This window comes from Streptomyces sirii (genome assembly GCF_045690365.1).
Lineage (GTDB): Bacteria > Actinomycetota > Actinomycetes > Streptomycetales > Streptomycetaceae > Streptomyces > Streptomyces sirii.
Genome location: NZ_CP147982.1, coordinates 689,398 through 744,087, shown reverse-complemented (window position 1 = coordinate 744,087; position 54,690 = coordinate 689,398). Strand labels below are relative to the sequence as shown.

Genomic DNA, 54,690 nt, shown 5'->3' with positions numbered 1-54,690 from the left:
GGCCGCGGCAAAGAAGCGCCCGTCCAAGAAGGCAGCCGCGAAGAAGACCGCTGCGAAGAAGGCTCCGGCAAAGAAGAGCACGGCGAAGAAGGCCGCCGCGAAGAAGAGCACGGCGAAGAAGGCACCTGCGAAGAAGACACCTGCGAAGAAGACCACCAAGTCGACTGCGAAGAAGACTGCCGGCCGAGCCACCAAGAAATCGGCTCAGCGGCCCGCCAAAAAGACCACCCAGAAACCTGCCAAGAAAGCCGCCAAGAAAACCGCCAGGAAAACCGCCAGGAAGACCACCAAGAAGACGACGCCGCGCGCTACGGGCCGGAGGTGACCGGGCATGGCCAAGACCGAACAGGGCAACGTGGACTCGGGGGTCGAGCGACTCCGCGAGGAGCTCGGTGACTTCCTCACGGCGTGGGCCGGGAACCTGGCCGAACGCGCCGGCGACAAGCTGGGCGATGTGACGGAGCAGCTCACCGACGTCACCAAGAACGGCGGATCGCTGTCCGCCATCGGAGCCGGCCTGCTCAAGGGGGACTCCCCCCTCAAGGCCGTGCTGACCGGAACGGCGAAGGACGTCAAGGACAAGGTTGTGGGGAAGGCGAAGGAAGCCCTGGGCGGTGGAAAGGGAAGCGGCTCGGGGAGTCAGAAGGTCACCAATATCGTCGAAGTGCTCGATGTCGGTGTGTCGGTGCGCACCGCCTACGACCACTGGACGCAGTACGACAAGTTCAGCAGCTTCACCAAAGGCGTCCGCAGTGTGTCGGTGAACGACGAGACGGACAGCGACTGGAAGGTGAAGGTCGGCCCGTCGACGCGGAGCTGGAAGGCGACCGTCCAGGAGCAGATTCCGGACGACCGCATCGTCTGGACGTCCGAAGGCAGTAAAGGATCGACACGTGGTGCGGTCAGTTTCCACGAACTGGCGCCCAATCTCACCCGCATCGTGCTGGTCGTCGAGTACTACCCGTCGGGGTTCTTCGAGAAGACCGGGAATCTGTGGCGTGCCCAGGGCCGGCGGCTGCGGCTGGACTTCAAGCACTTCCAGCGCTTTGTGACGTTCGCGGACGAGGCGCCGGAGGGCTGGCGCGGTGAGGTGCGCGACGGCGAGGTCGTACGGAGCCACGAAGAGGCCGTGGAGGAGGAAGAGGGGGAAGAGGGGGAGGGGTACGAGGACGAAGAGGGCGAGGGGGACGAGGACGCCGAGGGCTATGAGGAGGACGAGGAGAGCGAGGAGGAGGAAGAGGACGGGAACGGCGAGCAGGAGGAGGACGAAGAAGAGGAGTGACGGGCCTGCTCCCCGCCCGAGGCCCGCCTCTCACCTGCGGGGAGTTCGCCCCGTTCCAGCCGTTCGACCCGCTCCAACCGTTCCACCTTCCCCGCTCCCACGGTCAGTGCTTGAACGGGTGCCTGCCCTTCTCCATGGCGTGCTTCATCTTCCCCTTGAGCTGTTCGGCCTTTCCCTTCCGCTCCGTCTGTGTGTCTCCGAAAACCTTTCCCATGACTTCCTTGGCCTTCCCTTCGGCGATTTCACCGAGGTTTTTGGCTTTCTCTCCGATACCCATGTCGTGCTCCCGTTGACTCGTCACTCTTCCATGGTCATTCGGACGGTGGCAGCAACGTCCCGAGCGGCCCGAGGTCCAGATTGAGGTCCTGCATGGTCAGGTCGTAGCGAGCGCAGAGCTCCACCATCCGGCTGTGCAGGATCATCAGGGTCGCTCCCAGCCGTTCCTCCTGCTCCTCGGTGAGGTCGCCGGCGTCGACGCGTTGGAGGGCCTGGCGCTCCATGAGCTGCCGCAGCAGTTCGACGAGGGTGAGGACGAGCTTGACCAGGTCCCGTTCCACGGTGTCGGGGTCGGTACTGATCCGGTGTGCGGGCCGGTGCCGCGCCGCGCCGGGCGGGGGCAGGGTGTCCTGCGGCGCCGCGGGCAGCAGACGGAAGGCGCGGGTCGCCGCCTCGGCGACGTCGTCGAAGCGGGTGCCGGGCCGGCGGCCTTCTTCCTCACTCGTCATGGCAGCGCCCTCACTCGTCAGGGCCGCCCCGTCACTCGTCATGGCCGCCTCGCGGGGCCGTGCCGGCGGGTGCGAGGGCGGCGGACCAGGGGCCGGGGTTCTCCTCACTGATGGCGACGATGAGTGCGCGCAGCGAGATGCGTACGAGGTCGATATCGGCTATGGACAGCACGACGTCCCCGGTGAGCACCACACCGCCGCTGAGCAGCCGGTCCAGCAGGTCGATCAGCGCGATCTGCCGGTCCGGCAGCGGCTCGTCCGCGGCCGCCCCGAGCCTGGCCGGCGGACCGTCCGCGGCCTTCACGGCGCGGCTCTCTTCAGCGGTGCGGCTTCGGCGGGGGTGGCGAAGGAGTACGGGGCCCAGGGCCCGGTGACCTCGACGCGTACGCCGGGCAGCCCCTCGGCGGCCCGCAGCACGTCGGTACGGAATCCCTCCGCGTGCTGCTGCGGGACGAGGTAGGCGTCGTTGACGACGTTCTCGCCGGGGCCGCGGGCCAGTTCGCCCTGCTGTGGCCGGTGCTGGACCCGGTCGACCGCGTAGGCACGCGCGGCGTCCTCCACCCGCCGGGCGGCCTGTTCGGCGTCACGGTAGGCGTCCTCGCGGGCGTGTCGCTGTGCTCTGCGGTGGCTGAGGTAGGCCCGCCCGGGGCTCAGGTCGGTGTCGGCGTCGGTGTCCGGTGGCGGCTCGTCCGGCTGCCCGGCCGCTGCCTCGACGTAGATCTTGACGCCCCACTCCACATGCGCGTCCAGTGCGGAGAGCCGCTCGGTGAACGCCTGCCGGCGGTCTTCGAGCATCAGCCGCACCCGTTCGTCGTCGAGGTAGACGGTGGCCAGTCGGAGCGGCAGGACGGTGGTGCGGGCGGCCAGCGCCTCGATGACCCGGTGGTGGGCGCGGGCGACCGACTCCAGCCAGTCCAGGTCCTCCAGGTTGGCCCGCAGCGCGTCCTCGTCGAAGTCCTGCATGGGCACCGGGCTCACCGCGACGACCACGTCGGCGTCCTGCTCCGCGCGCACCAGCCGCACCGGTGCGTCCGCTACCCCGGGGAGCCCGGCGAGCGCGTCCTCCAACGAGCCGTCGGCGTCCCGTGCCACGGCGTACGTATAGCTGACGGTGCTGCCGGTCATGGCTTGTCCCGCTTCGTGCCGCGGGAGCCGGTGTCGGTGCGTTTGCCGCCGGTGGTCCGCGAAGACTTCGAGGCGCGCGTCGTCTGCTGCCGTTCCTCGGAGGGCGGCAGTTCGGCGTCCTCGCGCAGCTCCGCGATCTCGGCGCGCAGCTGCTTGTTCTCCTCGGCGAGCGAGCGGTAGCCGTCGGAGGCCCGGGAGGAAAGCGCGGGGTCGTGCTCCCACCAGTCGATACCCATCTCCTTCGCCTTGTCGACGGAGGCGACCAGTAGCCGCAGCTTGATGGTGAGCAGCTCGATGTCCAGCAGGTTGATCTGGATGTCGCCGGCGATGACGATGCCCTTGTCCAGGACCCGCTCCAGGATGTCGGCGAGGTTGGCCGAGGAGCCCTGACCGTACGAGGTCGCTCTGGAGGGGTAGTCGCCCATCCTCCTGGCAACGGGTTCACTCACGGCTGCTCCCCCTCGACGGGCGGGTCAGACGGGGTGCCCCGGAGGTGGGCCCGGATCTCGTCCAACCGGTCCAGGAGTTCGTCCTCGCGCCGGTCGAAGGTCTCCTCGTCGATCTCGCCCGCCAGGAGCCTGCGCTCCAGCTCGGCGAGTTCCCGTTCGACGGGCCCAGGGTCGTACGCCTCGCGCTCCGCGGCCTCGACCACCCGTTCCATCACCCAGGCCACCCCCCTTACCGGCGCCAGCGGAAGGGTGGCGAGGTGCGTCAACAGGCCCATGGGGACTCCCTAGACGAAGCTGTAGGCGGGCAGCGGTCCGCGCAGCCGCAGATCGAAGTCGCCGCCCAGGTCGTCGGCGAGCTCCTTCTCGGCGGTGCGGAAGCGGTCTGCGTGGTCCTGGTCCACCAGGAACGACACGTTCAGGAAGTCGTCGCCGGTGGGCTCGGACACCCGCTCCTCGCGGGCGAGCCCGCGCAGCGCCTCGACGACCGAGGCGGCGAGCCGGTCCTGGCGGGCCTGTACTTCCACGGCGACCAACTCACCGAGGGCGAGCGGCGCGTCGGGCCCGGCGCGGCCGCTGATGATCTGCTCGTTGAGGTCGCGTGCCTGGTCGGAGTCCTGGAGGATCTGGCGCAGCAGGGCATTCTCGTCCTGGGCGCACTTCAGGTGGTATTCGGCGCAGCGTTCAAGCGCCTGCAGCCGTTCGGTGAACCGCTCGGCCCGCTCCTCCAGTACCGCGCGTACCGCGTCGTCGTCCGTGGTGGTGAAGCCGAACTGCAGGGGCAGGACCGTACCGTCGGCCATCAGCCGTTCCTGGACGGCCTGGTGGGCGGCGAGGTCACGTCGTTTGGCCCGGAGCTCTTCGGGGGCGTCACTGACGACGGCGGACAGTTCGCCGGCCGCTACGGTGCGCAGCTCGGTGGGTGGATCGCCCACGCCGTCCACGCCGTCGAGGCGTTGTGGATGCGTGGTCGCGACGATGGAGTAGACGTAGACGGGCATCGCTCATTCCTTCCGGTGCCGCACGGGTCGGCGGGACGGCCGCTCCCGCCTTCCGGCGGGCTCCTTCTGCCGCTCCTCGGCTTCCTCGTGATCGTCGTCGTCCTCGTCGTCCTCGTCGTCCCTGCCCTTTCCCTTGAGGGCGTCGGTCACCGCTTCCGCGGCTCCGCTGAGAGCGCCCTTGGCCTTGCCGTGGGAGCCGCTCTCGGTCACTTCGCCGACGATGTCCGTCAGCTCGCTCGGCTTCTTGTTCCCGGCCTCCAGATCGAGGCGGTTGCAGGCCTCGGCGAAGCGCAGATAGGTGTCCACACTCGCCACGACGATGCGGGCGTCGATCTTCAGAAGCTCGATGCCCACCAGCGACACCCGTGCGAAGACGTCGATGACCAGGCCGCGGTCCAGAATCAGGTCGAGCACGTCGTAGAGGTTGCCGGAGCCGCCTTGGCCGCCCCTGGCGATGGTTCCTTCTCCCTGCGGCACCACAGTCACGGTGCCTCCTTTCACCGGCTCACCCCGGTCGTGGAGCGGCCGTGTTCCTCGCCCGGCGAACGGGGCGGCGGAACGGTACCCGCAGCCACCTCATCTGCGGTCGATCTGCCCTCGGGTGTAGCGGCGGGTGCGCTCGTACGCCATCAGTTCGCCCTCCTCGTCCAACGTCACCCGGTAGCTCGCCATCACGCTGGTGGTCCCGGGGACGCGTTCCAGTTCCAGGACTTCGACGTCCGCCTGCCAGCCGTCCTCCGTCGGTTTCACCGCGGAGACGGACTCGGGCGCCCTGCCCAGCAGCTCCTGAAGTTGCTGGGCCGCACGCCGAAGGGCCTGCGACGCCGAAACGCGACGGGCCGCGCGCTTCGTTCCGTCCTCGCTCGTCCGGCTGCCGCTCTGTGTACCGCTGCTCTTCTTGGCGGTCCTCTGAGCGGTCTTGTCGCCGGTCCTCCGGCTGGACGGGCGACGACCCGGCGCCGCCTCGTCCTCTTCACCTGCGGCCATGTTCCCTTCTCCGAGGTCGGAGACGACATGCTGCCAGCGCCAGATCAAAAGACGCCATTACATGATAATGGAGAGCATCGTTGAATCTTTGATGATATCGGGTGAAATCGCACCATTACCTCCCCGTCTTGCGCAGGGTCACGCCGGGCGACTGCCGGTAGCTGTGGGTGCTGCTTGCCGGGGCGGGAGGCTGGGGTCTGTGGCGTGCGGCGTTCCGCAGGGTGCCGCCGCGTGACCCGCGCACCCCGACGGAGTAACGCGCGGCGCGGTGACCGGGCGGCCGCGGCCCCGCGTGTGAGCCTGTGGCCGGGATCCGGTCGGTCGGCAGGAGGTGCGTACACGGTGACCCGGCGGCTGGCGGCGTGCGCCGAACTCATCGGCTGGTGGGCGGCGTTGACGCTGCTGTGGATCGTGCTGATCGGCCCGGTCGACGCACTGGAGTGGCTCGTGGGCGCCGCGGCCGGGCTGATCGCCGCCGGTGCGGCACGCGGGGCGCGGCGCGCGGCCGGCGGCCGGTGAACGGCTGGACCGCCGCGGGGACGGCGCTGCTGCTGTGCGGCGTCACCCCGGCCGCGTACGGTGCGGCCTCCGGGCCGGTCGGGCGGCGGGTGCCCGCGCAGAACCTGGCGACCACGCTCCTCGCGCTGGTCTTCCTGCTGCTGGCCCAGGGCTTCGGCCGCACCGCCTATGTCGATACCGCGCTGGTGCTCTGTGTGCTGGGGCCGGCCGGCACCCTGCTCTATGTGCGGCTGCTCGCCGACCGGTTGGCCGTCGATCCGCCGCGGCCGCGCACGCTGCGCGCGACGACCAGGCTGAACTGTCTCGCGGTGGCGGCGGTGACGGTGGCGTTGTGCATCGCCGCCGGCCCCGGCCGAGCAGCGCTGAAACTGCTGCTGATCGGCGCGCTGTTGGTGCTGGGCAGCCGGGTGGCGGGTCGGGCGCTGACCGCCGTGGCCGCGGCGGACGGGCGGCCCGCGCCCACTGATGGGGCGTCAGATGGCTGACGACGTACCCGTACTGCTCGGGCTGCTGCTGGTGGCCGCGGCCGGGACCGGCACCGTGCTGGTCCGCGACCCGGTACGCCAGTCGTTCCTGCTGTCGCTGCTCGGACTGGCACTGGCCACCCTCTTCCTGCTGCTGCAGGCCCCCGATGTCGCGCTCTCCCAGCTGGCGGTCGGCTCGGTGCTGACGCCGCTGATGGTGCTGCTGACCGTACGGAAGGTACGCCGCAGGGCGCGCAGCGAGCGGCGGGAGGAGCGGGCATGAGCATGCGGTTGCGGCGGTGGGTCATGGCACTCGGCGGGCTGGGCACGGCCGTGCTGTTCACCGTCGCCTGCTGGGGTCTGCCCCCGTTCGGGGGGCGGTGGCATCCGTACGGCGACCGGGCGGTACGGGCGGCGCTCGCCCGGCACACCGCCAACACCGTCTCCTCGGTCAACTTCGACCAGCGGGCCTTCGACACCCTCGGCGAGGAGTCCATCCTCTTCGGCGCGGTCCTGGGAGCCGTGGTCCTGCTCCGCCAGACCCGCGACGAACACCGGCTGCCGCCCGAGCCGGCCCGGGTCGCCCCACCGGTGCGCCGCTACGCCCTGCTCGCGCTGCCCGTCACCCTCCTCATCGGCCTGTACGTCATCGCGCACGGCCAGCTCAGCCCGGGCGGCGGCTTCCAGGGCGGGGTGGTGGCGGCGACCGCGCTGCACCTGCTCTACATCGCGGTGGACTACCGGGCGCTGGAGCGGATCAGACCGGTGGGCCGGTACGAGGTGGCGGACGTGGCGGGCGAGGCCGCCTACGTGCTCGTGGGCGCCGCCGGGCTGCTGGTGGGGGCGTCCTTCCTCGCCAACTTCCTTCCGCTCGGCACGTTCAACACGCTCGCTTCCGGGGGCACCGTCCCGCTGCTCAACGCCGCCATCGGTGTGGAGGTCGCGGCCGGAGTCGTCGTGCTGCTGGCCCGCTTCCTGGACCAGGCCGTGGAGATCGAGAACGGGCAGGGCGACGACCGGGCGGAGGCCGGGACATGAGTGTGCTGCCGTACCTGATCGCGGGGTGGCTGTTCCTGATCGGCTGCTACGGGCTGGCGACCAGCCGCAACCTCCTGCACGCGGTCGGTTGTCTCACCGTCTGCCAGTCCTCGACGTATGTGCTGCTGCTCGCCGTCGGCTACCGGCGCGGCGGCACCGCCCCGGTCTTCTCCGACCTCACCCCGGGCTCCCGCCCGCTCGTCGACCCCGTCGTCCAGGCCCTCACCCTCACCGACATCGTCATCGGGGCGACCGTCAGCGCGCTGCTGCTCGCCCTGGTCATCCAGGTCGCCAAACGGCACCGTACGGTCGACCCCGATGAGCTCTCGGAGCTGCGCGGGTGACCGTCGCACAGCTCCTGCCGCTGATCGTCGCCACCCCGCTGTTCGGCGCGACGGTGCTGGTCGGCGCCGGGCGGCGGCTGCCGCGGTACCTCGCCGAGAGCCTGGGGTGCCTCTTCGCGGCGGGCACCGCGGCGCTGGCCCTGTACGCCTCGGCCGCCACCCCCTCGTCCAGCGCGCGGCCCGTGGAGTGGCTGGGCGGCTGGCGGCCGCACGGCGGGGTGAGCGTGGGCATCGTGCTGGTCGGCGACCGGATCGGACTCGGGCTCGCCACACTGGTCTCGCTGCTGGTACTGGCCGCTCTGGTCTACGCCTGGCGGTACTTCGACGAACCGCCGCGCCGCCATGCCGGTTCCTTCCCCGGGCTGGTGCTGCTCTTCCAGGCGGGCATGTGCGGTTTCGCGCTCACCGGGGACCTCTTCAACGCCTTCGTCTTCTTCGAGCTGATGGGCGTCGTCGCCTACGCGCTGACCGGTTACCGCGTCGAGGAGGCCCGCGCCGTCCAGGGCGCCCTGGTGTTCGGCGTGATCAACTCCCTCGGCGGATACACCACGCTGCTGGGCATCGGACTGCTCTACGCCCACACCGGCGAACTCGGCCTGGCCCAGATCGGCGCCGCGCTGGACACCCGCCCCGGCGGCGGCCCGGACCCGCTGACGGCCGCCGCGTTCGTGTTCGTCGTCACCGGGCTGCTGGTCAAGGCCGCCGCGGTGCCGTTCCATTTCTGGCTCGCCGATGCCCATGCGGTCGCGCCCACACCGGTGTGCATGCTGCTGTCGGGGGTGATGGTCGAACTGGGTCTCTACGGTACGGCCCGGATCTACTGGACGGTGTTCGCCGGCCCCGGCGGCCTACCGGCGCCCGACGCGCACCGGGCGCTGTTGGCCCTCGGGGTGCTGACGGCCGCGGTGGGCGCGACGCTGTGCTGGCAGCAGCGCCATCTCAAACGCCTGCTCGCCTACTCCACGGTGGCGCACATGGGCCTGTTCCTCATCGGCCTGGCCATGCTGTCCCCGGAGGGGATCGGCGGCGTCGCCCTGTACGTCCTCGCCCATGCCGGCGTGAAGGCCGCGCTCTTCGCCTGCGTGGGGATCCTGCTGGACCGGTTCGGCAGCGTCGACGAACAACAGCTGCACGGCGCGGGCCGCGAACTCCCCTGGGTGGCGGTGATGTTCGGCGCGGGCGGCCTGGCGCTGGCCGGGCTGCCGCCCTTCGGCACCGGTCTCGGCAAGGCGGTCGTGGAGAAGGCGGCAGGCGACTGGGCGACCGCGCTGTTCGTCCTCGTATCCGCGGTGACCGCCGGCGCTGTGCTACGTGCCGGAGCCCGGGTGTTCCTCGGCCTGGGCACCCGCCCGCCCGACGCGCCGGAGGAGACGACCGGGGAGGCGGAGGAACCGGAGACCCGGGGCGGACGGCTGGCACGGATCCCGGACAGCATGCTCGTGGTACCCACATTGCTGCTCGCCGGCGCGCTCGCGGTCGGCCTGGTCCCCGGCCTGTGGACCGGCGCGGGCCGGGCCGCCGACGCCTTCACCCACCACGGCGGCTACCTCGCAGCCGTGCTCTACGACCGGCCCGAGGAGCCCGCACCCACTCCCGCGCCGCACTGGACGACGTCCGGTGTGCTGTGGGACCTACTGGCCACCGCCCTGGCCGTGACGCTCGCAATGCTGGCCGTACGGCGGCCGACAGGCGAACCGGCTCGCTGGTCCACCGCGCTGCGCCGACTGCACTCCGGGCATGTGGGCGACTATGTGGCCTGGTTCCTCGCGGGCGTCACCCTGCTGGGGTCGCTCATGCTCTGAGGCGCAACACGACCGCCGGTTGTGCGCGGCTCCGCCCGCAGGTGCATACGCTCACGTGGGCTCTCCGATCGACCACCGGGAGGCGACGCTTGACGGACGACGGGCAGGAACTCCACAAGGGTGAGCAGGAGCTCCGCAGGGGGCGACAGAAACTCCACAAGGGCGATACGGACGCCAAGACCGCGGTCACGGTCTTTGTGGCCCTCGGCGCCAACCTGGTCATTTCCCTGGCCAAGCTGATCGGTGGGCTCTTCGCGGCTTCCCCCGCACTGCTCTCCGAGGCGGCGCATTCTCTCGCCGACAGCCTCAACGAATTGTTTCTGCTCGCCTCGCTCAAGCGCAGCACGCGGGCTCCGGACAGTCGGCACCCTTTCGGCTACGGGAAAGAACGCTACTTCTGGTCGCTGCTCGCCGCCGTCGGCATCTTCGTCATGGGCGGCTGCTTCTCCTTCTTCCAAGGCATCGAGGCGCTGCGCTCGGACCGCACGGAGAGCCATGCGGGCTATGTGGCCGGGCTCATCGTGCTCGCCGTCGCTCTGATCGCCGAAGGGGCCTCCCTCGTCCGCGCCCTGGTCCAGGTGCACGGCCAGGCTCGGGCGGCCGACCGCAGCATGCGGGGCATGCTCCGAGCGGGCGACGATCCCGCACTGCGCACGGTGCTGGCCGAGGACTCCACCGCCTGCATCGGTGTGCTGGTGGCCATGGCCGGCATGGGGCTGCACATGCTCACCGGGGACGTGGCCTGGGAGGCCGGCGCATCGATGATCATCGGGGTGCTGCTGATGTTCGTCGCCTACCGACTCGCCGAAGAGTCGCGCGGAGCGATCATCGGCGAGGCCGCCGACCCGGCCCTGCGCCAGGCGATGCGGGAGTTCCTCGACCGGCAGCCGGAGATCGACACCGTCACCGGACTGCAGACCATGCGGCTGGGCCCCCGCTCGACGCTGGTCGCGGCCCGGATCGATCTGGTCGGCGGACTGGACAGCGAAGAGGTCGAGGAGGTGCTGGTGGGGGTGAAGCGGGAAATGCGGGCGAAGTGGCCGACGGCCCACCAGATCTTCCTCGACGTCACCGAGGCCTCCGCAGAAGACCGGGAACGAGCCCGCCACGAGCGCCGAAAGCTCGATGAGACCGTGACCTCCCAGCAGGAACAGCAGGAGCCGACGCGGGCACAGGACGACTGAAGCGTGTTGCGGAAGCCGACCGCGCCGCACAACGATGTCTGATTGCCGCCAGCAGGATACTCCTGTGGTGATCATGCTGGCGGCATGACGATGTCATCCACTACGGACTCAGTGACGGTCCTCACCGGCATGTATGCGGCTGAGGCGGAGTACTTGGCGGCAGGAGGCCCCGGCGAGGCTTCCTTCGACCTGCTCGCCCCCTTCTTCGCGCCGGATGTCGAGCTGCATCAAGCAGAGGCTCTGCCCTATGGAGGTACTTGGCGTGGGTACAACGGCATGACGCGGTTCTTCCTCATGATGGGAGAGGTGTGGGAGTCGTTCGACATGGTGGAGCAGGAGTTTCTTGCCACCGGTGAGACTGCCGTCGTGCTCACACAGGTCCGTGCTCGCGCTCGTGCGACCGGCCGTGAACTCAACTTCCCGATTCTGCAAGCGATCACGGTCAAGGACGGGCGGATCACCGAGGTTCGTCCGTTCTACTGGGACACGCGGGCCATCGCCGATGCCTGCGCCGTGCCGACACCTACGGAGTGAGGTCGACGGCAAACCGCGCATGCGATGGCGATCAGGAGCTTCGCCAGACGACACCGCGCTGCTCGTACTCCATGACGGACTCGACGCCGGCGGCGATGGATGCTCCGCACTCGCGGGTGATCATCCAGAGCGCGAGATCGATTCCGCTGGTGACACCGCCCGCGGTCACCAGGTTCCCGTCGTCGACGACTCGTGCGTCGATCACCTTGCCTCCCTGGGCGGCCAGCTCGGCCTTGGCGAGGTGGTGTGTCGTGCACGGACGGCCTTGGGTCAAGCCTGCCGCGGACAGCACCATGACTCCTGTGCAGATGCCGGCGACGGTGACTCCGGCCTGCTGTGCCCGTACGAGGTTACGCTGGCTCCCTAGGAGTCTGCTGAGCCGGTCGAGTAGTTCCCGCCCGGCCCGACTCGTCTCCTGCTACGCACGCGGCCCCGCGGCCGCCCGGAAACCCGGCCGGCGTCGATCCGCCAGCAGTTGCCCTTATCAAAGGCCGGGACCAACCTGAAAGAAGACGTATACGAGATCGGAGCGGACTGTGATCGTTCTCGGAGTCATTTTGTTGATCGTCGGCTTCCTGACCGGCCTCGCCATCCTGTGGACGATCGGAATCGTCCTGCTCGTCATCGGCGCGGCGCTGTGGATCCTCGGCGCGATAGGCCACGCGGTCGGCGGCCGCCGACATTACTGGTAGCGGCTTCACCGCGATTCGTGCCGGGCCGTTCCGGTGGCGAGCGGCCATCGGCGGCTGTGGCCGGGCAGGAGTGCCGCCAACCGGTGCCTGTTCGTGGACGACCGACTGGAGAACGTCGAAGCCGCCATCACGCTCGGAATGACGGGTGTCCACTACCGCGAGCCTGCCGACCTCCAGAAGACGCTGGCTTCCCTCCTCGATGGCTGAGAGGGCAATTGGTCGTGCTCCATGAGGTCCGTGCCGTCAGCATCTCCGGCAAGACCCTGAGCTCGCCGCTACGCGGACTGGTTTCGACCGCGCACAGCCCAGGCCCGGGCGGTGAGCGCGATGGAACCGTCCGGCCTCCTGGGGACAGCCGCCTCGAGCACGTCACGTACGTGGTCCCGGTCGGCCGGGGCAAGGGAGGCCACATAGCCGGGTGCGGGGCCCTGCCCCGTGAGGAAGGGCTCCCACAGGTCGGCGAAGTCGGCGAAGACGGTGGGCACCTCGATCGGGGCGGTGGCCACGTCGACGAGTCCCGCGTCCGCCCACACCTTCTGCAACCGTTCCGGACGGCATACGGGGAACCGGCGGCCCTCGTCCAGCGCACCTGCGGACGGGTGCACCTCAACGACAGCGTCCCAGAACCGGCGCAGGAAGCTCATACCTTCGGCGTAGTCCCACACATACGCGGCAACCAGGCCGCCGGGCCGGACCGCCCGGGCCATCTCCGCCACTGCCACGGTGGGCTCGGGAAGGAAGTTCAGTGTCAGCCCGCTGACGGCGACGTCCCACATGCCATCGCGCACTGGAAGCGCCCTCGCGTCCGCCACGATGAAGTGCGTCGAGACCGGAGCTGCGACCCGGGCTGAGCCTACGAACCCCTCAGACCGGTCGATTCCCAGCACCGTTCGAGCCCGGCACTGGGTGCTCACCACCGTCGACAGCGCACCAGTACCACATCCCACGTCCAGCCACCGCAGATCGTCGGCACACTTGAGCCACGTCGCGAACTTCTCCGCCGCGAGACGACTCCACCGACCCATGTACTGCTCGTAGGCGTCACCGGCCGCCCACACGTCGCACCGCTGATCATTCATGCCACTACGGTCCCAGATCAGTGCCTCACCAGCCGCGGCAAAGCGCCCCGTTTCCTTCGGTCGTCAGCGGCCACTCCTCCTTCGTTGCGGGTCGGTCCGGCAGCCCCAGCACGTCCATCAGGTGACGTTGGGCGTGGACGAGGGTCTCCTCGTCGTGACCCCTCTCCACTCTATTGACCATGCAGTCAACCGCAACTAGCTTTGACCGCATGGTCAATAGAGTGGAAGTGAAGGAACTTGAGTCGCCAGCAGGCGAGTTAACGCCGCCCACGAGGGTGAAGCGACTGGTGGGCGCCTATGTGGCGGTTGCCCTCGGCACGTTGGTGGCGCTGGGCGTCATGGCGGTGGTGGCGCCGTCTCTGGCCACCTCGGAGGCATGGGGGCACGCCGTGGTCGTCGCCGTGTTCGCGATCGTGCTGCCGCTGCGGACGCGCGCGGCGTTCAAGGGCAGTCGTGCCGGTCTTCGCGCGGTCACGGTCATCGGGTGCGTGCTGACGGTGGTGAATCTCGTCGAGGCGGCACTCCCCGGTGTCTTCCCTCCGTGGATGCGCGTGGAGATGGTGGTCATCGCCGCGATGACGCTGACCCTTGCGGTCCTGTCGGTGCAGGCGGCTCGCCGGAATCCGGGCGGTCGTCCATGACCGGGCCGGCGATCGACGGTGACGGCGTGAACAGCTTGTCCTCACCCACGTCGGCCTCGGGTGCGCGTCGGCAGCGGCTCGACGAGGACCAGCGGCGGGCGCAGATCATCACCGCGGCCGTGGAGGAGCTCGCCGAGCAGGGGTACGACGGCCTGTCGTTGACCCGTGTCGCCAAGCGGGCCGGCGTTTCCAAGGGGCTGATCTGGCACTACTTCGCCGGCAAGGACGACCTGATGGAGTCCACCGCCAAAGCGACGATGACGACCATCAGGGACCGCATCGCGAACTCGCTCGACCTGACCGAGCCCGTCCCGGACATCATTCGTGCGGCCTTGCGCAGGGCTGCGGCCTTGAACCTCACCCACCGGGTGGAACTGACCGCACTCAACCGCATCGTGCACAATCTGCGTCAGCCCGATGGCACGCCGCACCTGACCCTTGATGCCTATGAAGAGATCTACCAGGCCCAGGAGTCGCTGTTCCGGCGCGGCCAAGCCGAGGGAAGTCTCCGGGACTTCGATACCCGCGTGATGGCCATCACCTACCAGGGCGCGATCGACATGATGCTCGGATATCTCGGAAGCAATCCCGGCATCGATCCCGAGGACTACGCCGACAAACTCGCGGACATCTTGCTCACTGGTATCCAGCGAAGCTGACGTCCGGCCACGGGGAGATGGAGGAACGCCGGCGCAAATTCAGACGGCGGCGGGAGGCCGGCGGCGTCGGCCTGTCCCAGACGCCGCAGGCCCACGGAGATCGAAGAGACACGCCCTAAGTCCCAGCGTCAAGCCCCGGACTCTGCCGCGCCGCCGCCCATCTCCCCGCCGCCATCCGGCAGTGGGACCGTGCTGCCCCGGGGGATCAGCCGGGTCGGCAGGATGACGTGCTGCGCCGGGTCGGCGTCGGGGTCGTTGACGAGGGAGCAGGCCAGTTCGCCGGCGGCGCGGCCGATGTCCTCGGGGGACTGGGCGATCGTGGTGAGGTCGGACCATTCGGCGATCGGGTGGTCGTCGAAGCCGAGGACGGAGAGGCGTTCCGGTACGTCGATACGTGACTTGCGCAGCGTCCAGATGACGGAGGCCGCGAGCTCGTCCTGCTCGGCGAAGAGCGCCGTGGGCGCGTCCCGCAGGCTGAGCAGCTCGCCGACGGCTTCCGCGATGCTGCGCTTGTCGGCGACGGGGGCGGCGACCACGAGATCGTCGTCCAGGGGGACGCCGGCCTCGGTGAGCGCCTGCTGGTAGCCGACGAGACGTTCGTTGGAGCTGAAGGCGAAGCCGCTGGCGCCGATCGTCTGGAAGAAGGCGATACGGCGGTGCCCGAGATTGAGCAGATGCTGGGTGCCGCGGCGGGCGCCCTCCACATCGTCGACATAGACGCTCGGGCAGCCCTCGGCGTGCTGGCTGACGTAGATCACCGGCATCTGGAGGTCGTCCAGCCGGGCGGTCTCCTCCTCGGTGAGGTCGAAGGAGAAGACCAACAGCGCGTCGGCGTTCCGGCGGGCCGGCAGCCGCTCGAAGAAGTCGGCGCGCTCGGTCATGTCCGGGGTGACGTAGACGAGCAGGTCCATGCCGGCCGCTCGCAGCTGCGGCCCGAGGGTGGAGACCGCCGAGCCGATGAACCAGGAATTGAGTGTCGGCGTGAGTACCGCGACCACCCCGGTCTTGCCGGTGACGAGGCTGGCGGCCTGCCGGGAGACCGCGAAGTTCAGCTCGCGGGCGGCCCGCTCGACGCGCGCGCGGACTTCGGGCGAGACCGTCGACAGACCGCGCAGCGTGCGCGAGACGGTGGAAGCGGAGACCCCGGCCCGCTCGGCGACGTCGGCCATCGTGGGGTGCCGTTGAGCTGGAGGCATGAGCGGACGGTAGCACAGCGTGCACATGTGTACGGCGATGCATGACAGCGCTGTCATTGCGGTGCACGGCGGTGTTCAGGGGTGTCGTGCCTAGTGAAAGCTGCAGAGTGCATGCGAATGGCCTGCGGATTACCGCGACGTAACGCATTGACTTCCCCTGGGTGGACTCCTAGCTTGAAAGCGCTGTCACAGCAGAGTCGAAGCAACTCGTTCGGAGCGAACCTCTGATGCTTTGACCTGCGATTTCATCATGCTGGATGAGGGAGGCAGCGCAGTCACGGCGCATCTGCCGTGCTTTCATGTCCCTCTCTCGCCTTCCCGTCACATTTCCCTCGATGTCGCCCGGCCGGTGTTCCGCTGCCGTGGTGACCGGCTCGTCGCTTCGTACCGCTCGACCCGGAGAGACGTGCCGTACCGCTCGACCAGGAGAGACAGAGTGAAGACCAGGACCACCAGAGCGCTGAGCGCGGGTGCGGCTCTCGCCGGGCTGGCGTCCGTCGCGGCGTGCGGCGGCAGCGGTGCCGTCACCGCGGCGGGCGGCAGGCCCTCCTTCGAAGGGCGCGGCCCCATCACCTACGTCGCCGGCAAGGACGCCAGTGGCGTCATCCAGTCCGTGCTCGACCGCTGGAACAAGCTGCACCCGAAGGAGAAGGTCACCTTCATCCAGCTGCCGACGGACCCCGACGCCCAGCGCCAGCAGATGATCCAGAACGCGCAGACGAAGTCCGATGCCTACACGGTGCTGTCCCTCGACGCCGTGTGGACCTCGGAGTTCGCCGCGCACCGCTGGGTCGACCGGCTGCCGGAGGACCGTTTCCCACTGCGGCAGATGCTGAAGCCGATCGTGGAGACCGGCGAGTACCGCGGTGGCCTGTACGCCGTCCCGATGAGTTCGGACGGCGGGATGCTCTACTACCGCACCGATCTGCTCGAGAAGGCCGGTATCGCCAAGCCGCCGGTCACCTGGTCGCAGATGAAGGCGGACTGCGCCAAGGTGAGGAAGCTGCCCGAGGCGAAGGGCATGTCGTGTTACGCCGGGCAGTTCCAGAAGTACGAGGGCCTGACGGTCAACTTCGCCGAGGCGGTGAACTCCGCCGGCGGCATCGTCACCGACCCCAAGGGCCGACCGGGCGTCGACAGCCCGCAGGCGAAGAAGGGCCTGGACTTCCTGGTCGACTCCTTCCGGGACGGCACGATCCCCAAGGACGCCCTCACCTACCAGGAGGAGGACGGCCGCCGCGCCTTCCAGGCCGGGAAGCTCGTCTTCCTGAGGAACTGGCCGTACATGTACTCCCTGACGTCCAAGAAGGACGGCTCCAGCAAGGTCGCCGGCAGGTTCGCCGCCGCGCCGCTGCCCGGCCTCGACGGCCCAGGCACGTCCAGCCTCGGCGGCCACAACCTGGCCCTGTCGGCCTCGGCGGAGAACAAGGCCACCGCGATCGACTTCATGAAGTTCTTCGCCGGCCAGGAGATCCAGCGGTTCACGCTGTCCCGCGCACCGGGAGCACCGACCTACCACGCGCTCTACGACGATCCGAAGCTGATCAAGCAGTACCCCTACCTCCCCACCCTCAAGAAGTCGGTCCTGCGTGCCGTGCCGCGGCCCCGGGTGTTCCAGTACGGCGATGTCACCGCGGCCGTCCAGCAGGAGGGCTATGCCGCCCTGACCGGCGCCAAGAGCAGCGCACAGGCGCTGAAGGACCTCCAGAAGACCCTGCGACAGCAGCCCGCGACGGACTGAGGAAACGAGGAGTACGCCATGGCGACCACACACACCACGGCAGCGCCCCGGGCTCCGCTGTCCGTACCGGCCAGACCCCCGGGACGACGGCGCAAGGCGACCGCCGGGTCCGGACGGCTCGCGGCCCTGCTGATCTCCCCGACCCTGCTGGTGCTGACGATCGTGGTCCTCTACCCGACGATCGTGGCCCTCAAGGACTCGCTGTTCGGCACCCCCGGACTCGACCCGAAGACCGGATTCGTCCGGGACACCGATCCGTTCGTGGGAGTCGAGAACTACACCGCGATCTTCGGGGAGGCGGGCGCCCGGTTCTGGAACGCGTTCTGGAACACCACCTTCCTCACCGTCACCACCGTCGCACTGGAAGCCGTCATCGGAGTGGCGATGGCGCTGGTCATGCACCGCGCGTTCCAGGGACGGGCCCTGGTCCGGGCCAGCATCCTGGTGCCGTGGGCGGTACCCACCGCCGTCAGCGGTCTGCTGTGGCGGTGGATCTTCAACAGCGACGGCATCGCCAACGCCGTCACCGGCCAGCATGTGCTGTGGACGACCGAGGGCTTCCACGCCAAGGTCGCGGTCATCATCGCCGACGTGTGGAAGACCGCGCCGTTCATCGGGCTGCTTGTACTGGCCGGCCTCCAGGTGATCGACAAGGCGGTCTACGAGGCGGCCAAGCTCGACGGGGCGAGTGCGCTCCGCCAGTTCTGGCACATCACCCTGCCCCTGGTGAAGCCCGCCCTGCTGGTCGCCGTGCTCTTCCGGACGCTGGACGCGCTGCGCATGTTCGACCTGCCGTACATCCTCATCGGCGCGCAGAAGACCTCCGTGGAGACGCTGTCGATGCTCGCCCAGGACCAGGCGGCGAACGTACGGTTCGGACCCGCCGCGGCCTATGCGGTGATCCTCTTCGTCTATGTCTTCCTGATCGCGCTGGCCTTCGTCCGGCTGCTCGGCGCCAATGTCGTCGGGGACGACGACGCGGCTCCCAAGCGCGGGCGTCGGCTGCTGCGCCGGCGTACGGAGGTGGCGGCATGACGCACTCGCTGAACTGGCGCAAGTGGCTGCTCTACGCGGGAGTCACCCTGGTCGTGGCCTACTGCCTCGCACCGTTCTACTGGATGCTGGTCTCCAGCCTCCGGCGTACGTCGGACATCTTCGACAACTCGCTGATCCCCACCCGGTTCTCGTTCGAGAACTACCTCGCGGTCCTCGACCCCTCCCAGTCCTTCACCCGCGCCCTGCTCAACAGCATCGTCGTGGCCGGCATCAGCACCGTCCTGGCACTGATCCTCGCCACCTTCACCGCCTATGCGATGGCGAGGCTGGAGTTCCGGCTCAAGCGGCTGGTGCTCACCCTGATCATCGCCACCTCGATGTTCCCGGTGGTGTCGATCGTGGTCCCGCTGCTGAAGATGTTCGTCGACTTCGGCTGGATCAACAGCTACCAGGCGATGATCGTGCCCAGCATGTCCTTCACCCTGCCGCTCGCGGTGTGGAACCTCACCGCCTTCTTCCGGCAGATGCCCGACGAGCTGGAGCATGCGGCCATGGTCGACGGCTGCACCCGCGGCCAGGCCTTCCGCAAGGTCATCATCCCGCTCGCCGCACCCGGCATCTTCACCACCGCGATCATCACCTTCATCGCGTCCTGGAACGAGTTCCTGATCGCCCTGTCGATGACGAACAAGGCGGAGATGCAGACCGCACCCGTGGCGATCTCCAAGTTCTCCGGGGCCACCCAGTTCGAGACGCCGTTCGGCAGCCAGATGGCGGCCGGGGTCCTCGTCACCATCCCGCTCGTGATCATGGTGCTGATCTTCCAGCGCCGGATCGTCGCCGGCCTCACCGCCGGCGCGGCGAAGTAGCCCGCCCTCCGTACCGCTTACCGCACACTCTTCCGCAAGGAGTACGCCCGACCATGCCCAGCACCGCACCCTGGTGGCGCAGCGCCGTCATCTACCAGGTCTACATCCGCAGCTTCGCCGACGGGAACGGCGACGGGATCGGTGACATCGCAGGCATCCGCTCACGCCTTCCCTACCTCAAGTCCCTTGGCATCGACGCCATTTGGATCAACCCGTGGTACAAGTCGCCGATGGCCGACCACGGATACGACGTGGCGGACTTCCGGGAGATCGACCCGCTGTTCGGCAGCGTCGCGGAGGCCGAGGCGCTCATCGAGGAGGCGCATCGGCACGGCATCCGCGTCATCCCCGACATCGTGCCCAACCACACCTCCGACCAGCACGCGTGGTTCCAGGCCGCGCTGGCCGCCGGGCCCGGAAGCCCGGAGCGCGAGCGCTATGTCTTCCGGGACGGACGCGGCCCCGACGGCGCCGAACCGCCCAACGACTGGAAGTCCTGCTTCGGCGGCCCGGCCTGGAGGCGGCTGCCCGACGGACAGTGGTACCTGCACCTGTTCGCCCCCGAGCAGCCGGACCTCAACTGGAAGAACCCGGAAGTACGTGCCGAGTTCGAGGACATCCTGCGGTTCTGGTTCACCCGGGGCGTCGACGGCTTCCGCATCGACGTGGCGCACGGCTTGATCAAGCACCCCGAACTCCCCGACCTGCCGGTCCTCCCGGACCCGGACTCCCCACAAGCCCAGGCCCCGGTCGACCACCCGCACTGGGACCGCGACGAGGTGCATGAGATCTACCGATCGTGGCGCCGGGTGGCCGACGAGTTCCCCGGCGACCGCAAGTTCGTCGCCGAGGCATGGGCGCCCAGCCCCGAGCGGCTCGCCCGCTACGTACGCCGGGACGGTCTGCACACCGCCTTCAACTTCGACTTCCTGATGACCAGTTGGGACCCCAAGGCGCTGCGCGAGGTCATCGACAGCTCGCTCGCCAGCCTCGGCGCCGTCGGCGCCCCCGCCACCTGGGTGCTCTCCAACCACGACGTCGTACGCCACCCCAGCCGCTACGGACGCGAGGTGGTCAGGAAGTGGACCGCCAATGTGCCCTACCGGCCCGAAGGCCCCCTCGACCTCCCACTCGGCATCCGGCGCGCCCGCGCCGCCGCCCTGCTGATGCTCGCCCTGCCCGGCGGCGCATACGTCTACCAGGGCGAGGAACTGGGCCTGCCGGAGGTCGAGAACCTGCCCGAGGACGTCCTCCAGGACCCCATCTGGGAGCGCTCCGGAAACACCGACCCCGGCCGTGACGGCTGCCGGGTGCCGATCCCGTGGTCCGGGCAGGAGGCACCGTTCGGCTTCAGCCCCGACGACGCCTCCGGCGCGCCCTGGCTGCCCCAGCCAGCGGACTGGCACGCCCTCAGCGTCGAGGCGCAGACCGGCGACGAGGCGTCCATGCTGGAGCTCTACCGCCGCGCCCTCCACCTGCGCCGGGACCACGCCGCCCTCGGCGACTCCGCCCTGACCTGGCTGGACACGCCACCCGGAGTACTCGCCTTCGCCCGCGAACCGGGCTTCGCCTGCGTCGTCAACCTCTCCGCCGACCCGTACCCCCTCCCGGAACACGACACGGTGGTCCTGGCAAGCGGACACATCGAGGACGGCCACCTGGGGACGGACGAGGCGGTCTGGTTGGCGCTGTGACGGGGTGACGGTATAGCGACAACAACCGCGTCAACCGCGCAGACGGGCGGTCGACCGGCCAACTCCAGGCCGGTCGGCCGCCGTCAGGCTTGCGTGCGATCCTCAGTCGGAGCCGGTGCGGCGGGCTTCCTCCCTGGCGGCCCTGCGCCTGCGGGCGGCCATGCTCAGAAAGCCCACCAGGGCGATCAGACCTCCCGTGAGGGCGGCAGAAACCAGCTTGTGCAAGAGATCATCCACAGGGTCCCCGTTCACTTGCTCGGTGCGCGTACGGCGTAGCCGCGCGACCGGTCGTTCGACACGTTGTGCGCCCACTGTCGTGGGGAGCGCTGAAATGCCGATGAAATAACGGTGATTGGGGGCCCAGGGGCCGGGGCACTCATGGCCCCGGCCCCTAGGGAGCCGTCAGGTCAGGATGCGGACAGCTCACCGCGGACGGTGCGGGCCGCGGCCACCAGGCTCTCCAGGGACGCCCGGGTCTCGGGCCAGCCCCGGGTCTTCAGACCGCAGTCCGGGTTCACCCACAGGCGCTCGGCGGGGATCGCCTTCAGGCCGGTGCGCAGCAGTTCGGCGGCCTCCTCCGGGCTCGGCACGCGCGGCGAGTGGATGTCGTACACGCCGGGCCCGGCCTCGCGCGGATAGCCGTGGGCGGCCAGTTCGCGGGCGACCTGCATATGGGAGCGGGCGGCCTCCAGACTGATGACGTCCGCGTCGAGGTCGTCGATGGCCTGGACGATGTCGCCGAACTCGGCATAGCACATGTGGGTGTGGATCTGGGTGTCTGGGCGGACGCCGCTGGTGGTGATCCGGAACGCCTCCGTGGCCCAGGCCAGGTAGGCGGGGCGGTCGGCGCCGCGCAGCGGCAGGGTCTCGCGCAGGGCCGGCTCGTCCACCTGGATGACGGATGTGCCGGCCGCTTCCAGGTCGCCCACCTCGTCGCGCAGGGCGAGGGCGACCTGGCGGGCGGTGTCGCCCAGGGGCTGGTCGTCGCGGACGAAGGACCAGGCGAGCATGGTGACCGGGCCGGTGAGCATGCCCTTGACCGGACGGTCGGTGAGCGACTGGGCGTAGGCCGTCCAGCGCACGGTCATCGGCTCGGCGCGGGAGATGTCGCCGGCCAGGATCGGTGGGCGGACATAGCGGGTGCCGTACGACTGGACCCAGCCGTGCTGCGTGGCGAGGTAGCCGGTGAGCTGCTCGGCGAAGTACTGGACCATGTCGTTGCGTTCGGCCTCGCCGTGGACGAGGACGTCCAGACCGGCCTTCTCCTGGAAGGCGAGCACCTCCTGGATCTCGGCCTTGATCCGCTCCTCGTACCCGGCCGTGTCGATCCGGCCCGCGCGCAGGTCGGCCCGCGCGGTGCGCAGTTCGCCGGTCTGCGGGAAGGAGCCGATGGTCGTGGTCGGCAGCAGCGGCAGGCGGAGGTGGGCGCGCTGGGCCGAGGTCCGTTCGGCGTAGGGCTGGGAGCGGCGGGCGTCGCTCTCGCCGATCGCGCCGGTACGGGCGCGGACGTCCGGGTTGTGGGTGATGGGTGAGTTGGCCCGGGAGGCCAGGGCGGCCCGGGTCGCGGCCAGTTGGGCGGTGATGGCGCCGGTGCCGTGGGACAGGCCCTTGGCGAGGGTGACGATCTCGGCCGTCTTCTGCCGGGCGAAGGCCAGCCAGCGCAGGACCTGCGGTGCGATGTCCCGCTCGGCCGCCGCGTCCAGCGGGACGTGCAGCAGGGAGCAGGAGGCCGACACATCGACCCGGTCGGCCAGACCGAGGAGGGTGCCGAGCGTGGCGAGGGACTTCTCCAGGTCGTTGGCCCAGATGTTGCGGCCGTTGACGACGCCGGCGACCAGTCGCTTGCCCTGTAGTCCGCCGACGGCCGCCAGGGCCTCCAGGTTGGCGGCGGCGGACTCGGTGAAGTCCAGCGCGAGCCCCTCGACCGGAGCCTTGGCCAGGACGGGCAACGCGTCGCCCAGGCGGTCGAAGTAGGAGGCGACGAGCAGCTTGGGCCGGTCGGTGAGGGCGCCGAGTTCGCGGTAGGCGCGGGCAGCGGTGTCGAGCTCGGCCGGTGTGCGGTCCTGGACGAGGGCGGGTTCGTCCAACTGCGCCCACTCGGCGCCGGCCGCGCGCAGGTCGGCGAGGACCTCGGCGTACACGGGCAGCAGGCGGTCCAGGAGGGTCAGCGGGTCGAAGTCGGCGGCCACGCCGGGCGCGGGCTTGGCCAGCAGCAGATAGGTGACGGGACCGACCAGCACCGGCCGGGCCGTCAACCCCAGTGCCAGGGCCTCCTTCAGCTCGGCGACCTGCTTGGCGGAGTCGGCGGTGAACACCGTGTCGGGGCCCAACTCGGGCACCAGATAGTGGTAGTTGGTGTCGAACCACTTGGTCATCTCCAGTGGTGCGACATCCTGCGTGCCACGCGCCATGGCGAAGTAACCGTCGAGCGGATCGGCCGCGACGGCGTCCCGGTGGCGGTAGGGGATCGCCCCGACCATGACGGTGGTGTCCAGGACGTGGTCGTAGTACGAGAAGTCGCCGGTCGGGACCTCGTCGAGGCCCGCCCCGGCCAACTGCTGCCAGGCGGAGCGGCGCAGTTCGGCGGCGGTGGCGCGGAGGGCGTCGGCGGTGACGCGGCCCTTCCAGTAACCCTCGATCGACTTCTTCAGTTCCCGGTCCGGGCCCTGGCGGGGGTAGCCGTACACGGTGGCCCGTGCTGCCGCGGCTGCGGACTTGGTGTTCACGGAGATCTCCTTCGCGAGATGAATCCCTGAGATCCCGGCGACGGGACGAGGACGCGAAGGGGCAGCGAACCGTGCGATACGACCTCGCGCGGCATGGCGCGGTCATCCGCCTGGTATGTACGCCGACCCGCCCTCGAGGTCACCGGGATATCCGGGTGCGAGTCGTCCGCACCCGGGCAGATGGCAGGTCTTCGGACTCGCGAGCACGTCCTCACGGGGGAGGACACCTAATGGCCGTCGCTTCCCAGGCCCTCTCATCGGACCCAGTGCGTATGACGGCGGTCGTTCCCGCTCACCGCTGCGGGGCAGTCCCGGATTCCCACCGGGTTCCCTCTTGCGACGCATCCCGCCTGGCGGACGGGGCGAACCAGCTGCACAGGTCAGCCTAAGGGCCGTCGAGCGATGCGGTACGTCCAGGTCCACCATTCGGAAGGTGAGGTGAGCCACGCGGGCGACAGGTGTGAAGCGCGACGAGGGCGGGAAACGCCGCACATGCGTCTCCCGCCCTCCCCTGTGAGCAGCCGCCGGATCCCTCGGCCGGCGGTGCGGCCGGGCCCCTCAGCCCGACCGGACCAGACCCCTCAGTTCTGGTCGTACTGGTGGAACCCCCGGCCGGCCTTGCGGCCCAACAGCCCTGCCTCGACCATCCGCTGGAGCAGCGGGGGAGGGGCGTAGAGCGGTTCCTTGAACTCGTCGTAGAGCGATTCGGCGATCGAGGAGACGGTGTCCAGCCCGATCAGGTCCGCCAGTCTGAGCGGCCCCATGGGGTGGGCGCAGCCCAGCTCCATGCCGGTGTCGATGTCCGCGGCCGTGGCGAAGCCCGACTCCGCCATGCGGATCGCCGCGAGCAGGTATGGCACGAGCAGCGCGTTGACGACGAAGCCGGCCCGGTCCTGGGAGCGGACGACCGTCTTGCCCAGGGTGCCGGTGGCGAAGTCCGCCACGACGGCGACCGTTTCGGGAGCCGTGTGCAGGGACGTCACGATCTCCACCAGCGGCAGCACCGGGACCGGGTTGAAGAAGTGCAGCCCCACGACCCGGTCGGCGCGGCCGGTGGCCATGCCCAGGCGCATGACGGGGAGGGAGGAGGTGTTGGTGGCCAGCACCGCCCCTGGGTCCTCGACGATCTTGTCGAGCGCGGCGAACACCTCCGTCTTGGCGTCGGCGTTCTCGACGACGGCCTCGATGACGAGCTGCCGGTCCGCCAGGTCCTCCAGGCTGCCGGTGAAGAGCAGGCGGGCGAGGGCCTGCCGCGCCGCGGCCGGCTCCAGCTTCCCCCGCCGCACGGCGCGGTCCAGCGAGGCGGCCACCCGCTCCCGCGCGGCGCGGGCGGCCGTGGCGTCGGCCTCGCAGACCACGGTGTCGAGACCGGCCCGTGCGCACACCTCGGCGATGCCCGCGCCCATCTGACCGCCGCCGACCACCCCGACGCGCTGGATGCCCGCGCTCATGACCGCGGCTCCGCGTTCCGTACGAGGTGGCGGGCGTAGGCGTCCGGGGTGAAGAAGCCCGGCAACTCCCGGGCCAGTGCGTTCCGTTCGAAGAGCGCGCGCACCTCTTCGAGAGGCGCCCACGGGTACTCGGCACCGAGCGCGGCGAGCTCCTCGTCGAGCAGCCGCCGGACCGTCTCCCGGTCCACGACCCGGTGGCGCAGCCACTGCCAGATCTGCACACGGGCGATCTCGGCGGTGGCGGCGTCCTCCATCAGGCCGTACAGGGCGACCGCCCCCTGGCCGCGCAGCCAGGCGGCGAAGTAGCGCAGAGCCACCGCGACGTTGGCTCGCACCCCCTCCGCCGTGGGCGGACCGCTGATCCGGCGCACCGAGAGCAGGTCCGCGGCGCTCACCGCCACATCGTCGCGGGAACGGTCGATCTGCTGCGGCCGGTCGCCGAGCACGCCGTCGAACACCTCGCGGCACAGTGGCACGAGGCCGGGATGGGCCACCCAGGAGCCGTCGAAGCCGTCCTCGGCCTCGCGCTCCTTGTCCAGCCGGACCTTGGCCAGCGCCGCCTCGTTGGCGGCCGGATCCTTGCTCGGCACCTGCGCGGCCATGCCTCCGATCGCGTGGGCGCCCCGCCGGTGACAGGTGCGCACCAGCAGTTCGGTGTACGCCCGCATGAAGGGGGCGGTCATGGTCACCTTCGCCCGGTCCGGCAGTAGGAAGCCGGTGCGGTGTCCCAAGGTCTTGATCAGGCTGAAGAGGTAGTCCCAGCGGCCGGCGTTGAGGCCGGAGCTGTGCTCGCGCAGCTCGTAGAGGATCTCTTCCATCTCGAAGGCGGCGGTGATCGTCTCGATGAGCACGGTGGCGCGGATCGTGCCGCGGGGTATGCCGAGCAGCTCCTGGGCGAGGACGAACACGTCGTTCCACAGCCGGGCCTCGTAGCGGTTCTCCAGCTTCGGCAGGTAGAAGTACGGGCCGTGCCCGGTGTCGATCTGGCGCTGCGCGCAGTGGAAGAAGTACAGGCCGAAGTCGACGAGCGCGGCGGGCACCGGTCCGCCGGCGAACTCCAGGTGCCCCTCGTCGAGGTGCCAGCCGCGCGGCCGGACGACGATGGTGGCGAGCCGGCCGCGGTCGGCGAGCCGGTACTCCTTGCCGTCGTCACTGGTGAAGTCGATGCGCCGGTCGATGGCGTCGCGCAGGTTCAGCTGGCCGCCGATGACGTTGTCCCAGGTGGGGGCGGTGGCGTCCTCGAAGTCGGCCATCCACACCCGGGCCCCGGAGTTGAGCGCGTTGACCGTCATACGCCGGTCCGGTGGGCCGGTGATCTCGACGCGGCGGTCGGTCAGGCCCGGAGCCGGCGCGGCGACACGCCACGACGGGTCGGCGCGCACGGCGGCGGTGACCAGCGGGAAGTCGAGCGGGGAGCCGCTGGCCAGACGCAGGGCCTGCCGGCGGCGTTCCTTCAGCAGGTCCCGCCGGCGCTCGCCGAAGGCGGCGGCCAGGTGCCCGAGGAAGCCCAGGGCGGCGGGCGTGAGGATCTCGTCGTGACGGTCGCCCGGGGCGGCCAGGACGCGGACGCGGTGGGTGAGGGCGCTGGTGGTCATCGGGTTCTCCTGCGGGAGGGAGTGGAGCGGGGGTCGGACGGGGACGGTCGTACGACCCCCGCTCAGTCGGGGACGGACCGGACTGACGCCCGGACGGGGCGACCTAGTGGAACTGCTCCTCCTCCGTGGAGCCGGTCAGGGCCGTGGTGGAGGAGGCGGGGTTGACGGCGGTGGAGACCAGGTCGAAGTAGCCGGTGCCGACCTCGCGCTGGTGCTTGACCGCGGTGAAGCCGTGCGCCTGCGCGGCGAACTCCCGCTCCTGCAGGTCGACGTACGCGGTCATACCGTGCTCGGCGTAGCCGCGCGCCAGGTCGAACATGCCGTGGTTGAGGGAGTGGAAGCCGGCCAGGGTGATGAACTGGAAGCGGTAGCCCATCGCCCCCAGCTCCCGCTGGAACTTGGCGATCTGGTCGTCGTCGAGAGCGGCCCTCCAGTTGAACGACGGCGAGCAGTTGTAGGCCAGCATCTGGTCCGGGTGCTCGGCGTGGATCGCCTCGGCGAACTCGCGGGCCTGCGCCAGGTCCGGGGTGCCGGTCTCCACCCAGATGAGGTCGGCGTACGGGGCGTAGGCCAGGCCGCGGGCGATGACCGGCGCCATGCCGTTGCGGACCCGGTAGAAACCCTCCGCCGTGCGCTCGCCGGTGACGAACTCGGCGTCGCGCTCGTCGACGTCGCTGGTCAGCAGGTTTGCTGCCAGGGCGTCGGTGCGGGCGACGATGAGGGTCGGCACATCGGCGATGTCGGCCGCGAGCCGGGCGGCGTTGAGGGTGCGGATGTGCTGCGAGGTCGGCACCAGCACCTTCCCGCCGAGGTGACCGCACTTCTTCTCGGAGGCCAGCTGGTCCTCGTAGTGGATACCGGCCGCACCGGCCGCGATCATCGCCTTGGTCAGCTCGAAGGCGTTCAGGGGGCCGCCGAACCCGGCCTCGGCGTCGGCGACGATCGGCGCCAGCCAGTCGGTGGTGTCACCGGTGCCCTCGGCGGTGGCGATCTGGTCGGCGCGCAGCAGCGCGTTGTTGATCCGCCGGACCACCTGGGGAACGGAGTTGGCGGGGTACAGGCTCTGGTCCGGGTAGGTGTGGCCGGCCTGGTTGGCGTCGGCGGCGACCTGCCAGCCGGACAGGTAGATGGCCTGGAGGCCCGCCTTGACCTGCTGGACGGCCTGACCTCCGGTCAGCGCGCCGAGCGCGTGGATGTAGTCCCGCTCGTGCAGCTGCCGCCACAGCCGCTCGGCGCCGCGCCGGGCCAGGGTGTGCTCCTCGCGCACGCTGCCGGACAGTCGGATCACGTCGTCGGCGCTGTAGGTGCGCTCGATGCCCTGCCACCGGGGGTCGGTGGCCCAGCGCCGCGCGAGTTCCTCGGCCGCCTGCGTCCTCGCCTCTGCCATGACTGTCACCGTCTCCTCGGTCTGTCTCGTCTGCCAATCCCCGGCTTGCATCAATGGAGATGGCACTGTGTGTCCTATGGCTGGGGTGCGGCCCGCCGTTACGCCATGGGGCGGAGGTGAGCAACGCTGCCGTCACGCGACCCCGCCGTCGCCGGGATCTCCGACGTCAGGGCGTGAATCGCGCCCCGGATCCGAGCGGTGGCCGCCGGTGTCCGGCGGGCCGCACTGATGACTCTGGCACTGGCACTGAGTGCCATCAATCGTGGATGCCTGCCAACTTCTGCGAATCTTCCGCCCGTCTTTTGCCAACCTTGCGAAGGTTGCACGGTGGTGCGGGGAGGGCCGGCAGAGCCTCTGGAACCACCAGGGCCTCTGGAACCACCACGGCCCCTGGAACCACCACCGCCAGGGATCTCGTCTCCCCGACTGTGACCGCGATCGTCGCCCCCCTGCCGCAGCTGCTCCTGTTCGCCCGGCTGCAGACCCGCTGCTGCGCGTTCGCCGTCGCACTGCTCTCGGGGATGGCGCTGCTGTCCCTTCCGGCCGAGTTGCCGGTGGCCAGGTACGACCTGCTGCTCGTGTACGGACTGCTGCTCACGCTGCTCTTCCGCCTCAGCGGATGGGAGACCGGGCGGGATGTCGCCGTCATCGCGGTATGCCACGCGATCGGGCTCGCCTTCGAGCTGGTGAAGGTCGCCCTGGGCTCATGGAGCTATCCGGAACCCGCGGTGCTCAAGGTGGCGGGCGTGCCCCTGTACGGGGGCTTCCTCTATGCCGCGGTCGGCAGCTATGTCTGCCGCGCCTGGCGGCTGCTGGATCTGGAGCTGGTCGGTTACCGCCCCCGGGCGACCGCGGCAGTCGCCGCGGCCGTCTACGTGAACTTCTTCAGCCACCACTGGCTGCCCGATATGCGCTGGCCACTCGCCGCGCTGCTCGTCGCCGTCACGGCCGGTACGTCGGTGAGGTTCAGCGTGGGGACCGCTCGCTACCGCATGCCGCTGGCGCTCTCCTTCGCGCTGATCGGCTTCTTCCTGTGGCTGGCCGAGAACATCGCCACCTACCTGGGCGCCTGGCGCTACCCCTACCAGCTCCATGGCTGGCAACCGGTCTCCCTCGACAAGTTCGGCGCCTGGTCGCTCCTGATCAGCGTCACCGTCGTGGTCGTGGCAGCCACCAGGCGGCGACGCGACCCCGGGTAGTGGGAGTTGTCTCAAGCCGTACGAAGGGGATGGACGACCCGACGCCGCGGATGTCGGTGTCGCCGCCGTCCACGTCGAACCCCATGAAGGCACCGAGGCGACGGGCGAGACGAGGGTGTTCGGCGGCGGAGCGAACCATGATGTCGCCCCCGTCCTCGGGGGGCAGAAAGCACGCGGTCGCGGCGTAGCGGAGGTTGCCGAACTGGACCATGACGCGTGGGGAGTGCCGCAGGTTCTGGTACCAGGCCGCAGTCGGCCCGAAGCCGGAGGCCACCGTCCAGGCGAGTCGGTCACCGTCGCGTTCGTAGGCGATCACTTCCAGCACGACGCGGCGGTGGAGCCCGGTGAGGTGGCCTGTGTGGTGCAACAGGAGCAGCCGCTTGCCGAAGAGCGGCCCGAATCCCGCCTGGTAGAGGCGGATGGGTAAGCGTGCCGCGAAGCGCCTGCCACCGGCCGGGAGTTGCGGGCGCCCTTGCGTCGAGAACTGGTACGACATGGTCGCCTTCCGGGTTGGGAGGCCACGGTGTCTCGACCTCGCCGCGAAACGAGGTGGCACGAGTGCGCCTTGAGCTGACACGAGTGACCGTTCGCCTGACCGTTCGTCAGTGCAACGTTTGCAGAGTCTAAGTGTCGGTGGGCCGCGCCAGCGGTAGGCGACTCTGGAGTGTCGACGTGGTTCTCTCGGGCGCCGGAGCCGGCGCCACCGGGCCACCGCGGGACCGGTAACACGGGGTCCTGCGGTGGCCCGGGGTGACGGTCAGGCCAGGCGGGTGGCCTTCAGCCCGTCGAGCGGGTACTCGTGCGGCAGTTTCCCGGGATCGCCAGGGGCGGTGATCTGCACGGTGATGGGCCGTGACTTGCCCGCGGGGAGCAGCTGGTCGGCCTGTGCGTCGATATACGCCTTGCCGTCCTGGTAGATCACATCGACACCGGACGCGACGACCTTCGTCCCCGCCACCGTCGGCAGATCGAAGGAGATCCTGAACCTGCGGACGTCCTCCCCCTTGCCGCTGCGGACGCTGACCGCCGTGAGCGTCAGCTCGAAGCTGTACACCTTGCCCCGCGGGTCGTAGCTGTCCCATGAGGAGTTGAACTTCTTGCTGACGAGGATGTCGTCATAACTCGGCGGAACGGGGAGCGGCGTGATGCGCCCGGCGCCGTTCATGACCTCCAGATCGTCGACGGGGATCTTGCCGCCTCCGATCCGCTCCGCGCGGTCGGGGACGGCCTGACCGGTGAGGTCGAGGTGGTTCACATTGCCGGCGGAGTCGACGGCGTAGAAGTTGCCGTCGTCGTCGAAGAACGTGGCCGAGTACGACTTCCGGGAGCCCGCGGCGGAACTGGCCTCGGCGGGTTCGAAGACCTGCCCTTTGAGCACGCTCTTCATGGGCTCCTTCTGCGGGTCGATGTGGAGCAGATCGCCGTTGTCGCCTTCCACCGAGATCAGCCGGCCGTTCTTGGGATGATGGGCGAAGTCGTCCCACCGCCCGGAGCCGGGGAGCTTGCCGACGGTCGCCGTCTTGGCCGTCACATCGATCGAGTAGCTGGGGACGTTGGGGTCGCTCACGACGAAGAGGATCTTTCCGTCCGCGTCCAGGTCCCCGTCGTACCAGGTCATGCCGCTCGGCAGCCCTTCGACGACCTCGTCCCCGACCGTGCCGTCCTCCACGTCGATCGTCACCAGCTTGTTGTCGCTGATCGCTAAGAGCAGTGGCTCCTTGTCGTCACCCCGGTACTGCGCACCCATGGCGGTGTAACCGGCCGCGTACGCCGGCACGTTGTCGACCACGCGGGTGTCCCCGTCGAGCGGGTCGAAGCGGTAGATCCGGGTGTTCTTCCTGCCGACCGCGAGATAGACCTTACGGTGCGCCATCGTGGGCTCCTTCAGCGAAGAGGTCGTGACCGCCCCACGATCAGTTCGCGCTGCCTGGACCGGCAAGGACGGAAAGTAGCCAGGCGGGCACAAAGCGTCGATCTGCCTTACCGCCTGCTGTTGCGGCGTGCCGCGTTGACGCCGAAGCGCGGCGCGGCACGGCACCGTGGTCCTCCCCGTCGAGATCAGACAGTTCCCGGCCTCGTCGGGATACAGGTCGGTGGGGAGGTGGGTCGAGTCGGTAGAGATGTAGGTCCGTATCCAGTGAGCATGTAGGTCCGGAGCTGACCTATATGCTCACTAGCTTGGTTGTTGCGGCACAGAACAGGTACCAGGCCCGAGACCGGGACCAACACAAGGCGGAGATCATGACTTTCACCCAGCCGACCACCCACAATGCGGCCCACACGTCGGTAGCCACCGGCGAGCGCGCGGACTTGTTGGCGATGCTGGCCAAGCAGCGGCACATGCTGCGCCTCACCACCCGCGACCTCACCGATGAGCAGGCAGGGCTGCGTACCACCGCCAGTGAGCTGTGCCTGGGCGGCCTGATCAAGCACGTCACCTCGGTCGAACGGAGCTGGGCCGACTTCATCGTGGACGGCCCGAGCTCGATGGGCGACTTCACCGCCATGACCGAGGCCGACTGGGCGCGTCGGGCCGACGACTTCCGGATGCTGCCGGGGGAGACGTTGGCGGGGGTGCTGGACGGCTACTCCGAAGCGGCGCGCCGGACCGACGAGCTGGTCGCCACCCTGTCCGATCTGGACGCCACCCAGCCGCTGCCCAAGGCGCCGTGGTTCGAGTCCGACGAGCGCTGGTCGGCCCGCCGCGTCCTGATGCACGTCATCTCCGAGACCGCCCAGCACTCCGGTCACGCCGACATCATCCGCGAGAGCCTGGACGGCGCCAAGAGCATGGGCTGATCGTGCGCGGCGGACGGTCGTCGGGAGAGGGAGCGGTGGAGCCACAGTGGTGCGCCGGTGATGGTCGGTGACGTCGTCACGGACGCTCCATGCGGGCTGCCAGATCCGCGGGGAGGGTGTCCCGGTTCGCCCGGGTCACCTGGACGAGTTCGATGTCGGCGCGCCGCTTGAGTGCGTCGGTGAACGGGTCGCTCTTCGCGTGCACCGTGGCGACGATGTCGACGTCGGACTCGAACAGGTGCCGGACCGTGTCCTGGAACTCGGTGCACGCCAGCTCCATCCGCCCGAGCTCGTCGATCAGCACCAGCTCCCCGGGAACCGGATGCGCCGCCGCCGACCTGAGCGGCGGCAGCGCGAGCCGCTCCATGACGCCCAGGTCCACGCCGTACCGGCCCACCCGCGGTGGCCCTGGGAAGTCGACATGGGCGAGCACGTCTCGCGGACCGCCCTCCAGTACTTCCAGCGCGAAAGCGGTCCGGGTGGAGCCCTGCCGGATTTCCTCCGTGGTGAAGCCGACGACCCTACGGGTGCGCAGGAGCGCGGCCAACCGGCGGACAACGGTCGTCTTGCCCGCTCCGGGACGTCCCTCCAGCAGGATTCTCGTCGGCATCCGGTGCTCCCTGTAGGTCGGTCTTACGGTTCCCGGTCCATCGGCCGGCGTGCTCCGCCAATCGGGGGTTCTGCGCGCATGGGCCGGTCCCGACCGGCCCGCTTCGGGTATAGCCGCGCGCATGACGGGAATTCAGCTGACGAGCGGCACGTTCGCCGACCATGAAGAGATCCCTCGACGCCACACCGGGGAGGGCGATGACGTCTCGCCCTCGCTGACCTGGTCGTCGGTGCCGGACGGTACGTCGGAGCTGGTCCTGCTCTGCGAGGATCCCGATGCTCCGGGTGGGTCGTTTCTGCACTGGCTGGTCACCGGTATCGACCCGCGGAGTTCCGGTGTTGCGGAGGGGGAGCCGCCTCCCGGCGGTCAGGAGTGGCCCAATGGGTTCGGCCGGGTGGGTTGGGGCGGCCCGATGCCTCCACCGGGGCACGGGACGCATCGCTACTTCTTCCGCCTGTGGGCCGTGTCGGAGACGCCTCCCCTCCATGGGAAGCCGACGGTCGACGCGGTGCATCGCGCCGTGAAGGGACGGGAGTTGGCCAGCGGCGCGCTGGTGGGCACGTACCAACGCTGACCGTCGCCGTGCAGCCGCCGAAGACTCCGCGGCGTGCGCTGTATGGACGCGGTATGTGGGTCGCAGGCCCCGCGGGGCTGCGTTGCAGCCGGTCGCCGGGTGGCTGAGAATCGCTAAGGGCTGTCCCGTAGTCCCTGGGCCTGGACATGGGCGGCAAGTCGGCGAGGGAGTGCGTCAATGCCATGAACGTCCTGAAGATCGCGTTGGAGGAAGGCTTCAGCGGGCAGCACGTCACGGTCTCGGTGGACGGGGCGGTCGTACTGGACGAGACCGATGTACGTACCCGGCTGCAGATCGGCCTGGCCAAGTCCGTGGAGATCGAGGTGCCGGACGGAAGGCATTCGGTCGAGGTCCAGGTCGAGGGCGTTCCGCCGCTGAGAACCGAGGTCGACGCGGCCGACATCAAGGCGGTACGGATCAGCCTCACCGCCGAGGGCCGCCCGGTCGCCGTGACCAGCCGTGAGCGCCCCCGCTATCTCTGAGGTTTCTCCATAGTTGCCTGCTGGACGTTTCTGACGGTCGCTTCCTGACCGCGGCCGGGCCGGCCCTCGGGTGAAGGTCGGTGCCGGACTTGGCCGGTTGCACCGGGCACTCGGCGGGTTTTCACTGGCAGTAGTAGGGGCGGTCGAAACGTTGTGACGACGGCCTCCCCGTAAGGCCTGGGCTCCACGCGTGGAGCCTCGGCCACAGGACCAAGACCGACTGAAAGCCGGACGCCGACGGTTCGGCCCCCGTGCCCCGGCGACACCCCGGCCTCACCACATTCATCCGCCAGGGCGCGATGTGCCCGTCAGGCCGGCTCACCGGGTTTCCCGTCGCCGGGACTTATCCCGCCCTGCCCCACTATGTCCCGGCCACGTCCGGGTCCAGGAGGCGGCATGACCACGCAAGAATCCGGCTCGCGGAGCGAGTTCGACACACTCGTCCGTGCCGTAGTGGACGAAATCGCACACCGTACCGGAGGTGACGTCGGCGTCAGGCCCCAAGTGAGTCAGGACGTCGAACAGGCCCGCGCCCAGGGCCAGCGCAGCGGCGTCTATCGCCGCACCGAGCAGCCGATTTCCCACCTGATGGAACGGGGCGGTGCCCAGGCCATGCCAATGCCGGGTGCGGGCCCATCCGCTGAGACACAGTCGGCCGCCGCGCCCATGGCATCACCCGCGGCCGTACCGGACACCGGCCCGACCGCCGAGCAGTGGACCACGGCCGGTCAGACATCGGCCGAGACCGTCCGGTCCAGGGCCGCCGCGGGCTCCTTCGAGGAGCTGCGCGTGGACGTGGACGGCCCGGCGCCCACCATGACCGTTTCCGGTACCGTCTGGCGACTTCCCACCGGCGGGCTCACCTGGCTCGCCGAAGTCGTCAAGCAGGCGGACGGCTCCCTCGTCGGCCCCATCAGCTACCGGAACGGCAACGCTTCGCTGCGCCCCGGCACCAGCATCCGGGTGCAGCTCACCGGCCAGCCACCGCTCCAACCCTTCGGCGCCCTGGTGACCTTTATGAAGCCGGGCGCACCGGACGAGGTGGTCGGCTACACCCAGGCGACCCCGCACTTCCGCGAGGTCGGGATCGAGTACGACCGGGTCGAGGACGCCGTGCAGATCGACGCCTACTCGCTGCACGACCACCCGGTGCGGCCGCCGGACCTCCCCGACATCACGCTCACCGTGGAGGACGCCTTCACCCGCCAGGGCATTCAGGTCACCCGTAACGGCGGCAGCAATGTGATTCCGCTGTCGGACGCGGTCAACGGCCGCTGGTCCGACATCGAGATGCACGACGCCATGCAACAGCACTGGTCCCAATGGCAGCCCGGGCCCACCGGTGAGGGCGTTGCCCAGTGGCAGATATGGACGCTCTTCGCCGGGCTGCACGACGAGGGGAAGGACCTCGGCGGCATCATGTTCGACGACATCGGCGCCGCCCAACGGCAAGGCTGCGCGATCTTCTCGAAATCCTTCATCTCCGATCGCCCGCCGAACGACCCCGCGCCCGAGGCCTACGTCCGCAGGATGGGCTTCTGGACCACCGTGCACGAGATCGGTCACACCTTCAACCTCGCACACGCCTGGCAGAAGTCGCTCGGCACCCCATGGATGCCGCTGGTCGACGAGCCCGAGGGTCGTAGCTTCATGAACTACCCGTTCCTCGTGGCCGGCGGACCGCAGGCGTTCTTCTCGGACTTCCGTTACTTCTTCTCCGAGGACGAACTGCGCTTCCTGCGGCACGCCCCGGAGCGGTTCGTGGAGCAGGGCAACATCCCGTGGTTCGACCACCACGGCTTCGAACGGGCCCGGCGCGGCGCGTCCGACGGGGCGCTGCAACTCACCCTGCGGGTCAACCGCGATCCCGACCGGCAGGGGGCGTACCGCTTCGCCATGCTGGAGCCGGTGATCGGTGAGCTGAAGCTGACCAACACCTCCACCGTCCCCACGATGGTGGACCGCAACACGCTGGTCGGCGACAACCTCAGCGTTTTCGTCCGGCGTGAAGACGGCACCGAGGCCAGCGTCATCCAGCCGTATCTGCGCTACTGCAAGCAGCCCGCGCCCGTGATGGTGCAGCCCGGAGAATCGCTGTACGAGCAGGTGGTGCTGTCCTTCGGAGTCGGCGGCTGGAAGATCGCGGAACCGGGCGCGTACCAGGTCTACGCGGCACTGCGCACAGCTCCCGAGAGTGCGTCCGCCGCATCCGCGGCCCCGACCGGCCAGGTCCTGGCCGCCCCGCTCCCCATCCGGGTGGAGCGCCCGGCCAGCCGCGAACAGGAGCGGCTCGCGGACGACGTCTGCACCGACACCGTAGGACGCGTCCTGGCACTGGGCGGCAGCCGGGTGATGGACGACGCCAACGACGTACTGCGCGAGGTGACCGACCGGATCCCCGACGAACTGGTCGCCAAACACGCCGCCGCATGCCTGAGCACGGCCGCCACCATCCCCGGCAAGGTCATGGCGGACGGCGCAAACGGCGCGCGGCGCATCGAGGCGCGGGAAACGGACGCGGACGCCGGTATGCAGCTGGCCCGGCACGCGTACGAGGACCTCGACACCGCGGCCGAGACCTTCGGCCATATCCGGCTGACCCGCAACGTCGAGGCCATCGCGGTCGCGCTGGACGAACAGGACAAGCGTGAGCCCGCCACCCAGTTGCTCGGCGGACTCGCCCGGACCCTGCAGGACCGCCAGGTCAAACCGCGGGTCGTGGAGCGGGTGCAGCAGCTGGAGCAGCGGATCGCCGGCAGCGACGGCTCGGGTGGCCGGCGGACCTGAGTTCCGCGGCAGTTCCGCGGCTCGGTGTCACGGACCTCTCCGAACAACACACCTGGGGGGTGTCTCTTCGAGACACCCCCCAGGTGTCCCTAGCCGTTCTCGCGGCCGGGAAGCGGCGTTCCCTGGAGAAACGCTCGGTAGGCGTCCGCGGCGTCGTCCTCCACGGTCGGCCCGTCCGGTCCGTACCGTGTGTCGCTCCGGTCGCGTTTCGGCCCGGAGATCCAGAAGTCCTCATGGGATTCGACGTCGTAGAAGTTCGCGTCGGGCAGTCCGAGACCCGTACCACGTCGCAGGGTCCGCCCTTGGAAGTAGGCCGTCTTCCAGGTCTTGGAGAAGTCCACCCAGCCGATCCATGAGGGCCCGCGGTCGGTGCCGTGGCCCGTTTTGAGCTGCACGAACATAATTCTGCGAGGCATTGGTCCAGCATGGCCGCTCGTGCTGTTCCGGCAAAGCGAGTTTTCGGATCGATCCGGTGATCCAAGGGGCCAGGCCGGGCGGCATCCCGCCGATGCCGTGCCGCACGCCGATGCACTGCTCGCGAAATGCTCGCGAATCGCTCTCGACGTACTGATGACGCCCTTCCGGACCTCAGGAGACGCAGAGGTTACTGGCGTGCAACCCCTTGACGTCGTTCACGGGCCCGGCAAGACTGCCGCCCAACGGTCGACATTGTCGAACATTGGACGGTAATCGGAGCAGCGTCGCTCCGATCGGGGCCAAGACTGGGTGCGGTCGACGAGCTGGATCAGCGCTTCCCCGCACCAGCCGGCCCTTCCCCGCGGGCACAGCGTGCCCTGCCGTCCCCCGCACCGCATTGAGCCGCTCCAGGAGCACACTGTGACCGACGCGCACACCGCCGGCCCGTTCATCGCCGCGATCGATCAGGGCACGACGTCCAGCCGCTGCATCGTCTTCGACCGGGATGGCCGGATCGTTTCGGTCGACCAGAAGGAGCACGAGCAGATCCTTCCGAGACCGGGCTGGGTGGAGCACGACGCCGGTGAGATCTGGGCCAACGTCCAGGATGTGGTCACCGGCGCCCTCGACAAGGCCGGGATCACCCGCGCCGCCCTGAGGGCGATCGGCATCACCAATCAGCGCGAGACGACGCTGCTGTGGGACAGGAACACCGGTGAGCCGGTCCACAACGCCCTCGTCTGGCAGGACACCCGCACCGACGCGCTCTGCAAGGAGCTCGGCCGCAACGTGGGCCAGGACCGCTTCCGCCGGGAGACCGGACTGCCGCTGGCCTCGTACTTCTCCGGCCCCAAGATCCGCTGGCTCCTGGACAACGTCGAGGGACTGCGCGAGCGCGCCGAAGCCGGCGACATCCTCTTCGGGACCATGGACTCCTGGCTCGTCTGGAACCTCACCGGCGGCCCCTCCGGCGGCGTCCACGTCACCGACGTCACCAACGCCTCCCGCACCCTGCTCATGAATCTGCACACCATGGAGTGGGACGCGGACATCCTCGCCTCCATGGAGATCCCGGCCGCCGTCCTCCCGGAGATCCGCTCCTCCTCCGAGGTGTACGGCATCGCCGGCGGCATCCTGTACGGTGTACCGGTCGCCGCCGCGATCGGCGATCAGCAGGCAGCGCTCTTCGGCCAGACCTGCTTCGCCGAGGGCGAGGCCAAGTCCACCTACGGCACCGGCACCTTCCTGCTGATGAACACCGGTCACCAGCCCGTCAACTCGCACAGCGGGCTGCTGACCACCGTCGGCTACCGCATCGGCGGACAGGCGCCGGTCTACGCCCTGGAAGGCTCCATCGCCGTCACCGGCTCGCTGGTGCAGTGGATGCGCGACCAGATGGGGCTGATCAGTACCGCCGCGGAGATCGAGACCCTGGCCGGCTCGGTCGAGGGCAACGGCGGCTGCTACTTCGTACCGGCCTTCTCCGGCCTGTTCGCCCCGTATTGGCGATCGGACGCCCGCGGCATGATCGCGGGCCTGACCCGCTACGTCACCAAGGCGCATATCGCCCGCGCCGTACTGGAGGCCACCGCCTGGCAGACCCGCGAGATCGTCGACGCGATGCACAAGGACTCCGGTGTTGCCCTGACCGCACTGAAGGTCGACGGCGGGATGACCTCCAACAACCTGCTGATGCAGGCGATCTCCGATGTCCTGGACGCGCCCGTGGTGCGCCCGATGCTCTCCGAGACCACCTGTCTCGGCGCCGCCTACGCCGCCGGCCTGGCCGTCGGGTTCTGGCCGGACACCGACACGCTGCGCGCCAATTGGCGCCGCGCCGCCGAGTGGACGCCCCGTATGGACACCGCCGAACGCGAACGCGAGTACAGGCTCTGGCTCAAGGCGGTCGAACGGACCACGGGCTGGATCGACCAGGAGGAGCGCTGAGGACGCCGTGAGCACCCTGCAGGGCGACCACCGCCTGGGTGCGCGCGTATGGGGAGTGCGCACGACCTGGCGCACGGTCGGCGACGGCGATTTCTTCTGTCCCGGTTGCGGCGGCGACCGCAGCTACCTCCGGCGCACCGGCCGCCTTCGGCTCGCCTTCCTCGGCATCCCCCTCACGAGCGCCCACGCGGGACCCGTGGTCGAGTGCGCCGACTGCGGGACCCGATTCGGGACCGACGTTCTCAACCACCCCACCAGCACTCGCTTTTCGGCGATGCTCCGCGACGCCGTGCACACCGTCGCCCTCGCCGTCCTCGCGGCCGGCGGCTTCGAGGACCGCGCGGTGCGTGCGGCCGCGGTAGGCGCGGTGCACGGCGCCGGGTTCGTCGGCTGCACCGAGGAGCAGTTGGTCGACCTCCTCAATGCGCGGGCCGTCGCCACCGGACGACCGCGCAGCGGGCACCTGGACGGCACCGATGGCGGCGGCGCGGCGCTCACCGTGGAAGTCCACGAGGACCTCGACCCGATCGCCCCCCACTTGGCCCGCGTCGGGAGCCAGGGCCTGCTGCTGCAGGGCGCCCGCATCGCCCTGGCCGACGGGCCGTACAGCCCCGGCGAGCACCGCGCCCTGGCCGCGGTCGGCCGGGCGCTGCTCCTCAGCCGCGCGGACACCGAACGGCTGTTGACCGCCGCGGCCCGTACGCCGACGTGAGGCGCCGAACGTCGGGGCACGGAGAGGCGAACGCGACGGACAGGGCAGGCGAACGCGACAGACAGGGAAGGCGAACGCGACGAACAGAACAGGAGAGTTCGACGGACAAGGCAGCCGAGCTCGACGGACAGCGCGGCCGAAGACAGCGAAGCGAAAGGACGGACGGCGTCGGGAGGAACAACGCCGCCGCTACTGGAGAAGGGCCCCACGCCATGGACCACGCACACGCCAGTCCCTCCGTGACCGTCCCGGTGGGACCCCCCGGGCTCGTCCCTCCTGGCACCTTGGTGTTGCCGCGACCTCTGCTTCCCCAACCGGCGGTCCGGCACGCGGTGATCACCCTGCCCGCCGAGAAGAGCCAGGTGCGCACCGTACGCCGCTTCGTCCTGGCCCACCTCAACCGCTGGGGCGTGGCCGAAGAGGACCGGGACCGGATCGAGCTCATCGTCGGGGAGCTGGCCGGCAACTCGGCCCGCCACGGACGGGCCGACATGACGGTGCACCTGTCCCTGGGCGGCCGGGACGTGTGCGTCGACGTCCACGACACCGGCCCACCGACCCGGTCGTGTCCGCACTCCACCCGGCCGCGCGACGAACGCGGCCGCGGCCTCGGCATCGTCGGCCATCTGGCCGACTGGACCCACTGGAGCGACACACGGCACCAGCGGCACGGCTGGCGCGCCCGCGCCGGTCTCCGCGTCGTCCTGCCGGTCTGCGCGGCGGCTTGATACGGCCATCGCGGCCTAGAGCGAGCGCTTCCGTTCCTCGGCTTTGATACCCCGGAGCGTCCAGAGGCCGTACAGCGCCAGCAGTGGTTTGAGGACCGCCCACTCGCCGGGGCGGTAGTCCTGCGCGGGCACGAGTCGCTCCGCGAGATCGGGGCGCTGTCGGCGCAGGTACGCGCGGGCCTTGAGCCCATGAGCCGGCTGCGAGGCGATCTTGATGCGATCCGCACCTTCGAGCAGTGGGATCACCTGCGCGATGTTCTCCCATGTGGTCCGGCTCCGGTCCTCGATCAGCACACGGCCGTCGAACTTCAGCACGGACTTCGCGTAGTCGGCCATCAACTGAGCCTCAGCGGGGCCGCTGCCCGTCGAACCTCCGCTGAAGATCACCTGGGTGCCAGCCGCACCGTCGGAGTCGACGGATCGTAGCCCGGCACGTACGCGCCACCGGTTGACGATGTTGATCGGCGGGTGCGGATTGCGGTAGCCCAGCACCACGACGGCCTCGGAACCGCCTTCGCCGTTCCCGACCAGCGTTCGAGACCAACGCCGGTTCAGCCACTCGCCCCAGACCAGGGCGGCGGCCCCTCCCACCCCAATTGCCCACACTGATCGCATGCCGCGAGCCTAAAGGGTGTTGCAGAAGGGTGGGTGGGGGCAGGTCGGAGTGGCGTCTGACCTGCTTGTTCATGCTGTACGGGCGAGGTTGTGCATGGTGGAGACTGCCTGGACGGCGTGGTGGAGGCCGGATCCTTTCTGTCGGCAGTCGCGGAGGATCTTCCAGTTCTTCATGCGGGCGAAGGTGTGCTCGACGCGGGCGCGGACGCGTCGGTGTTCGGCGTTGTCTTCCTCCTGGGCTCGCAGCAGGGGGCGTTTGGCTCTCTTGCGGTGCGGGACGACGAGGCCGGTTCCCAGGTAGGCGCCGTCGGCAAGAACGGTGGTGCCTTCGCAGTGGGCGGGCAGGCCGGAGGCCCGCCAGACGTGGGCGTCGGCTTTGTTGCCGGGTGCCGGACGGGCGGTGGCAACGACCAGACGGGTGTCGGCATCGATGATGACCTGCACGTTTGCCGAGAAGCGGTAGTTACGCGACGAGGCACCCACCGTCCGGTCACGGACGGGGATGAGGGTGCCGTCCACGATCCACAACCGCTCGACGTCGGCGACCGGTCGCGGGGCCGGCGCCAGTGCGAGTAAAGGCCCGAGCCGCTGGATGACCCGGCAGACGGTGGCCGGGGAGATCCCGAAGAGCGGGGCGAGCTGCCGCATCGTGAGGTTGGTGCGGTAGTAGACGGCCACCAGCAGCACCCGGTCGGCCAGCGGCAGACACCACGGGCGACCGCCTCCGGGCCCGTTGCCACCCCGCTCACGCACCACCTTCAACAGGCCCGCGAAGCCACTCATCCGCAAGCCCGTGAACGTCTCCACCCACAACTGCTCAGCCCGCAACACCCCACCCATAAAGGGAAAATGCCCAATCGACTACGTTCTGCAACACCCTTTAAGGGCTGTCCCGTAACCCCTGGCGGGCGCACGACGACAGCTACGGCACCTCGCCGCGTTGTCGGAACGTCCGGATACGCCCAGTATCCGGACGTCCCTCCGCCTTGCGATGCACCGCATCTGACGCCGTGCGCTGATCCACCAGGGATTACGGGACAGCCCTTAGGGTCTGCCCCTGGCCCCGAGGTACCAAGCAACGCGGGCACCGGCCGTGCTGCAAACGGCCTCGTTGTGTTCGGAGTTCCAGGAGCTCCGAACGAAATGATCTTCAGGGTGATTGGATCGCGCACGTACAGCACGTACCAGCAGTCGGTCCGCACGTACCAGCAGTCGGTCCGCTCGCGCGTCGAAGTGCGGGCCACCGCCGTCAACACGACAGGGAGACACCGTGGAACGCATCGGGATCATCGGCGTGGGCGAGATCGGCAGGGCCATCGTGGACGGCCTGTGCGACGGCGTGGAGAATCCGCCGGAGATCTACCTCTCGCCACGAGGGTCCCGTACGGCCGCCGAGCTGTCCCAGCGGTATCCGAACGCGCAGGTGTGCGCGGACAACCAGGACGTGGCGAACCGCTCCGAGATAGTGCTCATCGCCGTCCGCCCCCAGGACCGCTCCGAGGCCCTCGCCGGGCTCCGGATCGGCAGCGACCGCGTCGTGGTCAGTCTCATGGCCGGCATCGGCATCGACGAGCTGCGCCAGACGCTCGGCACCGACGCCCCGCTGGTGCGTGCCATCCCGCTGCCCGCCGTGCGCGAACGCCGGTCCGTCACCGTCACATGCCCCTCCCACCCGGCCGTGGACGCCCTCTTCGACGGCCTCGGCGGAGCGTTCCCCGTCGCGGACGAAGCGGGCTTCAACGTCTTCTCCGCGCTGACGGCCACACTGACCACCCACTACTGGTACCTGGCCACGCTCACCGATTGGGCCTCCCGGCAGGGCGTCCCTTCCGAGGACGCGGACCGTTACATCCGTGGCCTCTTCCAGGGCGTCGAGCGCTCGCTCGGCGACGACACGCGGTCTCTGCATCAACTCGCGGGCGACCACGAGACCCCGAACGGAATCAACGAGCGCATCCGCACCACATGGTTCGACGCGGCCAACTCCGAGGCCCTGACCAAGGCACTCGACGCGCTCCTCGCCGATCTCACCTAGCCACGTTGGCGGTGGCGGTGGCCGAGCTCGGCGCGGCCGCCGCCGCAGGCAACAGACAGCGGGGCCCGGCCGATGAAACCCCTACCGCTGTGACGGCGGGTCCTGGCCGTCACCCTCCCCGGCCGGTGCCTGCTGCGCGAGTGCCGTCCAGGAGCGCAGGAGCAGGCCGAAGGCGTCGACGACGACATCCTCCTGGATGCCGTCGGGGGCCAGCAGGCGCTGGATGAGCAGGCCGTCCTCCAGGGCGTGGACGATCAGGGCCAGGAACGCGGGGTCCGCGGGCGATGCGACGCCGCGGGAGGTGAACGCCTGCTCCAGGCCGGTGGCGTGGGCGTCGCGGGCGAGGAGCTCGCGTTCGGCGAGCAGCGGACGCAGTTCGTCGTTCCGCAGGGCGTACAGGACGAGTTCCATGCGCAGGGCGAGCCATTGGGGCAGGTGCTGGGCCCGGTCGCGGTTCCAGGCCCGCAGCTTGTCGAGCGCGTCGGCGCCGGAGGCGGCGCCCTCGGTGAGGGAGCGGACTTCCTCCAGCTCGCGGCGTGTGCGGTCGTGGAGCAACTCGGCGACGAGGGCGTTCTTGTCCTCGAAGTTCCCGTAGAAGGCGCCGCGGGTGTAGCCGGCGCGCTCGGCGATCTGCTCGACGGAGGTGCCGTTGACACCCCGTTCGGCGAACAGCTCCGCAGCTGCGGCCAGCAGGCGGTGCCGGGTCTGCTGTCGGCTCTCTTCGCGGCTCAGGCGCTTGCGTTCAGGTGTCACAGCGGCATCCTACGGCGCGGCAGTCCGCAATATTCAGTTCTGTATCCAGATGCATATCTGTATCTTTGCTGGTCGGAACGGAAGGAGGCCCGATGGGGGCGAACGAACTGTGGCCGCTGGGGGCGACGGAGCTGGCGAAGCTGGTGGCGTCCGGTGAGGTGTCCGCGGCGGAGGTCATGGAGGCACACCTGGAGCGGATCGCCGCGGTGAACCCGCGGGTGAACGCGGTGACCCGGCTGCTGGAGGACAGCGCCCGGCAGGCGGCGCGGGAGACCGACCGGCGACGGGCCGCGGGCGAGCAGCTGGGCCCGCTGGCCGGGGTGCCGTTCACGGTGAAGGAGAACATCCACGTCGAGGGTTCGGCGACCACGCATGGCGTGCCGTACTTCCGCGACTGGGTGGCCCAGTCGGACGCGCCCCCGGTGCGGCGGCTGCGCGCGGCCGGGGCGATTCCGATCGGACGCACCAACATGCCCGACCTGGCGATCGCCGGGCTGCACACGGTCAGTCAGCTGTTCGGGGACACCGTCAACCCCTGGGACCCGCGGCGCACTCCCGGCGGAACCAGCGGCGGCGACGCGGTCGCGGTGGCCACCGGTATGGCGGCGCTGGGGCTGGGCAACGACTCCGGCGGGTCGATCCGCAATCCGGCGACGTTCAACGGTGTCGCGGGGCTGAAGCCGAGTTACGGGCGGTTCCCGGCCGACCACCGGATGAACGACCAGGACCCGGTCCTGGGCCACCAACTCTTCCCGGTGGACGGGCCGTTGGCCCGGTCCGTGGCGGACCTGCGGGCGGCGTACGAGGTGCTCGCGGGGACGGACCCGCAGGACCCGCGGGCCGTTCCGGCCCCGCTGTACGGGCCGCGGCCGGACGCGCCGGTGCGGGTCGGCGTGGTGACCGACCCCGGCGGCCGGGGCGACGTCCATCCGGACGTGCGCGCGGCGATCGAGGCGGCGGCAGCAGCCCTGGAGGACGCCGGACACCCCGTCGAGGAGGTGGAGATACCGCGACTGCAGGACGCTCTCGACGGCTACGGCGCACTGCTGCGGACCGAGTTCTCCCTGGCCTGGCCCACCCTCAGGCGGCTGCTCACCGACGACAGCGCCCGCCATATCGAGCTGGACACCCAACGCCACCCGGCCGTCGGCCTGGAGGATTACCTCCGGCAGACCGGCGTCCGCCTCGGCGTCCAGCGCGCGTGGGCCCACTTCTTCGAGCACTGTCCGCTGCTGCTCGGACCGGTGTCCACACAGCCGGTACCCGAGCCCGTGGTGCCACGGACCCCGGAGGAGCGCGACGCGACGTTCACCCCGATGCGGCTGCTGACCGCGTCGACGTATGTGGGCGTGCCGGCCGTGGCCGTACCCACCGGAATCGCGTCCGGGCTGCCGCAGGGCGTCCAGGTCATGGCCGGCATGTATCGCGAGGACCTGTGCCTGGACGCGGCACAGCGAATCGAGGAGCGGCTCGGTGTACTCACTCCGCTGGATCCGCGTCCGCGGCGGTGGGAGGCGGGCGAGAGACAGCCGATCGGAGCGAACGAGTCGATGGGCATATCGCCCGGAACGTCTCAGCAGCCAGGGTGCTCGCCCACCGCGAATCGGTAGGAGGGATTCTCGGGGCAGTACCAATAGGGCCAGCCGCCTTCCCCGTCTGAGGCGAGGCTCATGGGGTGGGGATGCTTTCCCTGGCATACGGGCCAGGCGCGGCCGTCCTTGATTTCTTGAAGGTTTTCAAGGACGGCCACCTGGGTGTGAAAGGCAGGAGACTTCACCGCAGCGCCGGGCTCGGGGTCCGCGACGAGCTCAGGGTCGATATCCAGGGTCCCGAGGTGCGCGTAGACGGTGCTGGGCGCGAGGCCGCAGACGCGCAGATCGGTTGGGTGCGGATGCCCAAGCGCTCGGAGGCTGTACGTAATGGAATTCGGGCACTGCGGTGGTCAGTCCCTTACAGGGGGAGGGGCGACCCTGACGCTTCCATAGCGAGGCCGGCGTCGGCGGCGCCGCGGCACGAACTGCCCACTTCCCGGCTGGTCGTCACGGGGGAGCACGATGTCTTCCTCCCGCCGCGACGACTCGGGCCGGCAGGGCCTAATGCTCAGGCGGTCGGCGGACCTCGCCAGTGCCCAGTGTGATCACGGCGCGGGGCCGCATGGGGCCCTCGCCGCGCCGGGAGAGCAGGACCACCTCCTCCACCACCGCCGTCAGGGTGCCGAGCCGGCCGGCGCACGCGGCGGCCAGCGGCCGCGGATTCTGAGTGCGGCCGAGGGACAGGTGTGGTGTGAAGCGATCGTGGCGTCCACGGCAGAGTGGGAATCGCTGCCCCAGTACCCGGTGGAGACGGGTCCACGGTGCCAGGTCCGCCGCGGCCGGGTCGAGCCACACCGTCGCGTAGTGCCGGTGCCGGAAGTACCGAACGCCGACCAGCCGCGCCGGGAACGCCGCGCTCTCCGCCGCCCCGCCGGCGAGCAGCGGCACCGCCCGTGCGAACTCGTCCTCCGGTACGAAGCCGAACAGCAGATTCACATGAGGCGGCCATCGCCGTACCTGCGGATCATGCTTCCAGCGGATCTCCTGGATCGCCGGCCACAGCTCCTGCGGCGGAAGCCACGCCACCGCGGTCCGGGCCGTCGGCGCCACCTCTAGCGCGTCCACCGGTTCGGCCCCGCCGCGATCTGGATTCCAGCCCACCCTTCCATGGTCCGGGTCGCGCCCGCTTCGCACGAGTCGGCAGCGCCGCCCGCATCGGCAGACCGGGTGGCCATGAGTGCTGTCCGTGGCCGAACCGTCGGGCGATGGTCGGTCAGGGGTCGGTCAGAACCACTCGGGTCGGCAGTCGGCCGCGGTGCGGTCCAGGCTGTCCAGCAGGTCGAACTGTGGGCCGGTCCGCGGGAGTTCGACGCGGAAGAAGTACCGGGCCGCCTGCCGCTTGCCCTCGTGGAAGGCGTCCGTGCCGTCCCCCAGCGCGAGGAACTGCTCCAGCCAGATCCAGGCCAGCACCACATGGCCGACGGCCTCCAGATAGACGGAGGCGTTGGCCAGAGCGGTCGCGGGGTCCCCGGTCGACCACAGCTTGGCGGTGGTCGCCCCGACGCGGGCCGCGGCCTGCTCCAACCGGCCGGCCAGCTCGGCCGCCTCGCCGCCGGCCGCCGTGGCCCGGGCGGTGGTGGCCGCGAGGGTCTCAAGGAGCAGCTTCAGTCCCGCGCCGCCGTTGATGACGACCTTGCGGCCGAGCAGGTCCAGCCCGTGGATGCCGTGGGTGCCCTCGTGGATGGGGTTGAGGCGGTTGTCCCGGTAGAACTGCTCGACGTTGTACTCGCGGGTGTAGCCGTAGCCGCCGTGTACCTGGATGGCGAGGTCGTTGGCCGCCAGGCACCACTGCGACGGCCAGCTCTTGGCGAGGGGCGTGAGGACGTCCAGCAGCAGCCGGGCTCGGGCGCGCTCGGGCTCCTGCTCGGCGGTGCGCTCCTCGTCGAGCAGGCGGCTGCAGTACAGAGTGAGGGCCAGGGCGCCCTCCACATAGCTCTTCTGCGCCAACAGCATCCTGCGCACATCGGCGTGCTCGATGATCGGGACCTGCGGGGCGGTGGCGTCCCTGCCCGTCAGCGGGCGGCCCTGCGGGCGGGTGCGGGCGTAGTCGAGGGCGTGCAGATAGCCGGTGTAGCCGAGCGCCATGGCGCCCTGGCCGACGCCGATGCGGGCCTCGTTCATCATGTGGAACATGTACGCGAGCCCCTGGTGGGCCTCGCCCACCAGGTAGCCCACCGCTCCCGGCGCGCCACCCGGGGTGTGACGACCCTCGCCGAAGTTGAGCAGGGTGTTGGTGGTGCCGCGGTAGCCCATCTTGTGGTTGAGGCCGGCCAGCACCACGTCGTTGCGCTCTCCCAGCGAGCCGTCCGGCTCGACCAGGAACTTGGGCACGATGAAGAGCGAGATGCCCTTCACGCCTGCCGGGCCACCGGGAATCTTGGCCAGCACCAGGTGGACGATGTTCTCGCTGAGGTCATGGTCGCCACCGGAGATCCACATCTTGGTACCGCCGATCCGGTACGTACCGTCGTCCTGCGGCACCGCCCTGGTGGTGATGTCGGCCAGCGAGGAGCCCGCCTGCGGCTCGGAGAGGCACATGGTGCCGAAGAAGCGGCCCTCGACCATGGGGCGGGCATACGTCTCGATCTGCTCCTCGCTGCCGTGCGCCTGGATCAGATTGGCATTGCCGATGGTCAGGAACGGGTACGCGGCGGTGCTGATGTTGGCGGCCTGGAACCAGGCCGTGCAGGCGTGGGCGACCACGCTGGGCAGCTGCTGTCCGCCGATCTCGTAGTCCATGGCGGCGCCGGTCAGGCCGGCCTCGGCGAAGACCCGCAGGGCCTCCTTGACCTCCGGGATGATGTGCACCCGCTCGCCGTCGAAGCGCGGCTCCTCGGCGTCGCTCTTCTTGTTGTGCGTGGCGAAGTGCCGGGTCGCGATGGCCTCGCTGAGGTCGAGTACCGCGTCGAAGGTGTCCCGGTCGTGGTCGGCGTAGCGGGGGCGGCGGGTCAGCGCCGTGACGTCCAACCAGTCGTGGAGCAGGAAGTCGAGGTCGCGGCGGGAGAGCAGCAGGGAGTCCATGGTCATGGGTCCGATCGGGGGGGCGGCGGATAGGGGTGGGGGAGTGGGAAGGGGTAGGCGTCCGGGTGGCGTCGGCGACGATCCGGTGCCGACCGCGGCCCGGCGTGACCGGGACGCGTTCGACGCCGGCACGGACGCGCGCAGCTTGTGGCACCGTAGTCGACGCCGCTTCGCAGCCTCAGTCGTCCGTACAGGTCCCGTCGGACCCAGGAGTTCCGTCGGATCCAGGAGTTCGGTCGGCGGCCCGGCGGAGTCCGGTCAGCCGGGACAGGGCGGCGAAGCCGTCGTCGGTGCCGGGCCAGTGAGCGCGGACCGCCCCGATCCCGGCCCGTCGTACGACACCGCGCAGGACGAAGGCGACGATGATGGCGTCGTCGGCATAGCCGATGACGGGCAGGAAGTCGGGGATCAGGTCGATCGGCAGGGCCAGGTAGACCATCAGCAGGCCGAGCCGGACCCGTACGCCCCGTGGCAGCGTCTTGTCGGCGGCCAGGCGGCGCAGCAGCCGTACCAGATCCGGCAGCAGGCATACCGCCTGCCGGAGGTACAGCGCCCCCAGCGAACGCGGCTTGTGCCACACCCGCACCCGTGTCGCCGTAGGGGCGTCGGCCGTGCTCACGGACGCCGGCAGGGAGCGCGCCCGGCCGACCGCCGTCTCAGCAGTCCTGTAACGACCGTAACGCCTGCGGTGCAACGCGGACCACGGGCAACCGTCGCGCACGTGGCTGCCCCACCCCACCGCCACGACGGACCCCGCGGCGGCTGGTCACAGCTTCAGCGCCTCCTGGGGATACAGATACCCCAGGAGGCGCTGAAGTGGGACTATGCCGCTTGACGGGCCGTCGGTGTCAGGCCGCGGCAGGTGTGTAGTGTCCGGCGTCCCCGCCTTCGAGGGCGCGGCTGGTGGTGCCGTCGATGCCCACCGGAGCGTCCCCGGCGACGGTCACCCGGTGCAGCAGGCGCGGCAGGTCGCCGTAGTCGTCGGGGGCGTAGTGCTGGGTGCTGCGGTTGTCGAAGAGGACGAGGTCACCCGGTGTCCAGGCCACCCGGACGATGTTCTCCGGCCGCGTCACATACGACTGGAAGATGCGCAGCAGGTCCCGGGACTCGGAGGGGCCGAGGCCCTCGATGGTCTGCGCGAAACCGCCGATGAACAGGCCGCGCTCGCCCGTCTCGGGGTGCACACGCACCACCGGGTGGGCGGTGCGGTAGGTGCGCGAAACGAACTGCTTGCGGTGCTCTGCCGCCTTGTCGTTCTTCGGGGTGGCGTAGTCGTAGTCGTTGGTGTGCACCGCCCACAGCTTGTCCGCCAGCTCGCGCAGCGGATCGGGCAGGTCCCGGTAGGCGGCGGCCGAGTTGGCGATCAGCGTGTTGCCGCCGTAGGGCGGGACGACGATGCTGCGCAGGGTCGACGCCTTCGGGGGTGTGCGGACGAAGGTGACGTCCGTGTGCCAGTGGTTGGCGCGGATCCCCTCGTCCCCGTCGACGGGCAGGATGTTGGGCTGCCCGTCCACGGACGGGACGGTGGGGTGGGCGGTGGTGAGTTCGCCGAAGAGGGCGGCGAAGCGCAGCTGCCCCGCGTCGTTCAGCTGCTGGCCGCGGAAGACCAGCGCCTTGTGTTCCAGCAGAGCCGCGTTGATCTCGGCGACGATCGCCGGGTCGAGGTCGGCGGAGAGGTCGACGCCGACGATCTCGGCGCCGATGCGCCCGCCGATCCGGCGGATGTCGAAGCCTGTGCTGGTGCTCATGTGCGTTTTCCTTTCGGGAGTTTCGGCAGTATCGGGAGCAGGGGTCTGAGGGGTTTCCAGGGGTTTGAGGAGAAGGGGTTCGGCGGTTTCAGGAGGTGATGGCCGGTGTGCCGCGGCGGATGCCGACGTCAGCCCGTGACGGGCACGCGCCACGAGCTGAGCCGCTTCTCCGCGGCCACCAGCAGCTGGTTGAAGGCCACGCCGATGACGGAGATCGTGACGATGCCCGCATACATCTGCGGAATGGCGAAGTTGTACTGGGACGCGTTGATCAGATAGCCGAGACCGGCCTTGGCGCCGATCATCTCGGCGGCGACCAGGACGACGATGGACACCGCCCCGGCCAGCCGGATCCCGGTGAAGATCGTCGGTACCGAGGCCGGCAGGATCACCTTCTGGAACAGCCTCGGGGCGGACAGGTCCATGGACTTCGCCAGCCGCAGCAGGGTGGGGTCGACGGTGCGCACCGCGCTGATGGTGTTGAACAGGATCGGCCATGCGCACGCGTACACCACGATGGAGATCTTCGACGTCTCGCCGATACCGAGGAGCAGTACGAACACCGGCAGCAGCGCCAGGGCGGCGGTGTTGAGGAAGACCTGGAGCAGGGGGTTGAGGAGATCGGCGACGGGCCGGTACCAGCCGATGAGCAGGCCCAGCGGTACGGACACGCCGACGGCTATGCCGAATCCGCTGAACGAACGCACCAGGCTCGCCTGTGCGTTGTCGGCGAGCTGGCCGTTGACCACCAGTTCCCACCAGGCCTGGGCGACCTCGCTGAACGGCGGCAGGAAGGTCCGGTCCACCAGGCCGAAGCGGGGCGCCAGCTCCCACGCGAGCAGCAGGGCGACGATCGCGGCCGACTTGGTGGCGCCGGTCAGTACCGCGCGCAGGATGCGGGGCAGCACGGGCGGGCGGTGGAGCCGTGACCCGCTCAGCGCGATCGGCAGGCCGGCCGCGGGCTCCTTGGCGGCCTCCGACGGCATGGCGGTGGATGTCGACGGCGTGCCGGCCGGGCTCTTGCGTCGAGTGCGCGAACCGCTTACGAGGCTCATACCGAGACCTCCTCCTTCTCCAGTAGTTGGGCCCGGGTCACCTCGTCGTGCAGAAGCGTCCAGATCTCGTGCCGGTACCGTGCGAACTCGGGGCTGGACCGCAGGTCGTCCGTCGCCGTGCGGGAGTCGAAGCCGATCGGTACGACCTGCTTGATGCGTCCGGGCCTGGAGGTCATGACGGCCACCCGTTGGCCCAGGTAGACGGCCTCCTCGATGCCATGGGTGATGAAGACGACGGTCTTTCCGGTGCGCTGCCAGATGCGCAGCAGCTCGTCCTGGAGCGACTCCCGGGTCTGGGCGTCCAGTGCGGCGAACGGCTCGTCCATCAGCAGGACGTCGGGGTCGTAGGCGAGTGAGCGGGCGATGGCCACGCGCTGGCGCATGCCGCCCGACAGTTCGTGCGGGTGACGGCCCTCGAATCCGCAGAGCCCGACCAGGTCCAGGTACTCGCGGGCCAGCGCGGCGCGCTCACGTCGCGGCACGCCGGTCGCCTCCAGGCCGAACTCGACGTTGCCCAGGGCGGTGCGCCAGGGCAACAGGGCGTACTGCTGGAAGACGATGCCGCGGTCCAGGCCGGGCCCGGTCACCGGTTCCCCGTCCAGGAGGATCCGTCCGCCGCTGGGCCGGGCGAGCCCGCCCAGCAGGTCCAGGAGGGTGGATTTGCCGCATCCGCTGGGGCCGACCACGACGACGAACTCTCCCGGGTCGATCCGCAGGTCGACACCCTCCAGAGCGGTGAACTCGCCGTCCCCGTACGCCGAGCCACGGCCCCGGGCCCGCCCCTTCTTGGCGGGAAAGGTCTTGCGCACCTGCTCGAACTCGATCTTCGGGGTGGTGAATCCAGACATGGGATCAGCTCCCGCTCTCGGAGGTCGGCTCGGCCGCGGACGGGCGGTCCTTCGGGGTGTTCTTGCGGGTGTCCTTCCGGCTGTACGCGTTGAACTCGTTGGTGTAGAGGTCCGACGCCTTGACCTGGCCCTTCTCGATGTCACCGCGTTCGGCGAGCCAGTCGATCCACAGCTGGAACTCCTTGTCGGTGATGCGCCCGGCGGTCTCGGCGACGGCGAAGGACTTCCAGTACTTGAGCGGACCGGTGTCCTCGTTGCGACCACGCTTCTTGACGATCTCGATCTGCCGGGCGACGACCTCTTCGCGCGGTCTGGCGCGGGCCCACTCGATGGCGCGCGCGACTCCCGTGACGAAGGTGCGCGCGGTGTCGGGGTTCTCCTTGAGGAAGCGGTCGTTCACCACATACGTGCCGGCGGAAAAATCGCCGAGCAGCTGGTGGTCGGTGAACAGCGGTCTGACGCCGCCTGTTTCCAGCGCCTTGTCGCGCAGGATGTCGCCGAGGACGCCCACCTGGATCTGCTTCTGCCGCAGCGACTGCTCGGTGTTGACCGGGGGCACCACCAACGGTTCGACCTTCTTGATGTCCGCCGGTGACAGACCGTGGCGTTGCAGGTAGATGTCGAGCATCGCCTCGGAGTGCGCGCCGAGGGTGTTCATGCCGACCTTCTTGCCGATCAGGTCACGGGCCGAGTGGATCGGGCTGTCCTTGAGGACGTAGAAGCCGTTGTAGGCGGCCTTGTCGACGCCGTAGTAGCTGATGACCGCCGTGATGGGAGCCTTTCGCGCGGCGAGTTTGACGACGGCACCGTTGAACGCGCCGCCGAAGTCGACCTGTCCGGTGGCCGCCGACTGGATGTCCTGCGGCCCGCTGATCGTGTTGCCGACCCACTTCAGCTTCACGTCCTCCAAAAAGCCGAGGTCCTCGGCCAGTTCGGGCAGGATGACGGACCCCGCCCAGCCCTGGTACCGCAGGGTCTTGGCCTGGTCCTTGGCCGGGCCGCCGCCCCCGGTGCCGCAGCTGACCGCGACCGCCGAGAGGCCCAGCAGGGTGAGGAACTGTCGTCGGTTCGATGGGGTGGTCAGCTTGCTCATGGAGCTCATGGAAGGGGTCCTGTTCGCGTGGGAGGGCGGAGCACGGTGGTACGCGTAGGGCGTCGGTTCACGGACTCGGGGCTGGAAGCGAGCAGCGGCCGGCCAAGGCCGAAATTCCGCTTCGGTGGTGCGGGCATACGGGCGACCCGAGGTGCGGGAACCGAAAAGGGAAATGCGAAGGGTGAGGTGAGAAGAGGCGGCTCAGGTACCGGACCCGGCGGATTCCGGGTAGGCGGGTACGCGGCGAGATTCACCAAGCGACGGGGAAGTCCCCGACCGGTAAGTGCACCGGAATCAGGGGTCGCTCAGGAGCTGACGCTGGTGGTCGGCAGCTCTAGCGGCCGGCGGCAGCGGCACAGATGGCACTGGCCTGGCGTCGCAGATCGACGTGCAGGCGTGCGGTGAAGTCCTCCGAATGGCTCACACCTGGGAGGCTGGCAGCGAAATTCAGCCACGTCAATGCGGCCACAGCCGTTGTCTCACTTTCTGATTCTCCTGCCACGCGCGCGCAGCATTTCGTTCACAATCGCCGACGCGGCTCCGTGCGCGGCGGTGGGCGCCACCGCCGCGCACAGCCCTGCTCATCGCCGCCGCCACTCCTCGGCCAGCAGCTCGTAGGAACGCACTCGGTCGGCATGGCGGTGCGTGATGGTGGTGATGAGCAGTTCGTCGGCGCCGGTGGCCTCCTGGAGCCGCTCCAGTTGGTCGGCCACCCGGCCCGGGGAGCCGACGAACTGGGTTTCCACACGGTCGGCGACCAGCTCCCGGTCCGCGTCGGTCCACACATGGGAGCGGGCCTGCTCGGGCGTGGGGAAATCGATCGCGCCCTCGGCGCTGCGGATACTGCGCACCCACAGGCCGTAGCCGGTGGCGAGTTCGCGGGCGGTCTCGTCGTCCTCGGCGACGACGACATCGGCCGAGACGCTCACATAAGGCTTGTCGAGCACGTCGGAGGGCTGGAACGCGGCGCGGTAGCCTTCCGCCGCCTCCAGCACGGTGGCCGGGCTGACGTGGTAGTTCGCCGCGAACCGCAGACCGTTGCGACCCGCGACCTCGGCGCTCGGCCCGCCGCTGCTGCCCAGGATCCACAGCTGTACGTCGGCACCCTCCCCCGGAACGGCGTGTGCCTCGATGCCGTCCGCGGACCGGTAGGTGCCGGCCAGCAGTGCGAGGATGTCGTCGATCTGCTCGCCGTAGTCCTGCGACTCGGCGCCCGGCAGCTGGAGCAGTCTGCGCTGGAGCGCGACCCTCGGCGAGCCCAGCAGGTGCGCGAAGGAGAAGCGCGGCGGGATCCGTAGCCCGTTGGGGGCGCGGCCGTCGACGACGGGGGTCGCGGTCGGCAGCGGGGCGGTGGGCGGTCCGGTCGGGCGCCCGCCGGACCGCCCGAGGCCCAGATCGAGACGCCCGGGATGCAACGCGTCGATCAGGCCGAACTCCTCGACCGTGGACAGCGCGGTGCGATGACCGAGCTGTACGGCGCCGGAGCCGAGCCGGATCG

General features: G+C 69.7%; 60 protein-coding genes, 1 pseudogene and 1 riboswitch (2 of these 62 cut by a window edge). Of the genes and pseudogenes, 27 read left to right on the top strand and 34 right to left on the bottom strand.

What is annotated here, in order from left to right:
• Positions 1-325, top strand: the end of a protein-coding gene (locus WAB15_RS03515; protein ID WP_407285269.1) for a histone protein. 650 nt of this gene lie to the left of the window's left edge; only the last 325 of its 975 coding nucleotides appear in the window; its start codon lies off the left edge, out of view; its stop codon occupies positions 323-325.
• 6 nt (positions 326-331) lie between these two features.
• Complete coding sequence (locus WAB15_RS03510; RefSeq protein ID WP_399144873.1) at positions 332-1,282, top strand: SRPBCC family protein; 951 nt, start codon at positions 332-334, stop codon at positions 1,280-1,282.
• Positions 1,283-1,385: 103 nt separating this feature from the next.
• Here WAB15_RS03510 and WAB15_RS03505 read toward each other — a convergent pair whose 3' ends face one another.
• The 9 genes from WAB15_RS03505 to WAB15_RS03465 form a co-directional block, all read right to left on the bottom strand.
• Entirely contained in the window at positions 1,386-1,559 is a 174-nt protein-coding gene (locus WAB15_RS03505; RefSeq protein WP_407285268.1) for a CsbD family protein, read from the bottom strand.
• Positions 1,560-1,593: 34 nt separating this feature from the next.
• Entirely contained in the window at positions 1,594-2,007 is a 414-nt protein-coding gene (locus WAB15_RS03500) for a gas vesicle protein K (RefSeq protein ID WP_399144875.1), read from the bottom strand.
• 31 nt (positions 2,008-2,038) lie between these two features.
• On the bottom strand, positions 2,039-2,311 hold the full coding sequence (locus tag WAB15_RS03495) for a gas vesicle protein (RefSeq protein ID WP_407285267.1): 273 nt from the start codon (positions 2,309-2,311) through the stop codon (positions 2,039-2,041).
• A complete protein-coding gene (locus WAB15_RS03490; protein ID WP_407285266.1) occupies positions 2,308-3,132 on the bottom strand; it encodes a GvpL/GvpF family gas vesicle protein in 825 nt (274 codons plus the stop codon). Before WAB15_RS03490 ends, WAB15_RS03495 begins: the two co-directional genes overlap by 4 nt.
• Positions 3,129-3,557: a gas vesicle protein gene (locus tag WAB15_RS03485; RefSeq protein ID WP_399145066.1), complete on the bottom strand. Its 429-nt coding sequence runs from the start codon at positions 3,555-3,557 to the stop codon at positions 3,129-3,131. Before WAB15_RS03485 ends, WAB15_RS03490 begins: the two co-directional genes overlap by 4 nt.
• 20 nt (positions 3,558-3,577) lie before the next feature.
• Positions 3,578-3,856 (bottom strand): gas vesicle protein GvpG, encoded by a 279-nt coding sequence (locus WAB15_RS03480; protein ID WP_399144877.1) that lies wholly within the window; start codon positions 3,854-3,856, stop codon positions 3,578-3,580.
• Between the two features lie 9 nt (positions 3,857-3,865).
• Positions 3,866-4,579 carry a GvpL/GvpF family gas vesicle protein gene (locus tag WAB15_RS03475; protein WP_399144878.1) on the bottom strand — a complete coding sequence of 238 codons (714 nt, stop codon included), beginning with the start codon at positions 4,577-4,579 and terminating at the stop codon, positions 3,866-3,868.
• 3 nt (positions 4,580-4,582) lie between these two features.
• Positions 4,583-5,065 (bottom strand): gas vesicle structural protein GvpA, encoded by a 483-nt coding sequence (locus WAB15_RS03470; protein ID WP_407285265.1) that lies wholly within the window; start codon positions 5,063-5,065, stop codon positions 4,583-4,585.
• Between the two features lie 90 nt (positions 5,066-5,155).
• On the bottom strand, positions 5,156-5,566 hold the full coding sequence (locus WAB15_RS03465) for a gas vesicle protein (protein WP_407285264.1): 411 nt from the start codon (positions 5,564-5,566) through the stop codon (positions 5,156-5,158).
• A gap of 342 nt (positions 5,567-5,908) precedes the next feature.
• On the opposite strand from WAB15_RS03465, the gene WAB15_RS03460 reads away from it, so the two are divergent.
• The 8 genes from WAB15_RS03460 (at position 5,909) to WAB15_RS03425 (ending at position 11,451) form a co-directional block, all read left to right on the top strand.
• Positions 5,909-6,085, top strand: coding sequence for a hypothetical protein (locus WAB15_RS03460; protein ID WP_399144882.1), 177 nt, complete (start codon positions 5,909-5,911; stop codon positions 6,083-6,085).
• Positions 6,082-6,570, top strand: coding sequence for a monovalent cation/H+ antiporter complex subunit F (locus tag WAB15_RS03455; RefSeq protein WP_407285263.1), 489 nt, complete (start codon positions 6,082-6,084; stop codon positions 6,568-6,570). Before WAB15_RS03460 ends, WAB15_RS03455 begins: the two co-directional genes overlap by 4 nt.
• Positions 6,563-6,832, top strand: a complete 270-nt coding sequence (locus WAB15_RS03450; RefSeq protein ID WP_399144884.1) for a hydrogenase subunit MbhD domain-containing protein — start codon at positions 6,563-6,565, stop codon at positions 6,830-6,832. Before WAB15_RS03455 ends, WAB15_RS03450 begins: the two co-directional genes overlap by 8 nt.
• The gene (locus tag WAB15_RS03445; RefSeq protein ID WP_407285262.1) at positions 6,829-7,587 is read left to right on the top strand and encodes an MnhB domain-containing protein; all 759 of its coding nucleotides are present in this window, start codon (positions 6,829-6,831) and stop codon (positions 7,585-7,587) included. The genes WAB15_RS03450 and WAB15_RS03445 overlap by 4 nt, the downstream gene beginning before the upstream one ends.
• The gene (locus WAB15_RS03440) at positions 7,584-7,931 is read left to right on the top strand and encodes a sodium:proton antiporter (RefSeq protein WP_399144886.1); all 348 of its coding nucleotides are present in this window, start codon (positions 7,584-7,586) and stop codon (positions 7,929-7,931) included. The genes WAB15_RS03445 and WAB15_RS03440 overlap by 4 nt, the downstream gene beginning before the upstream one ends.
• The gene (locus WAB15_RS03435; protein ID WP_407285261.1) at positions 7,928-9,733 is read left to right on the top strand and encodes a complex I subunit 5 family protein; all 1,806 of its coding nucleotides are present in this window, start codon (positions 7,928-7,930) and stop codon (positions 9,731-9,733) included. The genes WAB15_RS03440 and WAB15_RS03435 overlap by 4 nt, the downstream gene beginning before the upstream one ends.
• A gap of 197 nt (positions 9,734-9,930) precedes the next feature.
• Positions 9,931-10,917 carry a cation diffusion facilitator family transporter gene (locus WAB15_RS03430; protein ID WP_399145067.1) on the top strand — a complete coding sequence of 329 codons (987 nt, stop codon included), beginning with the start codon at positions 9,931-9,933 and terminating at the stop codon, positions 10,915-10,917.
• Between the two features lie 84 nt (positions 10,918-11,001).
• The gene (locus WAB15_RS03425; RefSeq protein ID WP_407285260.1) at positions 11,002-11,451 is read left to right on the top strand and encodes a nuclear transport factor 2 family protein; all 450 of its coding nucleotides are present in this window, start codon (positions 11,002-11,004) and stop codon (positions 11,449-11,451) included.
• 31 nt (positions 11,452-11,482) lie between these two features.
• Here WAB15_RS03425 and WAB15_RS03420 read toward each other — a convergent pair.
• Positions 11,483-11,779 (bottom strand): annotated as a pseudogene (locus WAB15_RS03420) (DJ-1/PfpI family protein); the annotation flags it as partial.
• Positions 11,780-11,987: 208 nt separating this feature from the next.
• Here WAB15_RS03420 and WAB15_RS03415 point away from each other — a divergent pair.
• Positions 11,988-12,143: a DUF6131 family protein gene (locus WAB15_RS03415; protein ID WP_399144890.1), complete on the top strand. Its 156-nt coding sequence runs from the start codon at positions 11,988-11,990 to the stop codon at positions 12,141-12,143.
• Between the two features lie 275 nt (positions 12,144-12,418).
• On the opposite strand, the gene WAB15_RS03410 is transcribed toward WAB15_RS03415, so the two are convergent.
• Positions 12,419-13,222, bottom strand: coding sequence for a class I SAM-dependent methyltransferase (locus tag WAB15_RS03410; protein WP_407285259.1), 804 nt, complete (start codon positions 13,220-13,222; stop codon positions 12,419-12,421).
• A 25-nt stretch (positions 13,223-13,247) separates the two neighbouring features.
• A complete protein-coding gene (locus tag WAB15_RS03405) occupies positions 13,248-13,391 on the bottom strand; it encodes a hypothetical protein (protein ID WP_407285258.1) in 144 nt (47 codons plus the stop codon).
• Between the two features lie 10 nt (positions 13,392-13,401).
• On the opposite strand from WAB15_RS03405, the gene WAB15_RS03400 reads away from it, so the two are divergent.
• Positions 13,402-13,863 carry a hypothetical protein gene (locus WAB15_RS03400; RefSeq protein WP_407285257.1) on the top strand — a complete coding sequence of 154 codons (462 nt, stop codon included), beginning with the start codon at positions 13,402-13,404 and terminating at the stop codon, positions 13,861-13,863.
• Between the two features lie 26 nt (positions 13,864-13,889).
• Entirely contained in the window at positions 13,890-14,522 is a 633-nt protein-coding gene (locus WAB15_RS03395; RefSeq protein ID WP_407285256.1) for a TetR/AcrR family transcriptional regulator, read from the top strand.
• Between the two features lie 128 nt (positions 14,523-14,650).
• Here WAB15_RS03395 and WAB15_RS03390 read toward each other — a convergent pair whose 3' ends face one another.
• The gene (locus tag WAB15_RS03390) at positions 14,651-15,718 is read right to left on the bottom strand and encodes a LacI family DNA-binding transcriptional regulator (RefSeq protein ID WP_407285255.1); all 1,068 of its coding nucleotides are present in this window, start codon (positions 15,716-15,718) and stop codon (positions 14,651-14,653) included.
• A gap of 436 nt (positions 15,719-16,154) precedes the next feature.
• Here WAB15_RS03390 and WAB15_RS03385 point away from each other — a divergent pair, with 436 nt between their 5' ends.
• The 4 genes from WAB15_RS03385 to WAB15_RS03370 are packed head-to-tail and all read left to right on the top strand — an operon-like array spanning position 16,155 to position 21,018.
• Positions 16,155-17,459, top strand: a complete 1,305-nt coding sequence (locus WAB15_RS03385) for an ABC transporter substrate-binding protein (RefSeq protein ID WP_407285254.1) — start codon at positions 16,155-16,157, stop codon at positions 17,457-17,459.
• Between the two features lie 18 nt (positions 17,460-17,477).
• Positions 17,478-18,494 carry a carbohydrate ABC transporter permease gene (locus WAB15_RS03380; protein WP_407285253.1) on the top strand — a complete coding sequence of 339 codons (1,017 nt, stop codon included), beginning with the start codon at positions 17,478-17,480 and terminating at the stop codon, positions 18,492-18,494.
• Positions 18,491-19,324: a carbohydrate ABC transporter permease gene (locus WAB15_RS03375; protein WP_407285252.1), complete on the top strand. Its 834-nt coding sequence runs from the start codon at positions 18,491-18,493 to the stop codon at positions 19,322-19,324. Before WAB15_RS03380 ends, WAB15_RS03375 begins: the two co-directional genes overlap by 4 nt.
• 53 nt (positions 19,325-19,377) lie before the next feature.
• Entirely contained in the window at positions 19,378-21,018 is a 1,641-nt protein-coding gene (locus WAB15_RS03370) for a glycoside hydrolase family 13 protein (protein WP_407285251.1), read from the top strand.
• 102 nt (positions 21,019-21,120) lie between these two features.
• On the opposite strand, the gene WAB15_RS03365 is transcribed toward WAB15_RS03370, so the two are convergent.
• From WAB15_RS03365 to aceA, 5 genes are all read right to left on the bottom strand, one after another.
• Complete coding sequence (locus tag WAB15_RS03365; RefSeq protein ID WP_407285250.1) at positions 21,121-21,243, bottom strand: hypothetical protein; 123 nt, start codon at positions 21,241-21,243, stop codon at positions 21,121-21,123.
• A 182-nt stretch (positions 21,244-21,425) separates the two neighbouring features.
• Positions 21,426-23,744 carry a 5-methyltetrahydropteroyltriglutamate--homocysteine S-methyltransferase gene (gene metE / locus WAB15_RS03360; protein ID WP_407285249.1) on the bottom strand — a complete coding sequence of 773 codons (2,319 nt, stop codon included), beginning with the start codon at positions 23,742-23,744 and terminating at the stop codon, positions 21,426-21,428.
• Positions 23,745-23,908: 164 nt separating this feature from the next.
• Positions 23,909-24,131: riboswitch (cobalamin riboswitch) on the bottom strand.
• 194 nt (positions 24,132-24,325) lie between these two features.
• Complete coding sequence (locus WAB15_RS03355; protein ID WP_407285248.1) at positions 24,326-25,195, bottom strand: 3-hydroxybutyryl-CoA dehydrogenase; 870 nt, start codon at positions 25,193-25,195, stop codon at positions 24,326-24,328.
• Positions 25,192-26,790 (bottom strand): malate synthase A, encoded by a 1,599-nt coding sequence (gene aceB, locus WAB15_RS03350; RefSeq protein WP_407285247.1) that lies wholly within the window; start codon positions 26,788-26,790, stop codon positions 25,192-25,194. Before aceB ends, WAB15_RS03355 begins: the two co-directional genes overlap by 4 nt.
• A gap of 103 nt (positions 26,791-26,893) precedes the next feature.
• On the bottom strand, positions 26,894-28,177 hold the full coding sequence (gene aceA, locus WAB15_RS03345) for an isocitrate lyase (RefSeq protein WP_407285246.1): 1,284 nt from the start codon (positions 28,175-28,177) through the stop codon (positions 26,894-26,896).
• Between the two features lie 449 nt (positions 28,178-28,626).
• Between aceA and WAB15_RS03340 the strand changes: the two genes are divergently transcribed.
• Positions 28,627-29,376, top strand: a complete 750-nt coding sequence (locus WAB15_RS03340; protein ID WP_407289152.1) for a DUF817 domain-containing protein — start codon at positions 28,627-28,629, stop codon at positions 29,374-29,376.
• Here the strand turns inward: WAB15_RS03340 and WAB15_RS03335 are convergent.
• The gene (locus WAB15_RS03335) at positions 29,327-29,872 is read right to left on the bottom strand and encodes a nitroreductase family deazaflavin-dependent oxidoreductase (RefSeq protein WP_407285245.1); all 546 of its coding nucleotides are present in this window, start codon (positions 29,870-29,872) and stop codon (positions 29,327-29,329) included. The genes WAB15_RS03340 and WAB15_RS03335 overlap by 50 nt on opposite strands.
• 261 nt (positions 29,873-30,133) lie before the next feature.
• Positions 30,134-31,249: a DUF6923 family protein gene (locus WAB15_RS03330; RefSeq protein WP_407285244.1), complete on the bottom strand. Its 1,116-nt coding sequence runs from the start codon at positions 31,247-31,249 to the stop codon at positions 30,134-30,136.
• 368 nt (positions 31,250-31,617) lie between these two features.
• On the opposite strand from WAB15_RS03330, the gene WAB15_RS03325 reads away from it, so the two are divergent.
• Positions 31,618-32,175, top strand: a complete 558-nt coding sequence (locus WAB15_RS03325; protein WP_399144907.1) for a DinB family protein — start codon at positions 31,618-31,620, stop codon at positions 32,173-32,175.
• Between the two features lie 76 nt (positions 32,176-32,251).
• On the opposite strand, the gene WAB15_RS03320 is transcribed toward WAB15_RS03325, so the two are convergent.
• Positions 32,252-32,785: a nucleoside-triphosphatase gene (locus tag WAB15_RS03320; RefSeq protein WP_407285243.1), complete on the bottom strand. Its 534-nt coding sequence runs from the start codon at positions 32,783-32,785 to the stop codon at positions 32,252-32,254.
• A 121-nt stretch (positions 32,786-32,906) separates the two neighbouring features.
• On the opposite strand from WAB15_RS03320, the gene WAB15_RS03315 reads away from it, so the two are divergent.
• The 3 genes from WAB15_RS03315 to WAB15_RS03305 all read left to right on the top strand — a co-directional run bounded on the left by WAB15_RS03315 (position 32,907) and on the right by WAB15_RS03305 (position 36,628).
• Positions 32,907-33,359: a YbhB/YbcL family Raf kinase inhibitor-like protein gene (locus tag WAB15_RS03315; RefSeq protein ID WP_399144909.1), complete on the top strand. Its 453-nt coding sequence runs from the start codon at positions 32,907-32,909 to the stop codon at positions 33,357-33,359.
• A 182-nt stretch (positions 33,360-33,541) separates the two neighbouring features.
• Positions 33,542-33,841 (top strand): hypothetical protein, encoded by a 300-nt coding sequence (locus tag WAB15_RS03310; protein ID WP_399144911.1) that lies wholly within the window; start codon positions 33,542-33,544, stop codon positions 33,839-33,841.
• Between the two features lie 666 nt (positions 33,842-34,507).
• Complete coding sequence (locus tag WAB15_RS03305) at positions 34,508-36,628, top strand: reprolysin-like metallopeptidase (RefSeq protein ID WP_407285242.1); 2,121 nt, start codon at positions 34,508-34,510, stop codon at positions 36,626-36,628.
• 89 nt (positions 36,629-36,717) lie between these two features.
• On the opposite strand, the gene WAB15_RS03300 is transcribed toward WAB15_RS03305, so the two are convergent.
• Positions 36,718-37,029, bottom strand: a complete 312-nt coding sequence (locus WAB15_RS03300; protein ID WP_407289151.1) for a hypothetical protein — start codon at positions 37,027-37,029, stop codon at positions 36,718-36,720.
• Positions 37,030-37,465: 436 nt separating this feature from the next.
• Between WAB15_RS03300 and glpK the strand changes: the two genes are divergently transcribed.
• The 3 genes from glpK to WAB15_RS03285 all read left to right on the top strand — a co-directional run bounded on the left by glpK (position 37,466) and on the right by WAB15_RS03285 (position 40,432).
• Positions 37,466-38,992, top strand: a complete 1,527-nt coding sequence (gene glpK / locus WAB15_RS03295) for a glycerol kinase GlpK (protein ID WP_407285241.1) — start codon at positions 37,466-37,468, stop codon at positions 38,990-38,992.
• A gap of 7 nt (positions 38,993-38,999) precedes the next feature.
• Complete coding sequence (locus tag WAB15_RS03290) at positions 39,000-39,704, top strand: TerB family tellurite resistance protein (protein ID WP_407285240.1); 705 nt, start codon at positions 39,000-39,002, stop codon at positions 39,702-39,704.
• 332 nt (positions 39,705-40,036) lie between these two features.
• On the top strand, positions 40,037-40,432 hold the full coding sequence (locus WAB15_RS03285; RefSeq protein ID WP_407285239.1) for an ATP-binding protein: 396 nt from the start codon (positions 40,037-40,039) through the stop codon (positions 40,430-40,432).
• A gap of 15 nt (positions 40,433-40,447) precedes the next feature.
• Here WAB15_RS03285 and WAB15_RS03280 read toward each other — a convergent pair whose 3' ends face one another.
• Together WAB15_RS03280 and WAB15_RS03275 are read right to left on the bottom strand one after the other, a co-directional pair.
• Complete coding sequence (locus WAB15_RS03280) at positions 40,448-41,047, bottom strand: YdcF family protein (protein ID WP_407285238.1); 600 nt, start codon at positions 41,045-41,047, stop codon at positions 40,448-40,450.
• Positions 41,048-41,116: 69 nt separating this feature from the next.
• Positions 41,117-41,887 carry a transposase family protein gene (locus WAB15_RS03275; protein ID WP_407285237.1) on the bottom strand — a complete coding sequence of 257 codons (771 nt, stop codon included), beginning with the start codon at positions 41,885-41,887 and terminating at the stop codon, positions 41,117-41,119.
• Positions 41,888-42,317: 430 nt separating this feature from the next.
• Between WAB15_RS03275 and WAB15_RS03270 the strand changes: the two genes are divergently transcribed.
• Positions 42,318-43,082, top strand: a complete 765-nt coding sequence (locus WAB15_RS03270) for an NAD(P)-binding domain-containing protein (RefSeq protein ID WP_407285236.1) — start codon at positions 42,318-42,320, stop codon at positions 43,080-43,082.
• A gap of 81 nt (positions 43,083-43,163) precedes the next feature.
• On the opposite strand, the gene WAB15_RS03265 is transcribed toward WAB15_RS03270, so the two are convergent.
• Positions 43,164-43,835, bottom strand: a complete 672-nt coding sequence (locus tag WAB15_RS03265; RefSeq protein WP_407285235.1) for a TetR/AcrR family transcriptional regulator — start codon at positions 43,833-43,835, stop codon at positions 43,164-43,166.
• A 92-nt stretch (positions 43,836-43,927) separates the two neighbouring features.
• Between WAB15_RS03265 and WAB15_RS03260 the strand changes: the two genes are divergently transcribed.
• A complete protein-coding gene (locus tag WAB15_RS03260) occupies positions 43,928-45,445 on the top strand; it encodes an amidase (RefSeq protein WP_407285234.1) in 1,518 nt (505 codons plus the stop codon).
• 483 nt (positions 45,446-45,928) lie between these two features.
• On the opposite strand, the gene WAB15_RS03255 is transcribed toward WAB15_RS03260, so the two are convergent.
• The 9 genes from WAB15_RS03255 to WAB15_RS03215 form a co-directional block, all read right to left on the bottom strand.
• Positions 45,929-46,528, bottom strand: coding sequence for a 2'-5' RNA ligase family protein (locus WAB15_RS03255; protein WP_399144920.1), 600 nt, complete (start codon positions 46,526-46,528; stop codon positions 45,929-45,931).
• Positions 46,529-46,651: 123 nt separating this feature from the next.
• Entirely contained in the window at positions 46,652-48,448 is a 1,797-nt protein-coding gene (locus WAB15_RS03250) for an acyl-CoA dehydrogenase (RefSeq protein WP_407289150.1), read from the bottom strand.
• Between the two features lie 178 nt (positions 48,449-48,626).
• Positions 48,627-49,067: a YkvA family protein gene (locus tag WAB15_RS03245; protein WP_407285233.1), complete on the bottom strand. Its 441-nt coding sequence runs from the start codon at positions 49,065-49,067 to the stop codon at positions 48,627-48,629.
• A gap of 229 nt (positions 49,068-49,296) precedes the next feature.
• On the bottom strand, positions 49,297-50,196 hold the full coding sequence (locus WAB15_RS03240; protein ID WP_407285232.1) for a TauD/TfdA dioxygenase family protein: 900 nt from the start codon (positions 50,194-50,196) through the stop codon (positions 49,297-49,299).
• A 128-nt stretch (positions 50,197-50,324) separates the two neighbouring features.
• Positions 50,325-51,251: an ABC transporter permease gene (locus tag WAB15_RS03235; protein WP_407285231.1), complete on the bottom strand. Its 927-nt coding sequence runs from the start codon at positions 51,249-51,251 to the stop codon at positions 50,325-50,327.
• Positions 51,248-52,099, bottom strand: a complete 852-nt coding sequence (locus WAB15_RS03230) for an ABC transporter ATP-binding protein (protein WP_407285230.1) — start codon at positions 52,097-52,099, stop codon at positions 51,248-51,250. Before WAB15_RS03230 ends, WAB15_RS03235 begins: the two co-directional genes overlap by 4 nt.
• 4 nt (positions 52,100-52,103) lie before the next feature.
• Positions 52,104-53,201: an ABC transporter substrate-binding protein gene (locus WAB15_RS03225; RefSeq protein ID WP_407285229.1), complete on the bottom strand. Its 1,098-nt coding sequence runs from the start codon at positions 53,199-53,201 to the stop codon at positions 52,104-52,106.
• A gap of 325 nt (positions 53,202-53,526) precedes the next feature.
• Complete coding sequence (locus WAB15_RS03220; protein ID WP_407285228.1) at positions 53,527-53,616, bottom strand: putative leader peptide; 90 nt, start codon at positions 53,614-53,616, stop codon at positions 53,527-53,529.
• Between the two features lie 157 nt (positions 53,617-53,773).
• Positions 53,774-54,690: the 3' portion of an LLM class flavin-dependent oxidoreductase gene (locus WAB15_RS03215; protein ID WP_399144929.1), read on the bottom strand. It continues 208 nt past the right edge of the window; only the last 917 of its 1,125 coding nucleotides appear in the window; the start codon falls outside the window, past its right edge — the gene reads right to left on this strand; its stop codon occupies positions 53,774-53,776.

What these genes read in the sequence shown, in the direction of transcription:
- WAB15_RS03510 (WP_399144873.1), top strand. Translation starts at nt 332, where the DNA reads ATGGCCAAGACCGAACAGGGCAACGTGGACTCGGGGGTCGAGCGACTC.
- WAB15_RS03505 (WP_407285268.1), bottom strand. Translation starts at nt 1,559, where the DNA reads ATGGGTATCGGAGAGAAAGCCAAAAACCTCGGTGAAATCGCCGAAGGG.
- WAB15_RS03500 (WP_399144875.1), bottom strand. Translation starts at nt 2,007, where the DNA reads ATGACGAGTGAGGAAGAAGGCCGCCGGCCCGGCACCCGCTTCGACGAC.
- WAB15_RS03490 (WP_407285266.1), bottom strand. Translation starts at nt 3,132, where the DNA reads ATGACCGGCAGCACCGTCAGCTATACGTACGCCGTGGCACGGGACGCC.
- WAB15_RS03485 (WP_399145066.1), bottom strand. Translation starts at nt 3,557, where the DNA reads ATGGGCGACTACCCCTCCAGAGCGACCTCGTACGGTCAGGGCTCCTCG.
- WAB15_RS03480 (WP_399144877.1), bottom strand. Translation starts at nt 3,856, where the DNA reads ATGGGCCTGTTGACGCACCTCGCCACCCTTCCGCTGGCGCCGGTAAGG.
- WAB15_RS03475 (WP_399144878.1), bottom strand. Translation starts at nt 4,579, where the DNA reads ATGCCCGTCTACGTCTACTCCATCGTCGCGACCACGCATCCACAACGC.
- WAB15_RS03465 (WP_407285264.1), bottom strand. Translation starts at nt 5,566, where the DNA reads ATGGCCGCAGGTGAAGAGGACGAGGCGGCGCCGGGTCGTCGCCCGTCC.
- WAB15_RS03450 (WP_399144884.1), top strand. Translation starts at nt 6,563, where the DNA reads ATGGCTGACGACGTACCCGTACTGCTCGGGCTGCTGCTGGTGGCCGCG.
- WAB15_RS03445 (WP_407285262.1), top strand. Translation starts at nt 6,829, where the DNA reads ATGAGCATGCGGTTGCGGCGGTGGGTCATGGCACTCGGCGGGCTGGGC.
- WAB15_RS03440 (WP_399144886.1), top strand. Translation starts at nt 7,584, where the DNA reads ATGAGTGTGCTGCCGTACCTGATCGCGGGGTGGCTGTTCCTGATCGGC.
- WAB15_RS03425 (WP_407285260.1), top strand. Translation starts at nt 11,002, where the DNA reads ATGACGATGTCATCCACTACGGACTCAGTGACGGTCCTCACCGGCATG.
- WAB15_RS03410 (WP_407285259.1), bottom strand. Translation starts at nt 13,222, where the DNA reads ATGAATGATCAGCGGTGCGACGTGTGGGCGGCCGGTGACGCCTACGAG.
- WAB15_RS03400 (WP_407285257.1), top strand. Translation starts at nt 13,402, where the DNA reads ATGCAGTCAACCGCAACTAGCTTTGACCGCATGGTCAATAGAGTGGAA.
- WAB15_RS03390 (WP_407285255.1), bottom strand. Translation starts at nt 15,718, where the DNA reads ATGCCTCCAGCTCAACGGCACCCCACGATGGCCGACGTCGCCGAGCGG.
- WAB15_RS03380 (WP_407285253.1), top strand. Translation starts at nt 17,478, where the DNA reads ATGGCGACCACACACACCACGGCAGCGCCCCGGGCTCCGCTGTCCGTA.
- WAB15_RS03375 (WP_407285252.1), top strand. Translation starts at nt 18,491, where the DNA reads ATGACGCACTCGCTGAACTGGCGCAAGTGGCTGCTCTACGCGGGAGTC.
- WAB15_RS03370 (WP_407285251.1), top strand. Translation starts at nt 19,378, where the DNA reads ATGCCCAGCACCGCACCCTGGTGGCGCAGCGCCGTCATCTACCAGGTC.
- WAB15_RS03355 (WP_407285248.1), bottom strand. Translation starts at nt 25,195, where the DNA reads ATGAGCGCGGGCATCCAGCGCGTCGGGGTGGTCGGCGGCGGTCAGATG.
- aceB (WP_407285247.1), bottom strand. Translation starts at nt 26,790, where the DNA reads ATGACCACCAGCGCCCTCACCCACCGCGTCCGCGTCCTGGCCGCCCCG.
- aceA (WP_407285246.1), bottom strand. Translation starts at nt 28,177, where the DNA reads ATGGCAGAGGCGAGGACGCAGGCGGCCGAGGAACTCGCGCGGCGCTGG.
- WAB15_RS03335 (WP_407285245.1), bottom strand. Translation starts at nt 29,872, where the DNA reads ATGTCGTACCAGTTCTCGACGCAAGGGCGCCCGCAACTCCCGGCCGGT.
- WAB15_RS03330 (WP_407285244.1), bottom strand. Translation starts at nt 31,249, where the DNA reads ATGGCGCACCGTAAGGTCTATCTCGCGGTCGGCAGGAAGAACACCCGG.
- WAB15_RS03325 (WP_399144907.1), top strand. Translation starts at nt 31,618, where the DNA reads ATGACTTTCACCCAGCCGACCACCCACAATGCGGCCCACACGTCGGTA.
- WAB15_RS03320 (WP_407285243.1), bottom strand. Translation starts at nt 32,785, where the DNA reads ATGCCGACGAGAATCCTGCTGGAGGGACGTCCCGGAGCGGGCAAGACG.
- WAB15_RS03315 (WP_399144909.1), top strand. Translation starts at nt 32,907, where the DNA reads ATGACGGGAATTCAGCTGACGAGCGGCACGTTCGCCGACCATGAAGAG.
- WAB15_RS03310 (WP_399144911.1), top strand. Translation starts at nt 33,542, where the DNA reads ATGAACGTCCTGAAGATCGCGTTGGAGGAAGGCTTCAGCGGGCAGCAC.
- WAB15_RS03305 (WP_407285242.1), top strand. Translation starts at nt 34,508, where the DNA reads ATGGCATCACCCGCGGCCGTACCGGACACCGGCCCGACCGCCGAGCAG.
- WAB15_RS03300 (WP_407289151.1), bottom strand. Translation starts at nt 37,029, where the DNA reads ATGTTCGTGCAGCTCAAAACGGGCCACGGCACCGACCGCGGGCCCTCA.
- WAB15_RS03280 (WP_407285238.1), bottom strand. Translation starts at nt 41,047, where the DNA reads ATGCGATCAGTGTGGGCAATTGGGGTGGGAGGGGCCGCCGCCCTGGTC.
- WAB15_RS03275 (WP_407285237.1), bottom strand. Translation starts at nt 41,887, where the DNA reads ATGGGTGGGGTGTTGCGGGCTGAGCAGTTGTGGGTGGAGACGTTCACG.
- WAB15_RS03260 (WP_407285234.1), top strand. Translation starts at nt 43,928, where the DNA reads ATGGGGGCGAACGAACTGTGGCCGCTGGGGGCGACGGAGCTGGCGAAG.
- WAB15_RS03250 (WP_407289150.1), bottom strand. Translation starts at nt 48,448, where the DNA reads ATGGACTCCCTGCTGCTCTCCCGCCGCGACCTCGACTTCCTGCTCCAC.
- WAB15_RS03240 (WP_407285232.1), bottom strand. Translation starts at nt 50,196, where the DNA reads ATGAGCACCAGCACAGGCTTCGACATCCGCCGGATCGGCGGGCGCATC.
- WAB15_RS03235 (WP_407285231.1), bottom strand. Translation starts at nt 51,251, where the DNA reads ATGAGCCTCGTAAGCGGTTCGCGCACTCGACGCAAGAGCCCGGCCGGC.
- WAB15_RS03230 (WP_407285230.1), bottom strand. Translation starts at nt 52,099, where the DNA reads ATGTCTGGATTCACCACCCCGAAGATCGAGTTCGAGCAGGTGCGCAAG.
- WAB15_RS03225 (WP_407285229.1), bottom strand. Translation starts at nt 53,201, where the DNA reads ATGAGCTCCATGAGCAAGCTGACCACCCCATCGAACCGACGACAGTTC.